Origin of the sequence: Micromonospora sp. C41 (assembly GCF_018070485.1) — a bacterium.
GTDB lineage: Bacteria > Actinomycetota > Actinomycetes > Mycobacteriales > Micromonosporaceae > Micromonospora > Micromonospora chalcea.
The window spans coordinates 54517-112030 of record NZ_JAGPXP010000019.1; the positions used below are offsets into that span (position 1 = coordinate 54517).

Below are 57514 nucleotides of genomic sequence, written 5' to 3' on the forward strand. Positions count from 1 at the left end.
GACCCGCGTACCGTGGCCCGCACCGCCGCGCCGGTCTGCGCCCCGGATCCGGCGCTGCGCAAGCCGGCCGTCCCGCTGACCGGTCAGGCCGACTTCGACGCCGCGGTGGCCTACAACCAGGCGCTGTGGCGCAGGTGCCGTCCGACCAGCCCGGTGTTCGACCACGCCGACACGCTCAGCACCGTCCGTGACCTCGACGCGTTGCGGCGGGCGCTGGGGGAGCGGCGGCTGTCCTTCCACGGCAGCTCGTACGGCACGCTGCTGGGCCAGCAGTACGCCGAGCGGTATCCCGGCCGCGTGCGGGCCGTCGTGCTGGAGGGCGTGTTCGACCACAGCCTCGACGTGCGCTCCTTCGTGCGGACGCAGGCCGCCGCGTTGCAGGACTCGTTCGACGAGTTCGTGTCCTGGTGCGACAGGTCGCCGGAGTGCGTGCTCCACGCACGCGACGTGCGGGCGGTCTGGGCGCAGGCGCTGGCCCGCGCGGACCGGGGCGAGTACGCCCCCCGTACCGCCTTCGACGTCACCGCTGTGGCGCTCGGCCTGCTCGCCGGTCCGCGTTGGCCGCAACTCGCGGTGATCGTGCGGGACATGGCCGCCGGTACGCCGCCACCGGAGGTGAACTTCCCGCTCTCGGTCGCGGCGTTCTGCGCGGACTGGCCGGCGCGTGTGCGCGACTACACCGACTACGCCGGCCTGGTCCGGGACGCCGTGGCCGTCGCCCCGGACGTCCGGTACGGCGCCGGCCTGCTGGCCGTGCAGACGTGCCTGGGCTGGCCGTCCCCGGTCCGCAACCCGCCGCACGAGCTGAACGTGCACACCCGCACGCCGCTGCTGCTGCTCAACGCCCGGCACGATCCCCGGACCGGCTACGCCTGGGCCGTGAACGTCGCCCGGCAACTCGGCCGGCACGGACGCCTGGTCACCTACGAGGGCTGGGGCCACGGCACCTACCAGCGCACCGACTGCACGACCGCGGTGGTGGACCGGTACCTCGTCGACCTGACCGTGCCCGCCCCGGGCACACGATGCTCGGCGAGCTGACCGCTGCGGGTCCGCCGGTGCGGCAGGTTGACGCGACCGCCGGACTGGCCGGCGACGCAACACGTACAGCCGATCAGAACCTCGTCAACGGTCGCCGAGCAGTCCGCGTCCGGCCATGAAGGCGCGCAGCGTCCCGGCGTCCTCGGCGGACATCAGCCACCGGGGGATCACCGTGGCCGGCATCCGTCCCACGTACACGATCCAGAAATCCGGGGTCTCGGTGACCCGCTCGACGCCGTCCCAGGCGATGCCGCCGGACTCCGAACCGCTGCGCATCATGATGTTGCGGTCGTCGATGTCGTAGCCGCCCTCGACCGCGTAGCCGCCGGACCGGCGCCGGGCCCGCCAGCGCACCCACGGCGCGTACAGCATCGACAGCACGCCGGCCACGATCAACGCGGTCCACAGCGACGCGAAGCGGCCGCCCCGCTCCGACGCCTGCGAGGCGATCCAGCCGATCACCCCGATCGCGGCGAGGGCCGCGCCGATGTAGCCGAAGCGGCGCAGCCGGGCGGCGGCCAGCGCGGCGGCCACACGGGCCGGATAGGCGGGGTCGGCCGGTACGGCGAAACGGATCTGCACGCCCGAACGATAGTGCCCCGCCCGCCTGTCCCGGGCCGGACCCGCGCCGGTAGCCGGTCAGATCCGGCGCAGCACCAGCGTCACGAACCCCAGCACGCCGCGGTATCCGCGCAGCCACTGGTCCCGGTGCTCCCGGGCGGTGGCGAGCGCGCCGGCGGCATCCGGGTGACCCGGGTTGTCCAGTGCCCACTCGGTCAGCGAACCGGTCCACGACCACTCGTAGTCGTCCCACTCGGCGGCGTCGCTGACGTGCGCGTACACCGGGGTCCAGCCGGCCTGCTCGGCGGCCGCGACCAGACCGGCGAGGTCGGTGTGGTCGTCGGGTTTCGCGCCCAGCGCCGCCAGCGCCTGCGGCGTCGGCGGCACCTGCCAGAACCCCTCACCCACCATCAGGACGCCGTCGGCGTTCACGTGCCGGCCGGCCAGTTCCAGCGTCTCGCCGAACCCGCCGAACGCGTGCGTCGACCCGACACAGAGCACCAGGTCGTAGTCGCCGTCCGGCACGTACGACCGGGCGTCGCGCTCGTGCAGCGTGAGCCGGTCGGCGAGGCCGCGCACGGCGGCGGCCTCCGTGGCGCGTTCCAGCGCGTACGGGTTGAGGTCCACGCCGTCGGCGTGCCCGTCCGGGTGGTGCGCGAGGGCCTGTAACGCCCAGGCGGCCTCCCCGCAGCCCAGGTCGAGGATCCGGGCCGCCGGCCGGCGACCGGCCCGGCGCAGCAGCCGGTTGACGTTGACGCCGGAGAGCGGCGCCGCGATCGGGTGGTGCGAGTGCGCGATGCTGCTGAGCCGTTGACGGTCCATCGCCGCAGTCAACACGAGCACAGCCGGATTGTCGTGCCGGTCAGGCGCGGCAGACAATCGTCGCGTCGTCGGTGGCGACGCCCCCGCGTGCCTCCGCCACCCGGACCCGGGCGATGACCTCGGCCGGGCCGGCGGTCTCCAGCAGGCGCAGCAGCCCCGGCCAGTCGGTCAGGCCGAACGTGTCCACGAGACGGCTCGCGCCGTTGCTGAGCAGCGCCGCGCCGGTCACGTCGTGGGCCGGGCACTCGCCGGTGGCCGCCTCGGCCACCACCGCCGGATCGTCCTTGGCGACCCAGAAGCCGCCGGGGCTGTTGCGGCGGGACCGCAGCTCCATCAGCAGCCGCCGGTACTCGTCGCCGCCCTCCGGCACGTCCTTCAGCCGCTCCTCGAAGGCTCGGGCGATCACCACCTCACGCGGATCGTGGGCGACGACGGGATCACCGGCCGCCCGGCCGACCAGCGCGACCGCGTCACCGAGGACCAGGTGCTCGACGGTCCCGCCGGAGAACCGCAGCATCGCCACCGCGGCGAACGGGCTGATCGGGTGGGCGACGTCGCAGGTGTCGCGGTGCTGGTCGGTGACCCGCTCGATGCCCTCGGCCAGCACGTCGCGCAGGCTCCGCTCCTGCGCCAGCGCGCCGAGTAGCGCACCGCCGAGCCGCGTCGCGTACCAGGCGATGCCGTGACGGCAGACCTCGTCCGCGCCCGCGATGCCGCCGGCGCCGTCGACCAGGACCAGGCCGCAGGGGACGGCGCCGGCGAAATCCTCATTGGTACGGCCGGGATGTCCCGCGTCGGTCGCCATCGCTACCCGCATGCGCCTCATCATGCCCGGGCCGACCGGAACGCGATGTCCCTCGCGGCTTGATCTGAAGCGTGGTTGAGGTCCTAGCGTCGTGCTCACCCGACCACCGCCGGAGGTAGAGCATCATGACCACACAGCATCTGTCCGACGCCGAACTCGCTGGCCAGCCGGCCGCCTACTGGACGGGCGTCGCGTACGAGTCGCTCATCGCCTTCACCCGCGCCCAGCACGCCACGCACGGCTTCACCCAGCCCCAGTTCTGGCTGCTGCGCAACCTGTCCCCGAACGACCTCCTGCCCGGCGGCGGCGGACTGACCGTCCCCGAACTGCGACACGCGATGCGCTCGTATCTACGGGCCGAGGACGACCTGGACGCCGAGGCGGAGGTGCTCCGGGAACGCGGCTGGCTGACCCGCGACGCGGACGGCCGGCTACGGATCACCGAGGCGGGGGAGGACGCCCGGCTCCGCCTCAAGCAGCACGCGCCGGGGATCCGGGCCCGCATCCACGACGGCGTCGACGACGCCGACTACGTCACCACCCTCAAGGTGCGCCGGCGGATGATCCGCAACACCGGCGGCGCCGTGTAGCGCACCGGCCCGGCTCAGGACGCCCGAAGCCTGCGGATCGCCAGGCGGGCTCCCTGGTGGAGCAGCACGCCGGCACCGGTGTTCGCGACGGCGAGCACGGCCGCGCCGAGCAGCCCCGCGCCGACGTCCGTCACGCCGGTCGCGACCAGCAGGACCGGCCAGCCCAGCGCGGCGGCGACGAGCGACAACCGCCACCAGCGTCCGAGGAGAAGCCCGAGCAGGATCAGCAACGGGATCATCGCGGGCGACCTCCCACCGTCGGCTCGTTCGAGCGTACGCCCGGTCAGACCCGCCGGTCGCCGAGTACCACAGCGCCCACCAACCCCCGGCGCTCGTGCTGTGGGACCGGCACGACGCCTACTTCGACGTGGACGAGGTGCTCGCGCAGCATCGCGCGCTGGACCGGATGGACGCGCACCTCTTCAACGGCGGCCACCTGCTGGTGGAGACCCACGCGGCCGAGTGCGCCGCGCTCCTGCGCGCGTTCGTCCGGGACCACTCGTGAGCCGGGACGCGGGTCACGGCGTGGCCGGCGGCTTCGCCTTCTGCGGGTGGAACGTCTCGTGGCGGGCCAGCATGGCGACGAACTCACCGATCTTGCGTTCCCGGGTCTCCGCGCGCTTGACCGCGTTCAGCCGGTGGATGAGCGCGAACCTGTTGGCGCTGGTGAGGACGTCGAGCATGGCTTGGGCGGCGGGCTCGGCGGCGACGGCGGCGAGCAGGTCGGCCGGCAGCTCGGCCTCCGACGGAGGAGCGTACGCCGCCGCCCACCGGCCGTCCGCCTTCGCGGCCTCCACCGCCGCGCGGCCGGCGGGTGTCATCCGCCCCTGCTCCTCCAGCCGGGCCACGTGCGCGACGTTGCGCTGCGACCAGGAGCTGCGGGCCCGGCGCGGGGTGAACCGGATCCAGGAGCTCTCGTGGTCACGCTTGCGGGCCTGCCCGTCGATCCAGCCGAAGCACAACGCCTCGTCGACCGCCTGCTGCCAGGTCAGTGTGGTGAGCGTGCCACCCCTGCGGGTCAGGGCGAGCCAGATGCCGGGCGACGTGTCGTGGTGGGCGGACAACCACGCGCGCAGCGCCTCCGCGTCGGGCACGATCAGCTCGTCCAGCTCGGCGGTTCCCATGGCCGGAAGGCTATGCCACGGGTACGACGCTAAGGCCGGGCGTGCGGCTCAGCCGCCTGCTGCTCGCCGTCGGGCGACGGATCGGCCGCCCGCCGCAGCCGCCGTCCGGCCACCAGCAAAGCCACGCCTGCGCCGGTGAGCCCCGCGCCCATCAGCCCGCCCGCGACCCCCGCCGCCGGATCGCCCTCACGGAACGCGTACGCCACGGCCGCGGTCAGGATCGGCGCACCGAGGGAGATCGCCATCCACCCGCCGAGGATGTCCTCCTTGTCGGCGAAGGCGTTCGTACTGATCAGGAAGATCAGGATCATGGCAGCGGCGAGGCCGACGAGTAACAACGCCGCGAGGATCAGCGCCGGGTCGCGGGGGAGCAGCCCGGCGGCCGCGGCGAGCACGTAGATGATCGCCGCCGCGATGAGGTTCGCGAGCACGTTCGTCATCACGTTCGCAACGAACCTCCGCAGTCCGCCACGCCCGGTGCCGGCCGGCGCCGTCACGACGTCCGCGAATCGTGCGACCGGCGGGCCGCCAGCAACTCGTCCAGGTGCGCCTCGCTCCACGACCGGGCGGCCGCGACCAGCGTCAGCAGGCTTCGCCCCAGCGGCGTCAGCGCGTACTCCACGCGCGGCGGGTTCTCGTCGTAGGCGGTCCGCGTGACCAGCCCGTCGCGTTCCATCGCCCGCAACGTCTCGGCCAGCACCTTCGGCGTGATCGTGCGCAGCGGCGCCCGCAACTCGGTGAACCGGCGCGGCCCGTGCTCCAGGCACAGCACCACCATCGCGGTCCACTTGTCGCCGATCTGCAACGGCATCATCCGCGACGGACAGGCGGGGTGGAACATGTCCGGATCGAGCGGCGTCACCGCCCGAGCGTAACCCGGTACCGTTGCGGTAACCGGCACCCCGCGTCCTACCGTCGCGCCATGACCAGCATCGCCGTCTTCGGCGCGGGCGGCCGGGCCGGCCGCGCCGTCACCGCCGAGGCCCACCGCCGCGGCCACCGCGTCACCGCCGTCGTCCGTGACCCCGCCCGCCATCCCGACCTCACCTCCGCGGTACGCGGCGACGTCACCGACCCGGAGGCCGTCACCTCGATCGGATACGGGCACGACGCCGTCGTCCACGCGGTCAGCCCGGCCTCCGGGCCGGACGCGCTCGCCGCCGCCGGCCTCGATCCGGAGTTCTTCGTCCGGGCAGCCGACGCGCTGCTGCACGGCCTGGCCCGCGCGGACGTGCCCCGGCTCGTGGCGATCGGCCTGTTCGCCACCCTGATCGACGCGCACGGCCGGCCCCTCTACGACGACCCGGCCGTGCTGCCCGCCGAGCTGCGGCCGTTCGCGCTCAGCCACGCCGCCGGCCTGGACCGGCTCCGCGCGGCGGACACCACAGTCGACTGGCTGGTGCTCACCCCACCCGCCGCGCTGGACGTGGCCGGTACCCGCACCGGCCGGTACCGCCTCGGCGGCGAGCGCGCCCCGGCGTCGGCGCCCCTGTCGTACGCCGATCTGGCGGTGGCGGTGGTCGACGAGATCGAGTCGCCGCGCCACCATCGGACGCGGGTCTCCGTGACCGGTGACGCCCCGGCCTAGCCGCCCGCCGCATTGTGCCGCGCCACCAGGTCCGGCAGCTCGTGCAGCGAGTCGATGCGGAACAGGCACCGGTCGGCCACGTCCGGCATGTCGAGGATGTGCCCCCACGGCCCGCGCCGGATCAGGCACGCCGACATGCCGGCGGCCATCGCGGGCGCGGCGTCGTTGTCCGGCCGGTCACCGACGTACAGGATCGCCGCCGCGTCGCCGCCGCTCTCGCGGACCACCCGGTCGAAGAACTCCGGCGCGGGCTTCGACACGCCCCAGGCCGCCGACGTGCCGATCACGTCCACCGGCAGGTCCAGCGTCCGCAGCGTCGCCTCGGCGTGCTCCGGCTGGTTGCCGGCCAGGCCGACGCGCAGACCCTGGTCCTTCAGGGCGGTCAGGCACGCCCGCGCGTCCGGGTACAGATCCTCCTCGCCGAACGACTCCGGGTCACCGGCCGCGACCCGGCGGGCGAGTTCGGCGGTGAGGTCGAAGTCCGGCCGGAACGCCCGGAACACCTCCTGGTAGTCCAGCCCTCGGGCGATCACCGCGCCGAAGACCGCGGAGAACGTGTGCCGGGGTACGCCCAGCCAGTCCGCCCACGTCGCGAACTCGCGCGTCTCGTCGAGGATCGTCCCGCCCACGTCGAAGAAGACCGCCCGGATCATCAGCGGATCCTACTGTCGTTGATCAGCCAGTGGGGGGCGCCCGGGTGGCGCAGACTGCCCGCATGAGCGCCGCCTTCCTCCCCGAACCGCCGCAGAGCCCGGCGGCGAAAGCCGCGTACGAGGACGACCTCTCCTCCGACGGCTACGTCAACAACCTCACCCGCGTCTGGTGCTGGCGACCCGACGTGCTGATGTCGTTCCAGAACACGCGCGCCGAACTGCTGTCCGCGTCCACGCTGTCCGCGCGTGAGGTGGCGGTGCTGGTCGCCGCCACCGCCGCCGCGCGGGGCGACTCGTACTGCTCGCTGGCCTGGGGCGTCCGGCTGGCCGGGATGAGCGACGAGGAGACCGCCGCCGCGGTGCTGCGCGGCGACGAGGCGGCCCTGTCCGAGCGGGAGACGGCGCTGGCCGACTGGTCCCGCCGGGTCGTGACGGACCCGAACGCCACCACCGAGGCCGACACCCAACGCCTGCGCGACGCCGGCCTGAACGACCGGGAGATCTTCGAGGCCACCACGCTGATCGCGTTCCGGCTCGCCTTCTCCACAGTGAACGACGCGCTCGGCGCGCGGCCGGACGCGCAACTGGTGGAGAACGCGCCGGAGCTGGTCCGGGAGGCGGTCACGTTCGGCCGCCCGGCCTGAACGAGCGGGTCCCGGCCCTCGACCGGCCGGCCACGGGGCAGCGAGCCCGAACGCGAGCGGAGATCATCATCTGGTGACCGACACCGCCGCGTACACGTTGGCCGTTCCGCCGTTGTTCGCCGCACTGGCTCCGGCGAACGACGTCCTGATCGCCGGCGCCGGTGGCGGCTTCGACGTCTACGCCGGCCTGCCGCTGGCCCTGGCCCTGTGGCAGGCCGGCAAGCGGGTGCACCTGGCCAGCCTCTCCTTCTCGGAGCTGGAACTGCTCGACCGGCAGGTGTGGGTGGACGAGCACGTCGCGGCGATCCGGCCGGACACCCTCAGCCCCGACTGGTACTTCCCGGAGGGGCACCTGGCCCGCTGGCTGGCGGGCCGGGACCTGCCGTCGACCGTGTACGCCTTCCCGCCGCTGGGCGTGCAGACGCTGCGCGAGGCGTACCGGCACCTGGTCGACCGGCTCGACGTCGACGCGATCGTGCTCGTCGACGGCGGCACCGACATCCTGTTGCGCGGCGACGAGAGCGGCCTGGGCACCCCGGTGGAGGACATCACCAGCCTGGCCGCCGTGGCCGGGCTGGATGTGCCGATCCGGTTGGTGAGCAGCCTCGGTTTCGGCATCGACGCGCACGACGGCGTCAACCACGTCGAGGTGCTGGAGAACCTGGCCGCCCTCGACCGGGAGGGCGGCTACCTCGGCGCGCTGTCCATTCCCGGCTCCAGCCGTGAGGCGGTGCTCTACCGAGAGGCGGTCGCGCAGGCCCAGGCCGCCACCCCGCACCGGCCGAGCATCGTCCAGGGGCAGATCGCCGCCGCCACCGGCGGCGCGTTCGGAGACGTACGGTTCAGTCGGCGCACCGGCGACGGCGACCTGTTCGTCAACCCCCTGATGGCGATCTACTTCTCGGTCGACCTGCCCCGGCTCGCCGCCCGCTGTCTCTACCTCGACCGGATCGAGAACACGATCGGGCGGCGCCAGGTCATCACCCGCATCGAGGCGTTCCGCGACGAGCTGCGGGCCGCCCGTGTGCCCCGGGCGTATCCGCACTGACAGTCACGGCTTGTCGTACCGGTGTGGGAGGGTCCGGGCATGACGACGTTCGTGCTCATCCACGGCGGCGGGGGCAGCGCGTGGGACTGGCACCTGCTGGTTCCCGAGCTGGCCGCCCGGGGTCACGACGCGGTGGTGCCGGAGCTGCCGATCGGTGACCGGTCGGCGGGGTTCACCGACTTCCGCCAGGCGGTGATCGACGCCGTCGGCAACCGGGACGACCTCGTGGTGGTCGGGCACTCGTACGGCGCGTTCACCGCACCGCTGGTCGCCGACCGGTTGCCGGTGCGCCTCCTGGTCCTGCTCACCCCGATGATTCCGCGGCCCGGCGAGAAGCCGGGAGACTGGTGGGGCAACACCGGCTACCGCGAGCCGGACGGGCTCAGCGAGGAACAGCAGTTCTACAACGGCGTGCCGGCCGGGATCGTCGCCGAGGCGCCCGCGCACGGCCGGGAGCAGGTCAGCGCGGAGTGGGACGAGCCGTGGCCGCTCGCCGCCTGGCCGGCCGTGCCGACGAGGGTGCTCATCGGCCGCGACGACCGGTTCTTTCCCGCCGACTTCCAGCGCCGGGTGGCCGCCGACCGGCTCGGCGTGGTGCCGGACGAGATCGACGGCGGCCACGCGGTAGCGCTCAGCCGCCCGGGCCCGCTCGCCGACCGGCTGACCGCCTACCTGGCGTCCTGACCGTCGGCCGCCGGGTTCAGGAGACGGCGGCGGCCGGGCGCGCGGGCTCCGGATCGCGCGTGTGCCGGCGCGTCGGCAGCAGCAGCGGCGTGGCGAGCAGCAGCACCCCGGACACGGTGATCGCGGCGAGCGGGCCGACGACTGTGGCGAGGACGCCCCACACGGTCATCAACGCGGCCTGGGTGAGCCGGCCGGTGACGCTCCACGCGGTCAGGACCTGTGCGGTGTGCGCCCGCGGGGTCCGACGCAGGCGCTCGGTCGCGTAGATCGGGTTGAACACGCCCATGCACGTGATGAGCACCGACTCGACGGCGATCACGGTCAGCAGCCCGGTGGTCCCCGGATGGGTGAGCGCGAGACCGAGCGGAACGATCGACCGCAGCCAGCCGGACATCGTCATGACCCGCTGCCGCCCGTACCGCCGCACCAGGCGCGGGCTCAGCCGTGCACCGAGCACGCCGCCGAGCGCGGAGACACCGAAGACCAGCCCGTACTGCCACGCCGCCGCCCGGTACTCACCCAGCAGGAGCACGGCGAGCAGCGGCGCGGTCGCCATGATCAGGCCGCCGACCAGCACCGAGTTGAGGAACAGCCGCCACAGCACCGGGTCGCGGCGCACGAACCGCCAGCCGGCGCCCAGGTCGGCGACGCGTGAGGCGCCCGCCGGGTCGCGGGGCGCGGCCGTGTCGGCGGCCCGGATCCGCCGGACCGCGAGTGCCGACAGCAGGTGGCTCACCGCGTCGGCGGTGATGGTGACGACCGGGCCGAGCAGCCCGACGAGCGCGCCCCCGAGCGGCGGCCCGGCCGCCGTCGCGGCCCAGCTCGTCGCCTCCAACCGTCCGTTGGCCGCCAGCAGCCCGTCACCGCGGACCAGGCCCTTCAGGTACGCCCCGGACGCGGCGGTGAACGTGATGCCGGCCGTCCCGCAGACCACCGCGACGACGAGCAACTGGCCGTAGGACAACACCCCGAGCGCGTACGCGGCCGGCACGCTCGCCAGGGCCGCGAACCGGACCAGATCCGTCGCGATCATCACCGGCAGCTTCCGCCGGTAGGCCACCCACGGCCCGAGCGGAACCGCCAGCACCGCCGCCACCGCCAGCCCCGAAGCCTCCAGGAGCGACACGGCGAACGCCGACGAATCAAGCAGCCGCACCGCGATCAGCGGGAACGCGCCGAACGCCAGCCAGGTGCCGTACGTGCTCGCCGCGTACGCCGACCACAGCCACCCGAAATCCGAACCCAGCTTCCGCACGCCGCCCCCGTCACCGATGCCCCGCGCATCAGACCGGCCGGTTGGACGCCGGGGCAAACAACCGCTGCCCGGCGCGCCACAACCATCGGCTGGACCCGCCTACTGTGGGCCGGTGGACAGCGAGGCGGTGCGGTCGTTCGTGCGGGCGGCCGAACTCGGGCAGTTCCGGCACACCGCCGACGAGCTGGGCGTCACCCAGCAGGCCGTGTCGAAGCGGATCGCCGCGCTGGAGCGCGAGCTGGGAGTGCGCCTGTTCACCCGTACACCGCGAGGGGTCGAGCTGACACACGACGGCCGGGCGTTCCTCCCGCACGCCCGGGGCGTCGTCGCCGGCGCGGACCGCGCGGTCGCCGCGGTCCGGCCCGGCGCTCGGGCGCCGCGCATCGACGTGCTCGGCCTGCGCAGCGCGCAGGCCGTCCTGCTGCACGACTACTGGCGCGCCCACCCGGGCGTTGACCTCGACGTGGTGACGCTGCGGGTCGACGACCCCCGGCAGGTCGCCGCCGCCGTCCGGGCCGGCGACGTCGACGCCGCGTTCCGCACCGTCACCGACCCGGCCGCGCTGCCGCCCGAGGTACGGATGGTCCGCGCCTTCGACTCGCCGCTGCAACTGCTCGCCGGGCCCCGGCATCCGCTCGCGTCCGCGCGCACGCTCACGCCGTCCCAGCTGCGCGGACACCGGCTCCGGGTGCCGGGCATCGTGGCGGGCAGCGAGTGGGGCGAGTTCTACGAGCAACTCGCCGATGCCTTCGACCTGTGGGTGGACGCGACCGGGCCGAACTTCGGCACCGAGGTGCTCCTCGACGAGCTCGCGGACTCGGCGGACGTGGCGACGCTGGTCGGCGCGCAGGACCGCTACCTCTGGCCCGCCGGCCACGACCTGCGCCGCATCCCGATCGCGGGTCCGGTGCTCGCGTACCCGATCAACCTCATGCTGCCCCGGACCGGCCCGCACCCGGGGCTGCGGCCGGTGATCCGCCACTTCGCGGGCCTGCCACCGCTGACCGGGCCGGTCTGGCGGCCCTCCTGGCCCGGGTGATCAGGTCTGCGACGTCCGCCGCGCCAGGTGGACCGTGACGTCGGCGGTGACCTCGACCGCGCCGGGCAGCACCTCGCGTACGCGGTGGAACACCTGCTCGCGTACGTGCGGCGGCAGTTCGAGATAGGCCGAGACGGTCGACAGGAGACCGACGTAGTCGTCGGCGCTCATCGGGATCCGCCGCTCGATCACCTCCTGCCGCACGTCGGTGAACCACTCGGAGGCGCGCAGCTCCGTGCCGGGCCACTGCATGCCGGCCTCCGGCGGCGTCCCGTCCGGCGACGGGATCTCGTCATCGGCGAGGAACGCGGACCGGGCCGCGGCCACCCCGTCGCGCAGCGCCGGGTCGGCCAGCCGCAGCGGCCCGCCGAACGAGGCGAACACGCCACCGGGCACGAGCAGCCCAGCGACCCGCTCCCACCGGCCCGCCGGGTCGGTCCAGTGCAGCGCCGCCGCCGCGTACACCAGGTCGTGGCCCTCGCCGGCGCGCAACTGCTCGAACGCGGCCTGCCGGACCCGCACCCCGGCCGGGACGTGCCGGCGCAGTTCGGCGAGCATCGCGGAATCCGGGTCGGTGGCGGTGACCGCGATGCCGCGCCGCGCGAACAGCCGGGTGGCCTTGCCGGTCCCGGCGCCGATCTCCAGGGCGGTCCGGACCGGCCGGTCCGCGTACGCCAGCACCAGGTCGGCAAGCTCCTCGGGGTAGCCGGGCCGGAACCGCTCGTACGCCTGCGCCGCCGCTCCGAAGCTCAACGCGCGATCCGGCATGCCGAGCATCCTCCCACGATCAGGCTGCGCCCGTGACGTGCGCGGCGACGGCGTCGGCCACCTGCTCGGGCGGGACGGTGGCGTCGATCAGGTGGGCGTCGGTCACCGACGCGAACGTGTCCAGCGCCCGGGCGACGTGGTCGTGCCGCCAGCCGCGCGCGCCGGACTCGACCTGGTCGGCGTCGATCCGGGCCCGCAACCGGTCCTCGGGGAGCGTGAGCACGACCTCGCGGACGTCGACGCCCGCGGCGCGGATGCCGCCGAGGATCTCCGCGCGGTACGCCGGGACGAGCAGGCTCATCGGCACGATCCAGATGCCCGGGTGGTGCCGGTCCAGGCCGGTGACCGTCTGCACGACGAGGTGACGCCACAGGGGCAGGTCCTGGAAGTCGCCGGTCGGCGGGGTGACGAACGCGGTGAGCATCGAGCCGAGGAACTCCGGGTCGAACAGCCGCGCGTCCGGAAGCGACTCCGTGAGCAGCCGCGCGGTGGTCGTCTTGCCGACACCGAACGCGCCGTTGATCCAGACAATCATGCGCATGATCATGACACGGGCGTTGCTACGGTAGTCGCGTCCAGCAGACCGGCCCACTCTACTCAGGCAATCCTCCCGAAAGCGGCAAGGCGTTACTAGGTCCGGGCGAATGGCACGTCGATGTGCCCCGATCGGATGAGTCCGCCTGGTACCCGCGTGTTTACCGTTAGTGCGTCGGCGAAGTAGTCGGGGAGGCACACGGATGAGTCGAATAGTGAAATGGAACGTGACCGTGGTGGTGGGGCTCGGTCTAGCGGGAATCGTCTTCCTGGTGGTTCTACGGGTGGCGTCCGGGCTCGAAGCGAAGTGGGCGCTTGCCGGAGCAGGTGCTGCCTCTGTGCTCGGTCTGGTAACTGCGATTGGCTCGTCTTGGGTGAGTCACGAGGGTGATTCACCGATGGCCAGCGGAAGAAGTCAGGGGGTGTCGCGATCTCGCCTCCAGAGCAAGTCCGGACACGTCATCGGGAACGCGAGGAACGTCCACATTAACTCTGATCCTTCGCAGGGGCGTGCGAGTCGGGGTGGGCGGAGGCGGTCGTGACCGAGGCGGACAATCAGACGGTCACCAACTCCCATCTTCGCAGCGAGTCGGGATCAGTATTCGGTAACACGCGTGATGTCATCTACGGCGACGTCTACCACGAGAACAAGGCCGAATTCATAGTAGTCAACAACCACTCGTACGCTCGCGAGGAACTCGCGATCACCTGCGGCAAGCTGGAAACCCACGCGGCGGAGGAAGCCTGCGAGCTCCTCAACGAGGTAACGCCAATCGAGTATCGCCGCTTGGTGTTGCGGACCCTCTCTGCCCGGCACGCGGCGGGAATCCTGACGGTGATGGCCAGGAAGGACGGCGGCCTGATGCGGTGCGCCGAGCACCTGGGGCCGATGGACAGCCCGCATGCCTTCCGAATCATGTGGTCGCTTGAATCGCGACTTCGGGCGAAATTGATGACGCGAATGCGCCCGGAGGAGGCCGCGCGGCTGCTTACCTATCTGGGGCGGCATGAGGGTCGAGTCCTTGATGGTGACCATTCGGCCCCCTCCGGACCGGTCGTTGCCGCGCAACTGCTGTCGAGTATGGCCGCGGTGGACGTCGACGCCGCCAGGGTGATGCTGGCTCTGCCTGACGTCCGGGGGGAGGCTGCAGCGTGGCTTGACAAGATGAACCACGAAGGGCTGGCGCCACTGCTCGCCAGGATGAGCATCGAGCAGAGGAGCGGGTATCTCGACGCGATGCCCCCGGTGCGGTCCGCCGCCGTGATTGCCGCCGGCCCACCGAACCGATGGCTGGCCGAGATGTCCCCCGAATGCGCTGCGCGGGCCACGACCGCGCTGGCACTCGCTGACCCGGGCAAGGCCGCGGAGTGCCTCAGGCTTCTCGGCCAGGACACCGCGGCCGAATTGCTGGCAAAGATGAGCGACGATCGGGATTCTCGGCCAGCGATCATCCGCAAAATGGACCCCAAACTCGCCCTGTTGCTGCTCGCTGGCGTACATGCCCGGGCCCCCGAAACTGCCAGGAAATTGTTGGAGGAGCTACCGGAGTGGCGGCGTTCGGCTGGCACTTGGCCGTGGTTTTCGGCCGCCGTTCTCGCGGTCCAGACGGCCGACTCCTTCAGAGAAGTTGGCCGGATTTGGTGGCAAATCCGTCGGGCAATGGCAGCCTGGACGACGGAACTACGCGAGCGGCGGATACGGGACGCAAAGGTCGCCGTGATGACAGCGGTAGTCGCCGTCGCCCTGGCGTACGTCGCATGGCCGGATATGCCGGCAGGTACCGCGGTTCCCGCGCCGACGGCGCGGGAACCGCAAGCCGCCGAGGCCCCGCCGGTCACCCTCTTCTCCGAGGATCTGCCTTTGATGGCGAACCGCAGCATCTGGTCCTCAGACGAATGCCCACGCTGGAGCCAGCAGGTGGACGTGGTCGCAGACGAGCCCGTAATCCTGCGGCTCGTCTGCCAAATGGGGCGGGTTCAACCGGCCACTTCGGTTGCTTATCTGCAGTATCCGCCGGGCAGCACCCCGTTCAACAATCGGCCGACCGAGGCTAGTAGCCCTGCAGTGGGTGCCACCGTGTACCGAGTCCTAAGTCGGCCCGGGAAGACCTGGGCTGGGCACGGGCGCCGCGGTACGTATCTCGAATATCTGCCGGACAGGCACAAGTCGGCGATCTGGCTGGAGGAAGAGGGAAGCGCTTCGGCGGCGATGATATTGTTCGGACCCGATCCAGCGGGGATGGACGAGGCGGCTTTACGAAAACTATTCACCTCACTGCGACTGATACTGTCTCAGCATGGATATACGCTGAGCGGTTAGCGGCTATAGTGGCGTGACGCGATGAGCTTTGATGTGGACGCTTCCGCGTACGGCCGTTTCATGGGGCGATTCGCCGAGCCGCTGGCGGTCCGCTTCGCCGACGCGGCGGGCGTCGCGCCGGGGCAGCGGGCGCTCGATGTCGGCTGCGGCACCGGAGCGCTGACCGCGGAGCTGGTGGCACGGCTGGGGCCCGGGGCGGTGTCGGCTGTCGACCCGTCGGCGCCGTTCGTGGAGGCGGCCCGGGTACGCCTGCCCGGGGTCGAGATCCGGCGGGCGTCGGCCGAGCTGCTGCCGTTCCCCGACGGCGGCTTCGACGTCACGCTCGCTCAGCTCGTCGTGCACTTCATGACGGACCCGGTGGCCGGCCTGCGGGAGATGGCCCGGGTGACCCGGCCCGGGGGTGTGGTGGCGGCCTGCGTGTGGGACCACGCCGGTGGGCGTGGGCCGCTGACCGTGTTCTGGCAGGCGGTCCGGTCGCTCGACCCGGACGCGCACGACGAGTCGGGGCTCGCCGGGGCGCGCGAGGGACACCTCGCCGACCTGTTCGCCGCCGCCGGCCTGCGGGACGTGCGGTCGTCCACGCTCACCGTCCGGACGAGTTTCGCGAGCTTCGACCAGTGGTGGGAGCCGTACACGTTCGGGGTGGGCCCGGCCGGGGACCACGTGCAGCGGCTCGACGCCACGGGCCGCGCGGCGTTGCGCGAGCGGTGCGCGTCGCTGCTCGGCGACCGGTGGCCGGTGGAGGTGCCGGCGTCGGCCTGGACGGCGGTCGGCCGGACGCGGTAGGCGGTCAGTCGGCGAAGTCGACACCGGCGAGCGGCACGCCCCGGTACGCGGCGAGGCGCTCGGCCTCCGCGATCACCGCGTCGCGGGCGCTGCCGGTGAGCTTGCGCCACGGCTGAACGGCGACGGTGAACGACCGGCCGGACTTGCGGGGCCGCCACGTGCCGGCCAGCTCCCCGTCGGCCAGCACGGCGCCAGGGCGGCCCAGCACCGGCCACAACTCCTTGGCGCGGGCCGCGTCCGGCACGAGCGTCGCCCGGTCCTTCGCCTGGAGGAACAGGTCGAACGGGCCGAGCAGGCGGGTCGTCGTGGCGTCCGCCGACGCCAGCGCCGCCTCGTCGGCGGCGAGCAGCCAGCGCGTCTCACCGTCGACGCTCACCTCGACCGCGTCGCCCGGCCAGCGGGCCTTGACCTCCTTGACCGGGGCGTCGAGGTAGTCGGCGACGTGCTTCGGGGTGGCCGGGCCGAGCAGCCGCAGGTAGGCGCGGATGAGCTCGAACCGGTCGCCGGGCGCGGCGGCCGGATGGAACCCGCGGATGCGTTCCAGGACCGGCGGTGACGTGTCGAGGCGCAGCTCCAGCCCGGCGCGTACGGCGGCGAGCCGGAACGGCATCTCGTAGAGGTGGATCGCGTCGCACGGCCGGCAGTGCCGCAGGTAGGGCTCGGGCATCACCTCGGCGAGCCGCCCGGAGACCTCGCCCTTGACCGTCGGCGTGCGGACGATCTCCCGCATCCGGGCGGCCACCTCGTCGAGCGCGGCGACGATGCCGATGCCGGCGGCCTTCAACGGTTTTGTCGCGTCGTAGATGCGCTTGCCCGCGTCGGCGTCGGAGAACGGCTCGACCGCGACGGCCACCGCGCCCACGTCGGCGCGGCGGTAGAGGTGTGGGGCGCCGCGTACGGTCCAGAGCATGACCACGTCGTCACCGGTCAGCGAGGTCACGTCGACCCCGCGCGTCGCCAGCGCCCAGCGGCCGCCGTCGGGGCCGGTGTCCTGCACGCCGATGTCGAGCACGGCGGTGTCGGCGAGCGAGCCCTGCGCCCGGTCGAGCTGCTGGGCGCGCACGCGGAAGGCCAGCACCTGACGTCTGTCGACCATCGCCACAGCGTAGGCGCCGGCACCGACACGTCCGGCCGTCGGTGGAACGCGGTGGGTGTCTCCGGCCCCGTTTGACACCCATGGCGTTCCACTCGCCGTCCGCGGGCCCTGGGGGACTGCGTCAGCGGGCGGCGAGCAGCCGTTCGCGGACCTCGCGGCGCAGGATCTTGCCGATCTGGGAGTACGGCAGCTCGTCGACCACCACGACCCGGCGCGGCACCTTGTAACCGGCCAGGTGGGTGCGGCACGAGGTCCGGATCGCCTCCGGGGTGGCGGCCACCGCCGGGTCGACCACCACCGCGGCGACGACCTCCTCGCCGTCGTCGGTGGGCATTCCCACGGCGGCGGCCTCGCGTACGCCGGGGACGCGGCGCAACGCCTCCTCCACCTCGGACGGGTAGACGTTGAAGCCGCCGGTGATGATTAGCTCCTTGATCCGGTCGACCACCGTGATGAAGCCGTCGGCGTCCATGGTGACGATGTCGCCGGTGCGCATCCAGCCGCCGGGCAGCAGCACCTTCGCCGTCTCCTCCGGCCGGTGCCAGTAGCCGGAGAACACCTGCGGGCCGCGGACCAGCAGCTCACCGGCCTCGCCCGGGGCGCGGTCGCGGCTCGGGTCCTCCGGGTCGACGATACGCACGTCGGTGGAGGGAAACGGCACGCCGACGGTGCCGGGCCGGCGGGTCGGCGCGACCGGGTTGCCGACGGTGATCGGGGACGTCTCGGTCATCCCGTACCCCTCGACCAGCAGGCCGCCGGTCACCTGCTCCCACAGCTCCACGGTGGCCGGTGGCAGCGACATCGCGCCGGAGATCGCGTACCGGATGGAGGTGAGGTCGACGGCGCGTTCGCGGGCGGCGGTGGCGAGCTTCGCGTAGACCGGCGGCACCGCGGGCAGGAACGTCGGCGGGCGGCGGCGGACCGCGTCGAGCACCTGGTCGGCGTCGAAGCGGGGGAACAGCACCAGGGTGGCCCCGATGCTGACGGCGAAGGTGAGGCAGAGCGTCAGCCCGTAGGCGTGGAACAGCGGCAGCACCGCGTACACGGTCTCCTCGCCGTCGCGCAGGCCGGGCACCCAGGCCCGGCCCTGCGCGGCGTTGGCGCGCAGGTTGCGGTGGGTCAGCACCGCGCCCTTGGGCTCGCCGGTGGTGCCGCCGGTGTACTGGAGCAACGCCACGTCGCCGGCCTCCGGCGCGGGATGCCCGGCGGGCAGCGGCCCGGCCGCGGCGACCAGGTCCGACCAGGCCAGGGCGCCGGGCGCGGGGGCGGTCATCGCGGCGCGGGCGGCGCGGACCTTCGGCAGCGGCGCCCGCAGCGCCCACCGCTTGAGCCGCGGCAGCGCCGCGGTCAGGTCGACCGCCACCACGGTACGCACGGCGCCGCGTCCCGCCACCAGCGGCGCGACCTTGTCCCACACGATCGCGACGCCTGCGCCGTGGTCGGTGAGCTGCCGGTCCAGCTCGTCGGCGGTGTAGAGCGGGTTGTGCTCGACCACGACCGCGCCGAGCCGCAGTACGGCGTAGAAGGCGACCACATGCTGCGGGCAGTTCGGCAGCACCAGCGCCACCCGGTCGCCCGGGCCGACGCCGAGGCGGCGCAGCGCCTCGGCGGCGCGGGACACCTGGTCGGCCAGCTCGGTGAACGTGGTGGTGGCGCCGTAGAAGTCGAGCGCGACCCGGGGCCCGAACCGCCCGGCCGCCTCGGTGAGCAGGTCGACGAGCGAGCCGTCCGGCTCGGCGATCTCGGCCGGTACGCCCGGCGCGTAGCTACGGGTCCAGGGTCGCTGGGCGGTCGCGTCCATCGCCGTTACTCCTCGTCGCGCGGATGACGACCCCAGCCTAACGTGACCGGGCGGTAACCTACGCTAACGTAGGTTGCCGGGTAGGTCACACCTGCGCAGGTCAGTGCCGGCGTGTCGAATGCTGGTGCACCACCCGCCGGCCCTTCACGATGCCGACGATGATCACCGCGGCGAGCGCGATCACGCCGATGATGACGAGCCAGCGGACCGCCTCCAGCAGCAGCCCGAGCAGGATGATCACACCGGCGACCACGCCGACCACCCAGAGCAACGCGCGCATGTCCCAGCCTCCCGTCGTACGGTCGGCCGCCCGCTTTCCCGTTGGCCCTGCGGCCATGCGTGGCCGGGCGGGTCAGTGCCGGGCCACGTACACGGTGTTCGCCGCCTCCCGGCCCTGCAACGGGTTCGGGAACCGGACGACGTGCGCCACCGAGGTCGGGAACACAGCGGTGAGAGTGCGCTGGAACTCCGGGTCCGGCGGGTCGTTCGACCAGAGCGCGAAGACCCCGTCCGGGTGCAGCAGCGCGGCCAGCCGGCGCAGCCCGTCGACCGTGTAGAACGCGGCATGGCTCGGGTGCAGCACCTGACGGGGGGAGTGGTCCACGTCCAGCAGCACCGCGTGGAAGCGGCGGCCCGGCTCGTCCGGGTCGAAACCGCCGTCGGCGACCGCGGCGAAGAAATCCGCCCGGACGAACCGGGTACGCGGATCGGTGGCCAGCCCGGCGGTGAACGGCAGCAGGTCCCGGCGGTGCCAGTCGATCACGTCCTCGATCGCCTCGACCACGAGCAGCGAACGCACCCGGGGATCCTCCAGCGCGGTCCGTGCCGTGTAGCCGAGGCCGAGCCCGCCGACCACCACGTCCAGCTCCGTGCCGGTCAGCGCGGCCAGTCCGAGCCGGGCCAGCTCGATCTCCGCCACCGGGAAGGCGCTGGACATGAGGTACTCGTCATCGAGCTTCACCTCGTACACCTCGGCGCCCAGCGCCGGGTCGCGCCGCCGCCGCAGGCTGATCTCGCCGATCGGCGTCTCCCGCCAGGCCAGTTCCTCGAAGCGCGCGCCCACCCGGTGTCCTCTCCGCCGATCCGTCCCCGGATGCTACCGGCCGGTGCCGGCCCGGCCCGGCGAAACCACGGCGCGTGGCGCTCAGTCGGCGGGGCGGGTGGCCACCACGACCGTGTCCAGCGCGTCCACGGCGCCGCCGTCGCTCGTCGGGACCGGCCGGCGGGTGGTCTCGGCGCGCTGGACCCGCAGCCCGGCCAGCCCGTCGACCACCGCCTCGGGCGTGAGCAGCACGGCGGGGTCCTGCGGGCCGCCGGTGCCACCGGTGAGGTTGGCCAGGTCGTGCCCGACCACCACGAGCGTGCCGCCGGGGCGCAGCGCGGACTTCGCCGCGGCGAGCACGCCGGCGAACTCGGCGGCGGGCAGGTGCAGGTAGCTGATCAGCACCAGGTCGTAACTGTTCGGCACCGGCCGGTACGCGGTCACGTCCGCTACCCGCCAGTCGACTGTCACGCCCCGCGCGGCGGCCATCTGCCGCCCCCGCTCGACGGCCACGGTGGAGAAGTCCACCGCGTTGACCCGCCAGCCCTGACCGGCCAGCCAGACCGCGTTGCGTCCCTCGCCGGCCGCGATGTCCAGCGCCGACCCGGGAGTCAGCCCGGCGACCGACTCGACCACGAAACGGTTGGGCTCAGCGCTCCACACCAGCCCGGGCGTGTCGGCGTACCGGCTGTCCCAGGTGCTGCTGTCCACTGTGTCCCCTTCCTCGGCGGGCCCACACCGCCATGGTGACCGTACCGGCCGCGGCAAGCGCTCCCACGGTGAGTCCCCAGATCAGCGGCAGCTGCTGGGCGAGCACGAACACGCCCATCACCACGACGAACCAGCCGAAGCCGCGACGCAGCACGTCGGCCGGGATCCGCCCGGCGAGCCGGCCACCGAGCAGGCTGCCGACGACCGCGGCGGCGGTGACCGCGCCGGCCAGCCCCCAGTGGATCTGCACGCTGGACAGGTAGCCGGCCAGGCCGGCGAACGACTTCAGCGCGATGACGACCAGCGAGGTGCCGACCGCCACCGGCATCGGCAACCCGCCCAGCAGGGCCAGAGCCGGTACGACCAGGAAGCCGCCGCCCGCGCCGACCAGGCCGGTGACCAGCCCGACGACCACGCCGTCCCCGACCACCCGCAGCATCGGCAGCTCGTGCGGCTTCGACCGGCCCTCGGTGGACCGGCGGCCCCGGAGCATCGCGACCGCGGTGGCCAGCATCATCAGCGCGAACCCGGTGAGCAGGACGCTCGCCGGCACGAACTCGGCCAGCCGGCCGCCCGCGTACGCGCCGGTCATGCCGGCCACGCCGAAGATGAGCCCGGTGCGCCAGCGGACCCGGCTCGCGCGGGCGTGCGGCAGCACGCCCACCGCGCTGGTCACGCCGACGACGAGCAGCGAGGTGGCGATGGCCTCCTTCGCGGGCAGGTCGGCGACGTAGACCAGCAGCGGCACGGCGAGGATCGAACCGCCGCCGCCGAGCAGACCCAGCGTCACGCCGATCAGCACCGCGCCGGCGAGCGTCAGCGCGAGGGTGGTCACCTGCGGCTCCCGTCGCGCAGCTGCCCCACGATCGTGTCCAGGTCGCAGCTCGCGCCCCGGTTGTACGGCAGCTTGCTCAGCAGCATGCCCATGGCGCAGGTGTTTGTGAGCGCGGCGAACGTGAGGCCCGCGCCGATGAACGCGGCGACCCACTTCAGGCCCGGCACGAACACCGACCCGAGGATCGCGGCGAGCACGATCGAACCGGCGACGAGACGTACCTGGCGCTCCAGGTCCCAGCGGGCCCGGCCCTGGTTGACCGGCGCGTTCGTGGCCTGCCAGGCCAGCATGCCGCCGTCGAGCACCTTGACGTTGGGCAGGCCGACGGTGCCGAGCGCCTGACCGGCCTGGCCGGCCCGGACGCCGGAGCGGCAGATCAGCACCACGTCCTCGTCCAGGTGGCTGCGCAGCTCCGCGCGGTGCTCCCGGAGCAGGTCCAGCGGCACGTTGTACGCGCCGGGGATGTGCGCCGCCTCGAACTCACCGGGCGTGCGCACGTCGAGCATCCGGGGCGTACGGCCGGCGGCGATCAGTTCGCGCAGCGTCGCCGCGTCGATGGTGGTGGGGGTGGTCGTGGTCATGCTCTGTCTCCTTCAGCGGGTGTTTTCGGGCAGGGTCGAGCGCCGGCCGGCGCAGGGGCACGCCGGCCGGGCGCTCGGGGAGAGGTCAGGCGCTGGGCGCCATGCGTACGCCGGCCGCCTCGGCCCGGCCGTACGAGTCGTCGATCAGCACCACGTCGCGGCCGGCGTTGGCGAGCAGGGACGCGGCGGCGGTGGCCCGGTAGCCGGAGCCGCAGTGCACCCAGACGGTCCCGGCGGGGATGTCGGCGAGCCGCTTCGGCACGTCCGGCAGCGGCACATGCACCGCGCCGTCGATGTGCCCGGCCTTCCACTCGCCTGTCATCCGCACGTCGAGGACGACCTGCGGCTCGGGCAGCCCGGCCGGCGTCTTCCCGGCCTGCGCGGCGGCCAGCGCGTCGAAGTCGGCCACGGCCATCTCGCGCAGCTGCGACGGGTCGCCGGTCCACTGCTCGGGCTCGCCGGTGGCCTGGGCGGCCGGGCGGTCGATGCCGATGCGGACCAGCTCCCGCTGGGCGTCGGCGACCTGCTCCGGGGTCTGCGCCAGGAACGTGATCGGCACGCCCCAGTCGATCAGCCAGCCGAGCCACGTCGACATCGGGCCGTCCAGGCCGAGGCTGACCGTGCCGGCCAGGTGCGAGGCCGCGTACGCCTTGCGGTGGCGCAGGTCGACCACCCACTCGCCGGCGGCGATGCGGCGGCGCAGCTCGTCGGCGTCGGCGCGGGCCACCGGAGTGAGGTCCACCGGGGCGGGACCGGCGGCGTTCGCCACGCCCATGTGGGCGTAGTACGCCGGGTAGGCGTCCAGCCCGGCCAGCGTCTCGGTGACGAACTGGTCGGCGGCCAGCCGCAGCACCGGGTTGGCCTGCTTCTCCCGGCCGATCGTCGACTCGGGGGCGTCGGCCTGGCTGGCCGAGCAGAAGCTGCCGAAGCCGTGCGTGGGCCACACCTGCGCGCCGTCGGGCAGCAGGTCGGCCAGCTTGCGCGCGGAGGCGTGCTGGTGGTGCGCCAGCTCGTGCGCGTACTGCTGGCCCAGCAGGTCGGTGCGGCCGGTGGTGCCGAACAGCAGCGAGCCGCCGGTGAACACGCCGGCCGGCGTCCAGTCGCCGTCGCGCTCGTCGAGCACGTACGACAGGTGGTGGAACGTGTGGCCCGGGGTGCCGAGCACCCGCAGCCGCATGGTGTCCGAGACCGGCACGGTGTCGCCGTCGGAGACCGGCGTGCGGTCGAACTCGACGGTGTCGGCGGCGGCCACGAGGTACTGCGCGCCGGTGATCCGGGCCAGCTCCAGGCCGCCGGAGACGTAGTCGTTGTGGATGTGCGTCTCCACCACGTGGGTGATCCGTACGCCCTTGGCGCCGGCCAGGTAGAGGATGCGGTCGATGTCGCGCTGCGGGTCGACCACGATCGCCACCCGGCCGTCGGAGGCCAGGTAGCTGCGGTCGCCGAGCGAGGAGGTCGCGATGACGGACACGTCGAGAGTCATGTCGTTTCCTCTCATTGCCTATATACCCCGGGGGGTATGTGTGGGACAGTCTGCGGCCCGGGTTCTCCGGGCAGTGGTTTACCCACCCGCGCCGTGGTCACACGGCGCGGGCGGGGCTCAGCCGGTCGGGCGGGCGGGACTCGGTCGGTCGGTCGGGCGCCGTCAGGCCAGGGACAGGAAGAGCTTCTCCAGCTCCTCCTCGGTCATCTCCGGCTCCTCGCCGGCCTGGCGGGCGGCGTCGCAGTAGCGCATGCCGGAAGCGATGATCTTGAAGCCGGCCCGGTCGATGGCCTTGGAGACCGCGGCGAGCTGGGTCAGCGCGGCGCGGCAGTCCTCGCCGTTCTCCATCATCTCGATGACGGCGTTGAGCTGCCCCCGGGCACGCTTCAGCCGGGTCAGCGCCTCGCCGGTCATCTCGGGTCGAAGATTCACGTCCCACCTCCTGCGTTCGAACATACCCCAGGGGGTACCACTGTCGCCACCCCGATCAGACGCCGGCCTGGGCCCGGACCTCGTTCATGTCGAGGTCACGCACGGCCCGGATCAGCTCCTCCAGCCCCGCCGTCGGCAGAGCGCCCGGCTGGGCGAACACCAGCATGCCGTCCCGGAACGCCATGAGCGTCGGGATCGACCGGATCTGGGCGGCCGCCGCGAGGATGGGCTCCGCCTCGGTGTCGACCTTGCCGAAGACGATGTCCGGGTGCTGCTCGCTGGCCTTCTCGTAGACCGGCGCGAACGCCCGGCAGGGACCGCACCAGGCGGCCCAGAAGTCGACCAGGACGATGCCGTCCCGGTTGACGGTCTCCGCGAAGTCGGTGGTGGTCAACGCCACGCTGGCCATCAGTACCTCCGTTGATTCGGGTTCTGCATGTGTAACACACCCCCGGGGGTATCCATTCCGGGTGGGGTGGTCCTGGCCGCCTTGATCGACTCCAGCTCGGGGAGGTGGTGGGGTCCGGGCCGGTGAGGGACACGCAGGGTCGCCGGGGCATCGACGGAGCGCTTATCCTGTGCGCCGACCATCCCGGCGGGAAGGGACACGATGGCGTCGCGGCAGGACCAGCTGCACTCGTACCAGTTCACCGTCCAGCGGGCGGTCGCCGCGCTCGTCATGCGGGAGACGGACCCGCCGCAGTCCCCGTTCCGCCGGCTGGCCGGCGCCGGTCTGGCCAGCGTCCTGGTCGCCGCGATCGCGCTCGGCGGCGTCGCCCTCTACGGCCTGTTCACCGGCGGCGGTGACTCGTGGCGCGAGACCGGCGCGGTGATCGTGGAGAAGGAGTCGGGCGCACGGTTCGTCTACCGCGACGAGAAGCTGCACCCGGTGTTGAACTACGCCTCCGCGCTGCTGATCATCGGGGCGGAGCAGCCGAAGACGGTGCTGGTCGGCCGCCGCGCCATCGAGGGGGTGCCGCGCGGTCTGCCGCTGGGCATCGCCGACGCGCCGGACTCGCTGCCCGCGCCGAACCGGCTCGTCCGCGACGCGTGGACGCTCTGCTCCACGGATGAGGGCGAGACCGGGCGCGGCGCGGCCCGGTCGGTGCTGCTGATCGGGCGGCAGGCCACCGGCGGCCGGGCGCTCGGCGACCAGGGGCTGCTGGCACGGCACCCGGACGGCGGCCTGCACCTGCTCTGGCACGACCGGCGCTACCTGCTGCGCGACACCGACCGGGTGCTCGCCGCGCTGGCCGCCACGCGGGAACGGGCGGTGCCGGTCGCGGCGGCGCTGCTCAACACGCTGCCGGCCGGTGCCGACCTGGTCCCGCCACCGGTCGGTGACCTCGGTGAGCCGTCCGAGCGGGTCACCGGCGCGAGCGTGGGTGACGTGTACCTGGTGCGCAACTCCGGTGGCGGGCGGCAGTACGCGGTGGCGCAGCGCGGCGGGCTGGCCGGCATCACCGAGTTGCAGGCGGCGCTGCTGCTGGCCCGCACCGGCCAGGGGGAGCCCGAACCGATCACGCTCGGCCGGTTCGCCGCGCTGCCGAAGCTGCCCGGTCTGGTGCCCGGCGGGCCGACCGCGCCGCCCGCCGTACCGCCCCGGCTGGCCGCCGCCGAGAGCGGTGCGATCTGCGCGCGGGCCGGGGACGACGCCGGCGTACGCGAGATCCGCGTCGGCGTCACCGCGCCGGACCTCGCCGCCGCCACGCGGACGCCCGGCGGCCGGGCCGGGCTCGCCGACGAGGTGGTGGTGGAGCCGGGACGTGGCGCGCTGGTGGAGGCGGTGTCCGCGCCGGGCGCGACCGGCGGCACGGTCTGCGTGGTCACCGACCTGGGGCGGCGGTACGCGCTGACCGGCGCGGACGTGCCGGGCATGCTCGGCTACGCCGGGGTGCGTCCGGCGCGGCTGCCGGCGGGCCTGGTGGACCTCCTGCCGGCGGGCAGCCCGCTCGACCCGGAGGCCGCCCGCACCGTCGCCGCACCCGCCTGAGCCCTGGTCGGCAGGAGAAGGGTCAGTCGGCGGGGCGGCGCAGCACGCTCACCGCGAAGTCGGCGTCGTCGCGCCAGGGGCGCAGGTCCCAGGTGGCGAAACGGTGCTCGGGGCGCAGCCCGGCGGCCACCGCGTCGGCGTCCAGGTCGCCGACCGGGTAGCCGCGGTCGGTGGCGAAACCGACCACCACCAGGCCGTCCGGGCGCACGTGGGCGGCGACGCGGGCCAGCACGTCGCGTTCGGTGCCGGGGGCGACGAAGACCATCACGTTGCCGGCGAGCACGGCGGCGTCGAACGGCTCGGCCTCACCCTGCGCGGCCAGGTCCAGCTCGGCCAGGTCGGCGACCAGGAAGCGGGGGCCGGGGTGGTCGGCGCGGGCCGCCTCGACGAGTGTCGGGTCGGCGTCCACGCCGACGGCGTCGTGCCCGCGTGCGGCGAGCGCGGCGGCGACCCGGCCGGTGCCGCAGCCGGCGTCCAGCACGCGCGCGCCCGGCGGTACGAGCGCGTCGAGCAGCCGCGCCTCACCGGACAGGTCGGCGCCCTCGGCGGCGAGCTGGCGGAAGCGGTCCACGTACCACTGCGAGTGGCCGGGCTTCGTGTCGGTCACCCAGCGGGTCGGCTTGCCCATGAGGCCACCGTAGCTGATCTTGTGGCGGCGGGTCAGGCGAGCGCCAGGAACGTGCCGGCGGCCAGCGGTCCGCCGAGCGCGACGCCGGCCAGCACCTGCGGCCAGGTGTGGTCGACCAGCCGTACCCGGGACCAGCCGACCGCCGCGACGAGCGCCCAGCCGAGGTTCGCCGCCGGCCCGGCCAGCGGCACCAGCACGGCGACGGTGGCGGCGGCGACCGCCGCGTGGATGCTCAGCTTCCACCAGTGGTTCACCAGCGCGCACGCCGCGCCGACCACGAAGACCACCACGATCACGGCGAACAGTTCGGCGGGCGCGCGGACCGCCGCCAGCAGCAGCAACCCGGCCGCGACCGAGGCCAGCCCGATCGACAGCGGCCGGGCCCGCTGGGTGCGGTCGCCGACGTGCCGGTCGGTGAGCCGCCCCCGGCGTACGCCGTGGACGAGCACGCCGATCGGGATGACGGCGCAGAACGTGAGCGCGATGCCGCCCCAGAGCAGGAACTGGCCCGCCGAGCGGCTGACCCGGGCGGCGGCGATCAGCGGCAGCGCGGTGACCAGGACGGTCGGGGCGAGCGCCTCGGTGAGCAGCCGGGCCAGTCGGGTGCCGGCCGGTCGGTCCTCCCGTGATGCTCGCACCCGATCATCCTGGCACGGACGCTCAGCCCTTCTCGGCCCCGCTGGTGAGTCCCTCGGTGAGCATTCGCTCCCCGGCGAAGAACAGCACCACGATCGGCAGCGTGAGGATGACCGAGCCGGCCATCAGCACGGTCTTGGGCACCTCCACGCCGTCGGCGAGCAGCGACAGCCCCAGCGACACGGTCCACCGGTCGGGCCGGTCGACCAGGAACAGCAGCGCGAACAGGTACTCGTTCCAGGCGATCATGAAGTCGTACAGCGCGACGGCCATCACCGACGGCGCGGCGAGCGGCAGGCTGACCCGGCGGATGATGCCGAGCCGGCCGGCGCCGTCGATCGCCGCCGACTCCTCGAGGCTGACCGGGATGGTCTCGAAGTAGTTCTTCAGCATGTAGACCGACACCGGCAGTGTCTGCGAGATGTAGACGAGCACCAGGCCGGTCAGCGACCCGCGCAGCCCGGCCCGGGTGAAGACCACGAACAGCGGGATCGCGATGACTATCGACGGGAACAGGTAGACCGCCAGGAACAGCGCGCTGACCTGGCGTCGGCCGAAGAACCGCAGGCGGGACACCGCGTACGCGCCGGGAATGGCGATCACCAGGGTGAGCGCGGTGGCGGCGAGCGCCACCAGCCCGCTGTTGCGGATGAACGTGAGGAAGCCCTGGCCGCCGTCGGAGACGGACTTCAGCACCTCCGCGTACGTGGCGACGGTCAGCTCGCCGAACGGCACCCACAGCGAGCCGGGGTCGAGCAGCAGGCGTTCGATCGGGCGTACCGACAGCACCAGCATGTACCAGAACGGCAGCAGCGTGACCACCAGGAACACGGCGATCACCAGCCGGCGCAGCCAGCGCAGGCTGACCGTCTCGATCCGGTCCCGGTCCATCACGCCTCCCGTCGCGCGCCGAAGAAGCGCAGGTAGATCGCCACGAACACGAGCAGCACCACGGCGAGCACGACGGCCTGGGCGGCGGCCGCGCCGATGTCGGTGCGGGCGGTGAGGAACTGGTAGACGCGGACGCTCACCACCTCGGTGCCGGCCGAGCCGCCGGTGAGCAGGTAGACGTCGTCGAACTTGTTGAACGTCATGATGAACCGCAGCACGCCGATCAGCGCGATCACCGGCATGAGCTGCGGCAGCAGGATGTGCCGGAACCGCTGCGTGGGTGTGGCGCCGTCGACCCGGGCGGCCTCCTCCAGCTCACCGGGCACCGCCTGGAGCCGCGCGAGCAGGAACAGGAACGCGAACGGGAAGTAGCGCCACGCCTCGAACGCGATCACCGTCCACAGCGCGGTGGACTCCTGCGACAGGAACGGCACCGGCTGATCCCAGCCGAGGAAGCGCTTGCCCCAGTCGTTGACGATGCCGAGCTGCGGGTCCAGCATCACCTGCCAGACGAACGTCATGGCGACCACCGGCGCCACGTACGGCAGCAGCATCGACGCGCGGACCAGCGTGCGGCCCCGGAACGGCCCGCGTACGGCCAGCGCCGCCACCAGGCCCACCACTATCGAGCCGGCGGTGCCGCCGACGCTGTAGAGCACTGTGGTCCAGAGCGTGTCGGCGAATCCGGGGGTGTGCAGGACCCGGTCGATGTTGTCCAGTGTCAGCTCGCCGAACAGGCCGGTCTTGCGCAGCGTCGCCAGGCGTACCCGCTGGAAGGCCAGCACCACCGTCCAGACGATGGGTATGCCGATCACCGCGAGCACGACGAGCAGGGTCGGGGCGACCAGCGCGAGCCCGGCACGGGACTCGCGGCGGCGCAGCGTCAGCGGGCGGCGGCCGGGTCGGCGGGGTCGCTCCGGTGCGGGGGAGCGGCCGGCCTCCGGCGCGGTGGTGGTCAATTGACGCCCTTGGCTATCGCCTCGACGTCCTTGCGGGCGCGTTCGGCGGCGGCGCGGGCGTCGGACTTGCCGCCGACGACGTCGGCGAGCGCCTTGGGCACTGGTAGTTCACCCAGGATGGCGCCGACGAGCTTGCCCTGGTTCTCGGTCAGGCCCCAGCGCTGGAACGTGTCGGGGCTGCGCCGCAGCGTGGCGAGCACGTCCTCGCCGTAGACCTCGGACAGTGGCTTCTTGGTGTCCACGCCGGCCGGGCTGGTGTTCCAGGCGGTGCGGAACTTCTGCTTGTCCTCCGGCGTGCCGGTGCGCACCGGGAAGCGCCCCTCGGGGGACATGCCGAACCAGCGCGGGTAGCCGTCGGAGAGCATGTACTCCACGAACGACTTCGCCGGGTCGGCCGCGCCGTCGAGCACCGACCAGGAGCTGACCTCGCCGTACTGGGCGGGCTCGGTGCCGTTCGGGCCCTTGATCGCGGTGACGAACCCGCTGTTCTTGGCCAGCCACGCCGGGTCGGACTGGCACTGCGGGCAGGTGGGACGGGCGTCGGCGCGCAGCCCGGCCAGCTCGTCGAGGATGAACGGCGACCAGATCAGCATGGCCGCCTTGCCGGCGAAGTAGGTGGCCCGGGTGGTGTCGACGTCCTGGGCGCCCTTGACCGAGTTGTTGCGCATCAGGTCGCCGTAGAAGCGGAACGCCTCGACGCACTCGGGGGAGTCGAGAACGACCTTGCCGGAGTCGTCGGTGAGCCGGCAGTTGTTCGCCAGCGCCAGGTGCTCGAACGTCTGCTGGGTGAACACGTCACCGGGGGCGGTCGCCGCGGTGATGCCGGCGACGCCGCCGGTGTTCAGCTTCGCCGCGGCGGCGGCGATCCTCTCGTACGTGTCGGGCGCCGGCAGGCCGGCGGCGGCGAACAGGTCCTTGCGGTAGACGAGCAGCTGGCCCCACCCGTCGCTCGGTACGGCGAGCTGCGTGCCGCCGTCGCTGGTGAGTTCCAGCGCGCGTGGGGTGAACGTGTCCCGGCCGAGCCGTTCGACGACGGCGCCGTTGGCGTCGGCGTCCACCAGCTCGTTGGCGGACAGCGTGCGCACCCCGGCGAGCGAGACCGAGCCGACCACGTCGGGCAGGTCACCGGCGGCGGCGCTGGAGGCGATCAGGGACGGGAACTGGTCCTCGTTGACGGTGACGAGGTTGACCTGGACGCCGGTCCTGGCGGTGTAGTCGGCGATGATCGCCTTGGTGGCGGCGACCCGGTCCGCCACGTCTTCCAGGCTCCAGACGGTGATCCGGGAACTGTCGGATTTCTGCCCGTCGTCGCTGCATGCGGCCACGCCGGTCCCGGCCAGTGCCAGGATCAGGCTGATTGCGAGCCGCCGTGTGGAGGGTGATGACATCGGTGGCGCTCCTCTCGAAAGAGTACGGCCTGCCGCTAATACCCATCGATTCGTCAATGTAATCACATATGCCCATTTTTTGGGTTAGAATCGAGGTCGGCACTTTCTTCGGAGCGACGCCATGAGCAACTGGGTTGTCTCTCTGGCCGGGCCCCGGCACGTACGCCTGGAGCCCTGCCCCGCGGACCGGCTCGGTCCGGGCCAGGTCCGCGTCCGCACCCACTACTCGGGCATCTCCGCCGGCACCGAGCTGACGCTCTACCGGGGCAGCAACCCGCGACTGCGCAAGGACTGGGACGCCGGCGCCCGCATGTTCGTGCCCCGCCAGGCCGGGTCCGCGTACCCGGTGGTGGGTTTCGGTTACGAGGAGGTCGGCGAGATCGTCGAGGTCGCCCCCGACGTCGCCGGGCGGCGGCCCGGCCAGCTCGTCTGGGGCATCTGGGGGCACCGCGCCGAAGCGGTGCTGCCCGCCGCGGCGGCGCATCCGCTGCCGCCCGGCATCGACCCGCTCGCCGCCGTCTTCGCCCGCCCCGGCGCCATCGCGCTGACCGCGGTGCTCGCCGGTGACCTGCACCTGGGCGACTGGGTGGGCGTCTTCGGGCAGGGCGTGATCGGGCTGCTCGGCACGCGCCTCGCGGTGCTCTCCGGCGCCCGCGTGGTCGCCGTCGACCGGATGCCCGGGCGGCTCGCGCACGCCACCGGGCTCGGCGCCCGCCGGGTCGTCGACGCCGCCGCCGGGTCGCCCGCCGCCGCGCTGCGAGCCGCCACCGGCGGCCGGGGCGCAGACGTCTGCCTGGAGCTGTCCGGGTCGTACCCGGCGCTGCACGAGGCGATCCGGGCCACCGCCCACGCCGGCCGCGTCGTCGCCGCCGGCTTCTACCAGGGGTACGCCCACGGGCTGGAACTCGGCGAGGAGTTCCACCACAACCGGATCCAGCTGGTGGCCGCCCAGGTCTCCGGGCCGGACCCGGCGCCCGGCACGGCCGGCCGGTGGTCCGGGACCCGGATCGCGGACACGTTCATGGACCTGGTGGCCGAGGGCAGCGTCGACCCGCTGCCGCTGGTGAGCCACGTCGTCGACGCGGGCGCGGTGGCCGACGCCCTGGCGTTGCTCGACCGCGGTGACGGTGACGTCCTCCAAGTGGTGCTGAGGTTCTGATGGACATTCCGCTCGCCTGCCAGGAGCAGTTGCTCCCCGGCGCCGACCTGATCGGGAAGTACGCCCTCGCCGTCTCCCTCGGCTACCAGGGCATCGAGCTGCGCGGCCGGGGTGACCTCGCGCTGGCCGGGCGGCTGCCGGAGCTGCGCCGCGCCCGCGCCGCCGGCGTGGTCATGCCGACCGTCTGCGTCGAGATGGACCACTTCGTCGGCGACTTCGACCCGGGCCGCTCCCGCGACGCGGTGGACAACCTGCGCTCGCAGCTCTCGGTGATCGCCGAGCTGGGCGGCGTCGGCGCGATGACGCCGGCCGCGTGGGGCATGTTCTCCCGCCGGCTGCCCCCGTTCGAACCACCACGCTCGGCCGACGACGACCGGCGGGTGCTCGTCGACGCCCTGGGCGAGCTGGCCGGGCACGCCCGCGCCGAGGGGGTCACCGTGTTCCTGGAACCGCTCAACCGGTACGAGGACCACATGGTCAACCGGCTCGACCAGGCCGTCGAGCTGTGCCGCGCGGTCGGGTCACCGGCGCTGCGGGTGGCCGCCGACACGTACCACATGAACATCGAGGAGGACGACCCGAACGCCGCGCTGCGCGCCGCCGCGCCGTACCTCGGGCACGTGCAGGTCAGCGACTCCAACCGGCACCAGCCCGGCGCGGGGCACCTGGACTGGGCGGCGCTGCTGGGCACGCTGGACGCGATCGGCTACACCGGCTGGCTCGCGCTGGAGTGCCGGCTGCGCGGCGAGCCGGTCGCCGCGCTGCGCCAGGCCGCCACCGCGCTGGCCCAGGCCCGTCCCCGGCGGGCCGCCGCATGACGCTGACCACCGGGGTACGCGCCGACGCCGACCGTCACGCCCGGCTGCGTCGCCTCGCGCTGGCCACCCTGGACGCCAACTGGGAACACGACCACACGGTGCCCTCGCGCACGCTCTACCCGCACCAGTGGAGCTGGGACTCGGCGTTCATCGCGATCGGCCTGGCACACGTCCGCCCCGACCGGGCCTGGCGGGAGCTGCGGACGCTGTTCGCCGCGCAGTGGATCGACGGGCGGGTGCCGCACATCGTGTTCAACCCCGCCTCCCGTGCCGGGCCGTACTTCCCCGGGCCCCAGTTCTGGGACTCGGCCCGCGCCGACGGCGCCCCGGCCCGGGCCACCTCCGGCATCGTCCAGCCGCCGGTGCACGCCCCGGCCGCCTGGCTGGTGCACCGCCGCGCCTCCTCCGAGGCGTCGGTGGCCGCGCTGCGGCGGCTCTACCCGAGGCTCGTCGCGCAGCAGCGCTACCTGACCGGTCGGCGCGACGCGGGCGGCGGCGGGCTGGCCGCGATCGTGCACCCGTGGGAGTCCGGACTGGACAACAGCCCGGCCTGGGACGCGCCGCTGGCCGGGGTGCCCGCCGACGAGGCGGTGATGCGCGCGTACCGCCGGCACGACACCGCGCACGCCGACGCGGCGCAGCGCCCCACCGACCTGGACTACGCGCGCTACGTCGCGCTGGTGGAGTCGTACCGGGCCGGCCGCTACCGGGACGAGGGGCTGCTCGGGCGGCACCCGTTCCTGGTGGAGTGCCCGCTGGTGAACGCCGCGCTCGGCGTCTCCGAGTACGCCCTCGCGCGCATCGCCTCGGTGATCGGCGCCGACCCGGGGCCGCACCGGGACCGGGGGGCCCGGATCACCGAGGCGATGGTCACCCGGCTCTGGGACCCGGTCACCGGCACGTTCCGTCCCCGCGACGTGCGCGCCGACCGCCTCGTGCCGGCCCGTACCGTGCTCGGGCTGATGCCGCTGGCGCTGCCCGAGCTGCCCGCCGCGCAGGTGTCGGCGGTGCTGGCCGAGGCGTGCTCGCCGCGTTTCGGGCTGGCCGCCCGGATGGACCGGCCGCTGCCCACGTACGACCGCACCGCCCCGGACTTCGAGCCGCTGCGCTACTGGCGCGGGCCGAGCTGGATCAACACCGGCTGGCTGCTCTGGCAGGGTCTGCGTACCCACCGCCGGGCCGACCTGGCCGCCGGACTGCGCGAGTCGCTGCTCGACCTGGTCGACCGGGCCGGCTGCCACGAGTACTTCCACCCGGACACCGGCGCCGGACTCGGCTCGCCGGCGTTCAGCTGGACCGCCGCGCTGGTGCTGGACGCGCTCGCCCAGGAGTGATACCGGTGGACGCCGGGTGGACCGACGCGGGCCGGCCAGGCTCAGGCGACGCCGACGCGCAGGGCCGCCATCGGGGCGTCGTCGATCGCGTAGCCGAGCGCGTCGACCACCTCTACCACGCCGCTGACCTGCCGGGCCAGCCGCACCGCGAGCTGCGCCGTGGAACGTCGCTCCACCTGCCCGGTCAGCGTCACCACGCCCCGCTGCACCGTCACGTCGACCACGCCATCGCGCACGCCGAGGCTGCGCCACAGCACCTCCTCGACCACGTCGCGCCGGATGCCGGCGTCCGGGCGCAGGTGCACCTTGAGCAGGTCACCGCGGGTGACGATGCCGACCAGACGGCCGAGGTCGTCGACCACCGGCAGCCGCTTCACGCCGCGCGTGTCCATCAGCCGGGCCGCCTCCACGATCGTGGCGTCCGGCGTGATCGTGACCGGCGGAGCGGTCATCAGGTCGGCGGCGAGCGTCGCACCGGCCTTCGCCTGCGCCTCGCGGCGGTGCCGGTCGGGCAGGATCCGCCGCTCCCGGGGCTGGCCCAGCAGCTCCACCTTGTACATCAGGTCCGCCTCGGACACCACGCCGAGCACCCGCCGGGTCTCGTCCACCACCGGCGCCGCCGTGACGTGCCGTTCGGTCAGCACGTCGACGATCTCCCGGTACGCCGTGCCCTCCCGTACCGACGCCACGTCCCTGGTCATCACGTCCTGCACCTGCCACGTACGCATGGCGAACCTCCCTGTGTCCGCCCCCGACGCTAGGCGGCGGCGACGGGGGAGGAGCAGGGGCGCAATGACCAGGTCAGGGGGCCGGAGGTCCCGAATCACCCAGCCGCTACCGGCTCGGCGACCTCGTCCAGGGGCGGCTCGGCGGTCAGCAGGGCGGCCGGCACCGGCTCGACCGCCACCCGGCAGTCGTGGAACGTCGGCGCCTCGCCCAGGTCGGTGTCGCGGACGCCGGTGACCGCGTTGACGGTGGAACGCCCCGGGCTGCGCCGCGCCCAGTACGCCTTGTACGTGAACGCGCACCCCGGCCGGGTCGCCTCGTCCACCGCCACCGCGGCGAGGAACGCGCCCCGGTCGTTGTGCACGCGCACCGCGTCGCCGTCGGCGAGCCCGTGCGCCGCCGCGTCGGCCGGGTGCAGGTGCAGCCGCGGCGGCCCGGCCCGGCGGGTGTGCCAGGGCAGCGAGGCGAACGTGGAGTTCATCAGGTAGCGGTTGGCCGGGGTGAGCAGCGTCAGCGGGAACCGGCGGGCCAGTTCCGGGTCGGCCGCCTCGGCCGGTGGCGTGTACCCGGGCAGCGGGTCCACCCCGAGCGCGGCGAGCGCCGGGTCGTGCAGCCGGGCCCGCCCGTCCGGCGTGGGGAACCCGCCAGCGGCGTACGGCGCGGACCCGACCGGCACGCCGGTGAGCCGGGCGTACGTGCGTTCGCGCAGTTCCTCGAACGTGATCGGCGCGTCGGCCAGCAACTGCCGGGCCAGGTCCTCGTCGCTGTCCGAGAACGCCGGGTGGTCGATCCCGAGCGCGGCGGCGATCCGCCGGAAGATCTCGGTGTTCGGCAGCGCCTCGCCCGGCGCGCGGGTGACCGGCAGGTTCAACGTCGTGTAGTGGTGCCCGTAGGACGTCTGCAGGTCCAGGTGCTCGGGCTGCATGGTCGCCGGGAGCACCACGTCGGCGTAGTCGCAGGTGTCGGTCCAGCGCTGCTCCAGCACCACTGTGAACAGGTCGGCGCGGCCCAGCCCGGTGAGCAGCCGGGCCTGGTCCGGCGCGGTCGCCGCCGGGTTGGCGTTGAACACCACGAGCGAGGTGACAGGCGGGTCGGCCTCCCCGGTGAGCACGGTGGCCAGCCGGCTCATGTTCAGCGTCCGGGCCGGTGGGGCCGGCATGCCGGCGGGCCGGATCACCGGACCGTTGTCGATGCGGTGGTGGCCGCTGGTGGTCACCAGCGCCCCGCCGCCGGGGTACCGGAAGTCGCCGGTGACCAGCGGCAACGCGCAGATGGCGCGGATCGCCTGCCCGGCGCCGTGGTGCCGTTGCAGGCCCAGCCCGACGCGGATCGCGGTGGGCCGGGTGGTGGCGATCCGCTCGCCGAGGCGGCGTACCACCTCGGGCGGCAGGCCGCACTCGGCGGCGGCCCGCTCCACCGGCCAGTCGTCGAGCCGGGCGGCCAGTTCCGGCCAGCCGGTGGTGTGCGCGGCCAGCCACGCCTCGTCGGCCGCCCCGGCGTCGCGGACGTGGCGCATCAGCCCGAGCGCGAGCGCCGCGTCGGTGCCGGGTAGCGGCGCGACGTGCTCGTCGCTGCGGGCCGCCGTGTCGGTGCGCAGCGGGTCGATCGTCACCACGTACGCGCCGCGCTCGCGGGCCTGCTGCACGAACGGCCACAGGTGCAGGTTGGTCACCAGCGGGTTGGCGCCCCAGAGGACGATCAGCTCCGCCTCGACGATCGACTCCGGTTCGAAGCCGACCGAGGCGCCGTACAGTGAGCGCAGCGCCGCCCGCGCCGCCGCCGTGCAGATGGTGGTGTCCAGCCGGGACGCGCCCAGGTGGGCGAAGAGCCGGGGTCCCATGGTCCAGCCCTGGACCAGGCCCATCGTGCCGGCGAAGTAGTAGGGCAGCACCGACTCCGGGCCGTGGAGTTCGATGCTCGCGCGCAGTCCGGCGGCCACCCGCTCGACTGCCTCGTCCCAGCTCGCCGGCCGGTACGCGACCCGTCCCGCACCCTTCGGGCCGGTGCGGACCCAGGGCGTGGTGAGCCGGTCCGGCCCGTTCACCGCGTCCAGGTAGCGGTTCACCTTGCCGCAGAGCGCGCCCCTGGTGAACGGGTGGTCGCGGTCGCCGCGCAGCCCGACCGCGACGCCGTCGGAGACGGTGAGCTGCCAGACGCAGGTGTCGGGGCAGTCCAGCGGGCAGGCGCCGGGGTGGGTGGTGACGGGGGCCATGGGCCGGATGTTACTCCCGGTTCGTGGTGCGGCAGCCACTCGTGGTGACCGGCCGCGGGCCGGGGGCGTTTGGCCGGGGTGGAGGCGGGTACCCGCCGGGGCCGACCGGTGCGGGCGTGGTGCCCGCCGGCGGCGAGGGGAGGGGTGGGATGCGGTTCCCCCTGTTCGTCGAGGCGGTGGCGCGGCGGTCCGAGTTGCCGTCCGACGAGGCCGCGACCATCTCCCGGGCGGTGTTGCAGACCCTCGCCGAGCGGGTCACCGCGGACGAGGCGGCCGACCTGGCGGCGCAGTTGCCGGACGACGTCGGCGGCTATCTGGAGCCGGGTGGGATCGCTGTGACCGGCGGCGCGGTGGACTTCCTGTACCGGGTGGCCGAGCGTGCGGCGGTGGATCCGGCGGTCGCCGAGGTGGGCGCGGTGGCGGTGCTCGCCACGCTGCGCGACACGGTGACGGTGGGGGAGTTCCAGGACCTCGTCGCGCAGCTTCCGAAGGGCTTCGACGCGATGGTGGACCCGATCCCGCGGCCACCCTACGATGTCTGAGCAGGCTCCCCGCGATCCGGGTTGAGCTGCGGCACCGGGGCCGCTCCGACGAAGATTCGACTGCCAGAAAGTATTTTCACCGTAAAATAACTCGTCGGCGTTCGCGTACGCTGTAAAACGTCTACGCGCTAGAGGGATGATCGGACGGATTCCTCCGTCCGAGGTTCCAGGACGTCTTCCTCCCTTCGGCTCAAGCCGCATCGATGCTCTTCCGGCGCGGTGATTGAGCAATATTCTGCTTCCAATGTGAAGTCCTGGGGGGGATCAATGATCACATTCGTCGATTGCTGCGTGCCTGTCCTCTGTGGAGCGTATCCCGCTTCCTGACATGGCGGAGCCGATGATTATCAATCGTTTCGGCGCGATCACGGCAGTACACGGCGGACGTCCGGCACTTCTCGGTGAGACCCACGAGGTCACCTACACCGAGCTGGCCGGGGCGGCCGGCGGGCACATGGCCGTGTTCGCCGCCGCGGGCCTGCGTCCCGGAGACCGGATCGCGCTGCTCACCGCGCACGGCGCACCGACCGTCGCGGCGCTGCTCGGCGCCCTGGCCGCCGGGTGCGCGTACGTGCCACTGGACCCGGGCTTCCCGGTCGCCCGGCTGCGCCACATGGTCGACGCCGCCGGCGTCACCGCCGTCGCGTGCGCCGCCGAGCACCGCGACCTGGCCTCGGCGCTGGCCGGCGAGCGTCCGGTCGTGCCGCTGGACGAGGTGCCGCCGGCCCCGCTGCGCCCGGTTCCGGCCGAGCCGGACGCGCTGGCGTACGTGCTGTTCACCTCCGGCTCCACCGGCGTGCCCAAGGCGGTCGGGCAGACCCACCGCAACCTGGCCCACGTCGTCGACAACCAGATCGCCGCGCTCGGCGTCGGCCCGGACGACCGGCTCAGCCTGCTCGCGTCGTTCAGCTTCGACGCCGCCATCCCCGACCTCTACCCGGCGCTGCTCACCGGCGCCGCCGTCGTCCCGGTCGACCTGCGCCGCCAGGGACTCGCGTACGCCGTCGAGCAGCTCGACCGGCACCGCGTCACCGTGCTGCACTGCACGCCCACCGTCTACCGCTTCCTGCTCGACACGCTCGGCGCGCGCCGGCTGGCCACGGTGCGGGCGGTGCTGCTCGGCGGCGAACAGGCCACCTGGACCGACGCGGCCCGCGGCCGGGACCGGTTCGCCCCCGAGTGCGTGCTGGTCAACGGCTACGGCGCCACCGAGATGACGTTCGCCGCCCGGCATCTGCTGCCGCTGTCCGAGGTGGACCCGGACGCCCGCGGGCCGCTGCCGGTCGGCACCGCGTTCCCCGGCTACCGGCTCGACCTCGCCCCGGACACCGGCGAGATCGTCGTCCACAGCCGGCACCTCGCCCCCGGCTACCTCAACCAGGACAGCGACCGCTTCGGCGTCGACGCCGACGGGCTGCGGTCGTACCGCACCGGTGACCTGGGCCGGCTGCTGCCCGGCGGGGAACTGGTCTGCCTCGGCCGGCTCGACCGTCAGGTCAAGGTACGCGGACACCGCGTCGAGCTGACCGAGATCGAAGCGGTGCTGTCCGCCCAGCCCGGCGTCGCCGGCGTCCGCGCGATCGTGCGCGACGGCGAACTGCTCGCGTACGCCCGCCCGGCCGGCGCCCGCCCCGACCCGGCGGCGCTGCGCGCCGCCCTGACCGCGGAGCTGCCCGACTACGCGGTGCCCCGCGCGGTGGTGGTGGTCGACGAGTTCCCGCTCACCGTCACCGGCAAGGTCGACGAGCGGGCGCTGCCCGACCCGGTGACCGAGGTGCCCGCCGACGCGGCGCCGGCCACCGAGACCGAGCGCGCCGTGCACGACATCTGGTGCGCGGTGCTCGGCCGCGACGCGGTCGGCCGCACCGACAGCTTCTTCGACGTGGGCGGGCAGTCGCTGCTGCTGGGCCAGGTTCAGCAGCGCCTCGCCGAGCGGTTCGGCGTCCGCCTGCCGATGCTGCGCCTGTTCGACCACCCGACCGTCGCCACCCAGGCGGCGCTGCTCGACGCCCCGCCCGAGGCGGTCCGCGCCCCGGTGCTGCCCGCGCCCGCCGCGCCGGTACGCGCCGCCCGCGAGTACACCGGCGACGAGATCGCCGTGGTCGGCCTCGCCGGCCGGTTCCCGGGCGCGCCCGACGTGGCCACGTACTGGTGGAACCTGTGCACCGGGGTCGACTCGGTGCACGACCACACCGACGAGGAACTGGCCGCGCTCGGCGTCGGGCCCGGCCTGCTCGCCGACCCCCGGCACGTGCGCGCCACCGGCCGGCTCGACGGGGTGGCCGACTTCGACGCCGAGTTCTTCGGCTTCGGCGCCGACGAGGCCGCCCGTACCGACCCGCAGCACCGGCTGTTCCTGGAGACCGCCTGGGAGGCGCTGGAGGACGCCGGGCACGACCCGGCCCGCTTCCCCGGGCTGGTCGGCGTCTACGCCGCCACCTCGGCAAACCGCTACTTCCTGTTCCACCTGATGGACAACCCGGCGGTGGTCGGCGACGTCGACCCGGACGACTGGGAGGCCCGGCTCGTCGGCCGCCAGCTCACCGACCACCTGCCCGGGCAGGTGGCCTACCGGCTCGGCCTGACCGGCCCGGCGATGGCCGTGCAGTCCGCCTGCTCCAGCTCGCTCGTCGCGGTGTGCGTGGCCGCGCAGAGCCTCGCCGACTACCAGTGCGACCTGGCCCTGGCCGGCGGCTCCACCGTGATGTGGCCCCGGCACCGGGCGGGCGGGCTCGTCTCGCCCGACGGCCGGTGCCGCGCCTTCGACGAGGCCGCCGCCGGCTCCGGCTTCGGCTCCGGCGCCGGCGTGGTCGCCCTGCGCCGGCTCGCCGACGCGCAGGCCGACGGCGACCGCATCTACGCGATCCTGCCCGGCTGGGCGGTCACCAACGACGGCCCGGACCGGGCCGGCTTCGCCGTGCCCGGCCCGGCCGGGCAGGCCGCCGCCGTCGCCGGCGCGCTCGCCACCGCCGAGGTCGCGCCGGGTGAGGTCCGCTTCGTCGAGGGCCACGGCAGCGGCACGCCGCTCGGTGACGCCATCGAGGTCGCGGCGCTGCACGAGGTGTACGCGGGCGCCGCGCCCGCCGAGTCCACAGCGCTCGGCTCGGTCAAGACGAACATCGGTCACCTCGACGCCGCCGCCGGCATCGCCGGGCTGATCAAGACGGTGCTCGCCGTCCGGCACGGGGTGATCCCGCCGAACCTGCACTTCACCCGCCCGCACCCGGAGATCGACCTGACGGCCGGACCGTTCTACGTGCCCACCAAGGCGCGGGACTGGCCGGACGGCGCGCGCCGGGTCGCCGGGGTCAGCGCGTTCGGCCTCGGCGGCACCAACGCGCACGTGGTGGTGGAACAGCCGCCACCGGCCGAGCCGGCCGACCCACCCGGCGAGGGGCCGTGGCTGCTGCCGGTCTCCGCGCGTACCCCGGCGGCGCTGCGGGCCGCGCTGACCCGCCTGCGGACCCACCTGGCCGGCGCCGCCCCGGCACTGTCCGACGTGGCCGCCACGCTGGCGCTGGGCCGGCGGGCGTTCGCGCACCGGGCGGCGGTGGTCGCCGCCGAGCTGCCGGCCGCACTGTCCGCCCTGGACGTGCTGCTGGACACCGACGCCCGGATCGCCGGCGACGGCGGTCCGCTGCGCGAGACGGCCGCCGACTGGGTCGCCGGGCGCGACGTCGACTGGCACGAGCTGCACCCCGACGGCACGGTGCGTCGCACCGGACTGCCCACCTACCCGTTCCAGCGCCGCCGGCACTGGATCGACCCCGTGCAGAAAGGTCCGCGGTGAACTGGTTCGTCTCCGCCGGAAGCCGACCCGAGGCCCCGGTGCGATTGTTCTGCCTGCCCTACGCCGGTGCGGGCGCCAGCGCGTTCCGGCGCTGGGCGTCCGAGTTCGGCGAGAGCGTCGACGTGACGCCGGTGCAACTGCCCGGCCGGGAGAACCGGATCACCGAGGACCCGCGCTTCAGCGTCGCCGAGGTGGCCGACGCCATCGCCTCCCGGGCCGACCGCCCGTACGCGATCTACGGCCACTCGATGGGCGGACGGCTCGGCTTCGACGTGGTCCGCGAGCTGCGCCGCACCGGCCGCCCGCTGCCGCTGCGGCTCTACGTCGGCGGCGCCCGCGCCCCGCACGTACGCACCCCCGGCCCGTTCGACGGGCTGTCCCGGGCGAGCGACGACGAGCTGCTGCGCCGCCTCGGCGAGGGCGGCGGCCTCCCCGCCGAACTGCTCGACCACCCGGAGCTGGTGGAACTGCTGCTGCCGCTGCTGCGCGCCGACTTCGGCCGGGTCGACGACTACCGCCACGTGCCCGGCGAGCCGCTGCCGGTGCCGATCGTCGCGTTCGCCGGCCGCACCGACCGGGCGGTCACCCGGGACCAGAACGCGGCCTGGGCCGAGCACACCGCTGCCGGGTTCACCCTGCACGAGCTGGACGGCGGGCACTTCTTCCTGCACGACCGGCTGCCCGAGCTGGCCGCGCTGATCCGCGCCGACCTGACCGCCGCGCTCTCGGACCCCCGCGCCGGCACGCCGGACGCGGGTCCGGACCCGGTGCGCGCCGCCGGCCGCGGGACCGCCGGCGCCGCGCACCGGGTCCCCCTCGGCGACACCGGCTGGTCGGTGTGGCGCGACGCGGTGCTGCGTACCACCGGGTTCCCGGCCGACGGGCTGGAGCTGTTCAGCGCGCCCCGGGCCGCCACCGCCGCCGACGAGCTGCTCGCCACCGGCGCGGGCGCGGACCGGTTCGACAAGGAGTTCGAGGAGGCGCTGCGCTCCGGCGCGCAGCGGTTCACCGCGCTGGCCGCCGATCCGCTGCTTCGCGAGGCGGTCACCTGGCAGAACCGGGGCGCGCTCGTCGCGTTCGACGGGCTGGTGCGCGGCGGCGCCGAGGCGGCCCGCAACGTACGCCGCCGCGACCGGGAACGGGCGCTGCTGAAGTACTGGCAGCGCTACTGCGGCAAGAACGAGACGGTCGGCTTCTTCGGGCCCAGCTGCTGGGTCACAGTCGATCCGGCACAGCCGGAAGTTGCCCGGGTCAACCCCGGAGACGGGCTGACCCGCCGACGCTGGGTGTGGTTCGAGTCGTGGGCGCTGACCGCGTACGCCGACCGGATCGGCGCGGACCTGGCGGTCCGCCGCTGGTGGCCACCGATGCTCCGGCCACACCTGGCGGTCCGGGACCGGGCCGTGCTGCGACCCGGACGTCCGCCGCTGACGCTGACTCCGGTCGAGGCCGAGTTGCTGCGCGCGGCCGACGGGCGGCGCCCCGCCGCCGACCTGGTCGCCGACCCGGCGATCGGGCTGCGCCGCCCCGAGGACGGCTACGCGCTGCTCGACCGCCTGGTTGAGCGCGAACTGATCACCTGGGACGCGGCCCTGCCGGTGAGCCCGGACGCCGAACGGGTGCTGGCCGACCGGATCGAGGCGATCGGTGACGAGCCGGCCCGCGCCGCCGCCCGCGCCGGGTTCGACCGGCTGCGCGCCGCGCGCGACGAGGTGGCCGCGGCGGCCGGGGACGCGGAGCGGCTGCGCGCCGCGCTGGACGCGCTCGACGCCACGTTCACCGAGCTGACCGGCGTGCCCGCGGTACGCCGGGCCGGACAGATGTACGCCGGGCGAACGGTCTGCTACGAGGACAGCGCCCGGGACCTGGACGTGGTCTTCGGCGCGCCGCTGCTGGCCGAGCTGGCCGCCCCGCTGGACGTGCTGCTGCGCGCCGCCCGCTGGCTGGCCAACGCGCTCGCCCGCGCCTACCTCGACGTGCTGCGCGGCCTGTACGAGGAACTGCGCGCCGAGTCCGGCGGTCCGGTGCCGCTGGCCGACCTGTGGTTCCTGGCCCAGGGCATGTTCTGGGGCGACGGCGAGCGGCCCGTCGACGCGGTGGCGGCGGAGTTCGCCGCCCGCTGGTCCGGGCTGTTCGGCCTGGACACGCTGCCCGCCGACACCACCGACGTACGGCTGCGCGCGGCCGACCTCGCCGACCGGATCGACGCGGTGTTCCCCGGCACCGGCCCGGAGTGGTCCAACGCCGCCATCCACAGCCCCGACCTGCAGATCTGCGCCACCGACGCGGACGCCCTGCGGCGCGGCGACTACACCGTGGTGCTCGGTGAGCTGCACGCCGCCTGGTCGTCGTTCGACTGCGCTGTGTTCACCCCGTCGCACCCGGACGTGGAGCGGCTGCGCGACGCGCTGGCGGCGGACCTCGGGCAGCGGCGCGTCCGGCTGCTGTTCCCGGCCGACTGGCCGCGCCGGACCAGCCGTACCGCCGAGTCGCTGACCGGCCCGACCGACCGGCACCTGGCGTTCCTCGACGCGCCCGGCGCCGACCCGGCCCGCGTGCTGCCCACAGTGGACCTGGTCGTCGACGACATCGACGGCGAACTGGTGGCGACCGCCTCGGACGGGCAGCGCTGGCCGCTCACCGAGATCTTCGCCGAGCCGTTCAGCGCGCACGCCGTGGACGGCTTCAAGCTGGTCGCCGCCGCGCCGTACACGCCCCGGATCACCGTGGACCGGCTGGTGCTGGCCCGGCAGACGTGGCGGACCACAGTGGGCGCCAGCGGCCTGGCCGTCCCGAACGGGGAGCGCGAGCGCTTCCTCGCCGTCCGGGACTGGCGCCGCCGCCTCGGCCTGCCCGAACAGGTGTACGTCAAGTTCGGCACCGAGACCAAGCCCTGCTTCGTCGACCTGTCCGCGCCGGCGTTCGCCACCACGCTCTGCGCGATGGCGCGCGCCGCCCGGGTCGACGGCGGCGACGACGTCTCGTTCACCGTCAGCGAGATGCTGCCCGCCCCGGAGCAGGCGTGGGTGCCCGACGGACAGGGCCGCCGCTACTTCAGCGAGCTGCGCCTGCACATCACCGACGCCCGGCGGGAGGACCACCGGTGAGCCATCTGGTGCCCCTGGGCGACACCGGCTGGTCGGTGTGGCGTGACGTGGTCCTGCGGACCGCCGGTTTCCCGGCCGCCGGGCTGGACCGGTTCGCCGCGCCGGACTGCGCCGCCGTCGCGGACGCGCTGCTCGCCGGCGACACCGGCGCCGAGGTGTTCGACAAGACGCTGCGCGAGGCGTTCGCCGAGTCCTCCGCGGTGGCCGGCGAGCTGGCCGCCGACCCGCTGCTGCGCGAGGCGGTGACCTGGCAGAACCCGGACATGCTGATCGCGCTGGACGGGCTGCTGCGCACCGACCCGCAGGTCCGCAACGTGCGCCGCCGCAAGCGCGAGCTGAGCCTGCTGCGCTACTGGCAGCGCTACTGCGGCAAGGCCGAGACCATCGGCTTCTTCGGCCCGGTCTGCTGGGGCACGTTCGACACCACCCGGCCCGGCGTGCACACCGTGCCCGGTGCCGCGCTGGTGCACCGGCGGCGGGTGTACTTCGAGGCGTGGGCGCTCATCGCGTACGCCGACCGGCTCGCCGACGACCTGGCGGTGCGCCGCTGGTGGGCGCCCGCCCTGCAACCGCACCTGACCGTCGCCGGCCGGGAGCTGCGCTGGCCGCTGCACCCGCCGATCGCGCTGACCCCGGTCGAGGCGCTGGTGCTCGGCGCCTGCGACGGGCGCACCCCCGCGGTGGAGCTGGCGCAGCGGCTGTGCGACGCCGGCGAGGTGCACAGCGCCGACGACGTTTACCTGCTGCTGGACCGGTGGGTCGAGCGCGGCCAGCTCAGCTGGGGCGCCAACCTGCCGATCGCGCCCGACGCCGAACTGGTGCTCGAAGCGCGGATCGCCGCGATCGGCGACGAGCCGGTCCGCGCCGCCACAGCGGCCGAGTTCGGCCGGCTGCGCGCCGCCCGCGACGAGGTGGCCGCGTCGGCCGGCGACCCGGACCGGCTCGGCGCCGCGCTCGCCGCGCTCAACGCCGAGTTCACCGCCGTCACCGGCCGCCCGGCCACCCGGCACAGCGGGCAGATGTACGCCGCCCGCACCGTCTGCTACGAGGAGACCGCCCGCGACCTGGAGTTCCGCATCGGGTCGGCGGTCATCGACGCGCTCGCCGAGCCCCTCGCCGTGGTGCTGCGTACCGCCCGCTGGTTCACCGGCGAGGTGGCCGCCCGCTGCGGTGAGGTCTTCACCGAACTGCACGAGGAACTGGCCGCCGACGGCCCCGTGCGGCTGGCCGACCTGTGGCTGCTGGCCCAGGGCACGCTCGTCTCCCCGGACGGCCCGATCGGCCGGGCCGGCGCCACGCTCACCGCACGCTGGGCCGAGCTGTTCGGCCTGGCCGACCTGCCCGAGGGGCAGCCGGAGCTGCGGCTGCGCGCCGCGGACCTGACCGACCGGGTCCGGGAACTGTTCCCGGCGACCCGACCAGGCTGGCCGTCGGCCCGGCTGCACAACCCGGACGTGCAGCTGTGCGCCGCCTCGCCGGAGGCCGTCGAACGCGGCGACTTCCTGCTCGTGCTCGGCGAGCTGCACCCGGCGTCGGTCGCGTTCGACAGCGCGGTGCTCAGCCCGTTCCACCCCGACCCGGCGGCGCTGCGCGCCGACCTCGACGCCGACCTGGGCCCGGTCCGGCTGCGGGTGCTGTGGCCGGACAGCTTCCCCCGCCGCACCACCCGCACCACGTACGCGCTGACCGGCCCGGCGGACCGCCAGCTCGGCATCGACACCGCGCACGGCGCCGACGTGGACCGCCTGGTCCCGGCCACCGCCGTGCTGGTCGAACGCACCGGCGACACGCTCACCGCGGTCTTCCCCGACGGCGCCCGCTGGCCGCTGATGGAGGTCTTCGCCACGCTGCTCGGCTCGCTGCTGCTCGACGCGTTCAAGCTGCTCGGCGCCGCGGCGTACACGCCCCGGATCACCATCGACCGGCTGGTGGTGGCACGGCGCACCTGGCGCACCACGGCCGGGGCGTGCGGGCTGGGCGGCCACCCCGACGAGTCCGCCCGCTACCTGGCGGTACGCCGCTGGCGCGCCGAGACCGGCCTGCCCGAGCGGGTCTTCGTCAAGGTCGGCACCGAGATCAAACCCTGCTACGTGGACCTGACCGGGCCGCTGTACGCGCAGTCCCTGTGCGCCATGGTCGACGCCGCGCTGCGGACCGGCCCGGACGTGCCGGTGGTGGTCTCCGAACTGCTGCCCGCCCCCGCCGAGGCCTGGGTGCCCGACGCCCAGGGCCGCGGCTACGTCAGCGAACTGCGCCTCCAGATCACCGACCCGGCCGAGCACCTTGGAGCACTCCGGTGACCGACACCCTGACCGTCAGCGCCGTCCACGGCACCGACCTGCCCTGGCCGGACGCCACCCTCGCCGACCTGATCACCGCGCAGGCGGCCCGCACCCCGGACGCGGTGGCGGTGCGCCAGTGGGACACCCGGCTCACCTACCGGCAGCTCGTCGACCGGGCCGCCGGGGTGGCCGCCGCGCTGCGTGAGCACGGCGTCGGCCGGGGCGACCGGATCGGCGTGTGCGGCGCGCGTACCCCCGACCTGGTGACGACGGTGGTCGGCGTGCTGCTCGCCGGCGCCGCGTACGTGCCGCTGGAGCCGGGCGGCCCCCGGGCCCGGCTGCGCGGCATCGTCCGCGACGCGGGCGTCCGGGTCGTCGTCGGCGACGCGGCGGCGGCCGAGTTCGGCGACGAGCCCGGCGTGACGGCGCTCGGCCTGCCCGGCCCGGCCCCGCTCGCGCCCTGCCCGGCCCGCCCCGGCGACCCGGCGTACGTGCTGTTCACCTCCGGCTCCACCGGCCGCCCGAAGGGCGTGCTGACCACCCACCGCAACGCCGTCGAGTTCGTCACCGGCGTGAGCGCGCTGACCGGTGCCGACGCCTCGGTGCGCAGCCTCGGCATCGCCTCGCTCGGCTTCGACGCGGCCACCATGGACCTGTTCGTGCCGCTGACGCTCGGCGGCGCGGTGCAGCTGCTCGGCGCCGACGACCGGGCCGACCCGGTCCGGCTGGCCCGGTTCGTCGCCGAGCACGAGGTCACCTGGGGCTTCATCACCCCGACCGTGCTGTCGCTGCTGGACCCGGCCGGGTTCCCGTCATGGCGGGTGCTGCTCTGCGGCGGCGAGGCGGTCCCGGCCGAGCTGGTCGCCCGCTGGGCGCCGGGCCGGCGGTTCCTCAACGGCTACGGCCCCACCGAGACCACGGTGCTGGCGGTCACCTGCGACCTCACCCCGGCCGACACCGACCCGATGCCGATCGGCCGGCCGCTGCCCAACCACCGGGCGTACGTGGTCGACGCCGACCTGCGGCCGGTGCCGGCGGGCGAGACCGGCGAGCTGCTGATCGGCGGGCCCGGCCTGGCCGACGGCTACCTGAACCGGGCCGGCCTGACCGCCGAGCGGTTCGTGCCCGACCCGTTCGGCGACGTCCCCGGCGAGCGGCTCTACCGCACCGGCGACCTGGTCCGGCAGGGCCCGGACGGCCGGATCGTCTACCTGGGCCGCGCCGACCGGCAGGTCAAGGTGCGCGGCCAGCGCATCGAGCTGGGCGAGATCGAGGCCGTGCTGGCCGCCTGCCCCGGCGTCGAGCGCGTCGCGGTGGAGGCGGTGCCCGGCCCGGCCGGCGCCGAGCTGGTCGCGTTCCTCACCCCGGCCGGCGCGCCCGGCGACGACGAGCTGCGGGCGTACGCGCAGACGCGGCTGACCACCGCGATGCTGCCGGCCCGGACGGTGCGGCTGGACGCGCTGCCGGTCAGCCCGGTCACCGGCAAGCTGGACCGGCCGGCGCTGCGCGAACTGGCCGCGGCGACCCCGGCCGCAGTCGCCGACGCGTCCGCCGACGACGACCCGGTGTCGGCGGCGGTCCGGCGCGTCTGGACCCGGCTGCTCGGCGCCGCGCCCGCCCCGGACAGCGACTTCCTCGCCGCCGGCGGCAACTCCATCGCCGCGATGCGGCTGGTCGCGGCGCTGCGCGCGGAGCTGGGCCGGCAGGTGGACACCCGGGTGCTGTTCGCCGACCGCACGTTCGCCGCGCTGGTGGACCGGGTCCGCGCCGCCGACCCGGCCGACGCCGACGGGCTGACCACCGGCAACCCGCCGACGCTGTCCCCGCCGCAGCGGCGGCTGTGGTTCATGGACCAGCTCGCCCCGTCCAGCGCGCCGTACAACATCGCCGTCGCGCACCGGCTGCGCGGGCCGCTGGACGTCGCCGCGCTCGGCGCCGCGCTGCGCGCCGTCGCCGAACGGCACGACGTGCTGCGCTGGCGGATCCCGCAGAACGGCGGCGTGCCGTACGCGGTCCGCGAGGAACCCACCGACGTGGCGGTGCCGGTGGTCGACCTGACCGCCGCCGCCGACCCGGACACCGAGCTGGCCGGCATGCTCGCGGCCGGCGCCGGGCACGCGTTCGACCTGGCCACCGGCCCGCCCTGGCAGGTGACCGTGTACCGGCTCGCCGCGCAGGAGCACGTGCTCGCGGTCACCGTGCACCACGCGGTCTTCGACGGCTGGTCCGAGGCGCTGCTCTACGACGAGCTGGCGCTCGCGTACGCCCGCGCGCTCGGCCGGTCCGTGCCGGGCCGCCCGCCGCTGCCCGCCACGTACGCCGACTACGCCGTGTGGCGCGCCGACCGGGACCGGCGCCGCGGCGAGACCGACCTGGCCTGGTGGACCGCGCACCTGGCCGGCGCGCCGACGGTGCTGGACCTGCCCCGCGACCGGCCCCGCCCGGCCGTGCAGACGTACGCCGGCGCGGAGGCCGCGGTACGGCTGGACGAGGCCGCCGACCGGGACGTGCGCGACCTGGCCGCCCGGCGCGGCACCACAGTCGCCGCGGTGCTGCTGGCCGCGTTCGGCGAGCTGCTGCGCCGGGTCACCGGCGGCGACGAGCACGTGCTCGGCGCGATCGTCGCCGACCGGCGGCTGGCCGCGTTCGACGAGGTGATCGGGTTCTTCATCGACACCGTGCCGGTGCGGGTCCGCTCCGGTGGCGCGAGCTTCGCCGAGCAGGTCGACCGGGCCGCTGCCGAGCTGCACGAGGTCACCGCCCACCCGGGCGCGCCGCTGGAACGCATCGTGGAGGCGCTCGGTGTGGGCCGGGACACCTCCCGCGCCCCGCTGGTGCAGGTGCTGTTCAACGTGCTCAACTTCGCCCCGCCCCGGCTGACGCTGACCGGCCTGGCGGCCGAGCCGGTGTCGGTGCCCAAGCCCGGCTCGCCGTTCGACCTGACCGTCTACGTGGTGGAGCGCGACGGGCGGGCCGGCGTCGAGGTGGTGCACAACCCGGACCTGTTCACCGCCGAGCGGATCAGCGCGCTCCTGGCCGACCTGGCCGCCCTGGTCGGCGCGCTCGCCGCCGACCCGGACGCGCCGGCCGCCGAGGTGGCGCCCGAGCTGCCCCGCCCGGCGGTGCGTGTGGCCGCGCTCGGCGCGATGACCGTCGCCACCGCCGAACCGGCCCGCGCGCCGCTGCCCACCGGCTCGGACGCGCTCACCGGCACCGAGGAGCTGATCGCCGGCATCTGGCGCGACGTGCTCGGCCGGGACACCGTCGGCGTCACCGACAACTTCTTCGACATCGGCGGCCACTCGATGGCCCTGGCCGCCGTGTACGCCCGGCTCACCGAGGCCACCGGCCGCTCGATCACCATGCTCGACCTGTTCCGCCACCCGACCGTGCGGGCGCTCGCCGCCAGCCTGGACGGGGCCGCCGACCGGCCGGAACTGGCCCGCGCCGCGCTGCGCGCCGCCGCCCGGCGGGGCCGCGCCCGCCGAACCCCGCCGCCACGCCGACCTCACCCGTGACGCGATCCCTTGTGAATGAAGGAACCCCCATGCAGAACGACATTCCCGCCGACGACGGCGTCGAGCCCATCGCCATCGTCGGGCTCGCCGCCCGCCTGCCCGGCGCGGCCGACGTCGACGAGTTCTGGCGCAACCTGGTCGACGGCGTGGAGTCGACGACCGAGCTGACCCGCGAGGAGCAGCTCGCCCGCGGCGCGCAGCCGCAGGAGGTCGACGACCCGGGCTGGGTCAACCGTGCCCCGCTGGTGGACGGCTACGACGAGTTCGACGCCGGCCTGTTCGGGATGACCGCCCGCGAGGCCGAGATCACCGACCCGCAGCACCGGCTGTTCCTGGAGACCTGCTACACCGCGTTGCAGGACGCCGGCTACGACCCGGGCCGCTACGACGGCGCGGTCGGCGTGTACGCCGGTACCGGCGGAAACACGTACCTGCACCGCAACGTGTACCGCAACAAGCGGGTCGGCGGGAACCCGCACGGCGCGGTGTCGCTGGCCACCGGCAACTCGCCGAACTACGTGGCCACGAACGTGTCGTACCGGCTGGACCTGCGCGGCCCCAGCATGACCGTGCACACCGCCTGCTCCACCTCGCTGGTCGCGTTCCACCTGGCCTGCGAGGCGCTGCGCAACGGCGAGTGCGACATGGCCCTGGCCGGCGGCGTCAACATCGAGCTGCCGCACGTCGGCTACCTCGGCATGGACGGCTTCACCTCGCCGGACGGGCGGTGCCGGCCGTTCGACGCCGCAGCGAACGGCACGGTGTGGGGCAGCGGCGTCGGCGTGACGCTGCTCAAGCGGCTCTCCGACGCGATCGCCGACGGCGACCACATCCGCGCGGTCGTGCTCGGCAATGCCATCAACAACGACGGCGCCGGGAAGGTCGGCTTCACCGCCCCCAGCATCGACGGGCAGACGGAGGCCATCGCCCAGGCCGTCGCGCTCGCCGGCGTCGACCCGCGCAGCATCAGCTATGTCGAGGCGCACGGCACCGGCACCGCGCTCGGCGACCCGATCGAGGTCGCCGCGCTGTCCGCCGTCTACGCCAAGGACACCGACGAGCGCGGCTGGTGCGGCATCGGGTCGGTGAAGTCGAACATCGGCCACCTGAGCCAGCCCTCCGGCATCGTCAGCGTGATCAAGACGGTGCTGGCGATGGAGCACGGGCTGATCCCGCCGACCATCAACTACGAGGCGCCGAACCCGGCCATCGACTTCGCCGACACCCCGTTCTACGTGGCGAACACGCTGACCAAGTGGGACACCGACGGCGGGCCGCGCCGGGCCGGCGTCAGCTCCTTCGGCATCGGCGGCACCAACGCGCACGTCGTGCTCCAGGAGGCGCCGGCGGCGGAGCGGGACGAGCCGCCGGCCCGCCCGGCGCACCTGCTCCAGGTGTCGGCGAAGACCCCGACCGCGCTGGACGTCGCCGTGCGCCGGCTCGCCGAGCACCTGGAGGGCGGCAGCGACGTGGCGCTCGCCGACGTGGCGCACACGCTGCGCGTCGGCCGCCAGACGTACGCCCACCGCGCCGCCGTCGTGGCCGGTGACCCGGCGTCCGCCGCCGCCGCGCTGCGCGAGCGGCGCAAGGGCCACCGGGGCGTCGCCGACGGACCCGCCCCCCGGGTGGCGTTCCTGTTCAGCGGCCAGGGCTCGCAGTACGCCGGGATGGGCGCCGAACTGTACACCCAGGACCGGGCGTTCGCCGCCGCCGTGGACGAGTGCGCCGACCTGCTCCGCCCCGAGCTGGGCCTGGACATCCGGGACCTGATCCTCGGCCGCGACCCGGCCGCGGCGGACAAGCTCACCGAGACCCGCTGGACCCAGCCCGCGCTGTTCACCGTCGAGTACGCCCTCGCCGTCGCGTGGCGGGCCGCCGGGGTCGTCCCGGCCGCGATGATCGGCCACTCCATCGGCGAGTACGTGGCCGCCACGCTCGCCGGCGTGCTCGACCTCGCGGACGCGCTGCGCGTGGTGGCCGCCCGGGGCCGGCTCATGCACTCCCTGCCCGCCGGTTCGATGCTGGCGGTCACGCTCGACGAGTCGGCGGTGGCCGACCGGCTGCCTCAGGGCCTGTCGGTGGCCACCGTGAACGGCCCCGGCACCTGCGTGGTGGCCGGCGAGACCGCGCTCGTGGAGGAGTTCGCCGCCAGCCTGGGCGGCAAGAACAAGTCGAAGCTGCTGCGCACCTCGCACGCGTTCCACTCGCCGATGATGGACCCGATCCTGGACGAGTTCACCGCGCTGATGGCCACCGTGCCGCTGCGCGCCCCGGCGGTGCCGTTCCTGTCGAACGTGACCGGCACCTGGATCACCGAGGCGCAGGCCACCGACCCGGCGTACTGGGCCGCGCACCTGCGCCGCCCGGTCCGCTTCGGCGCGTGCGTGGCCACGCTGCTCGCCGAGGGCACCTGGGCGCTCGTCGAGTGCGGCCCCGGCCGGCAACTGGCCAACCTGGCCCGGATGCAGGTCGCCAAGGCCGGCGAGGCGCAGCGCGCGCTGACCCCGCTGGGCAGCCTGCCCGGCGCGGGCGAGCAGACCGGTGACCTGGCCGCGCTGCTCGGCACGGCCGGCGCGCTCTGGTGCGCCGGGGTGCCGGTACGCCTTGCGGCCGACCCGGCGGCGCGGCGGGTGCCGCTGCCCACGTACCCGTTCGAGCGGCGCCGCTACTGGATCGACCCGGACCCGGAGCAGGAACTGGCCACGGCGCCCGTCGAGACCGGCCCCCGGCCGCTGCCGGAGTGGTTCGCGGTGCCGGTGTGGCGCCAGGCCGCCTCGGCGCGCGCCGTGGAGCCGCTGGGCCGCTGCCTGGTGCTGGCCGACGGTCCGCGCGGCGAGGCGCTCGTGGCCGCGTTGCGCGCCGCCGGCGACGACCCGGTCGAGGTACGCGCCGGCGAGGCGTTCACCGCCACCGCGAGCGGTTTCCGGCTGCGCCCCGGCGTACGCGCCGACGCCGAGGAGCTTCTCGCCGCGCTCGGCGCCGACGTGCCCCGGCGGATCGTGCACGCGTTCGCCCTCGACGGCGAGCCGGCCGGCACCGACCCGGCGGCGGCCTGGGCGGCGCAGGAGCGCGGCTTCTTCGGCGCGCTGCACCTGGTGCAGGCGCTCGCGGGCGCCGGTGTGACCGCCGACGAGGCGGGCGTACGCCTGGACCTGGTCACCGCCGGCATCGGCGACGTACGCGGCGACGACCTCGTCCGCCCCGAGCACGCCACGCTGGCCGGCCTGGCCCGGGTGCTCCCGGCCGAGCTGCCCGGCCTGACCGTGCGGCTGCTGGACACCGATCCGGCCGCGCGCGGCGTGGCCGCCCTGGTGGCCGAGCTGCGCAGCCCGGTCGACGCCGAGCACCCGGAGGTGGCGCTGCGCGGCGACCGCCGCTGGCTCGGCGGCTACGAGCAGGTGAGCGTCGCGGCCGAGGCGGAGCCGGGCGTGCTGCGCGAGGAGGGCCGCTACCTGATCACCGGCGGTCTCGGCGGCATCGGCGTCACCCTGGCCGAGGACTTCGCCCGCCGGGCCCGCGCCAAGCTGGTGCTGCTGGCCCGCTCCGGGCTGCCCGGGCGCGACGAGTGGGACGCGCACCTGGCGGTGCACGGCGGCGCCGACCGGGCCGGACGCGCCATCGCGGCGATCCGCCGGATGGAGGCCGCGGGCGCCGAGGTGCTGGTGCTCGCCGCCGACGTCACCGACGCGGACGACCTGCGCCGGGTCCGCGACGAGGCCGAGCGGCGGTTCGGCGGGCTCGACGGCATCGTGCACGCCGCCGGCCTGCCCGGCGGTGGCATGGCCGAGATCAAGGAGCGCGACGAGGCGCAGCGTGTGCTGGCCCCGAAGCTGGCCGGCACGCTCGCGCTGGCCCAGGTCTTCGGCGACCTGCCGCTGGACTTCGTCGTGCTGTGCTCCTCGATCACCGCGGTGATCGGCGGGTTCGGCCAGGTCGACTACTGCGCCGCGAACAACTTCCTGGACGCCTTCGCGCGCTCCGGCACCGGGTTCCGCGCCCCGGTCGTGTCGCAGAACTGGGGCGGCTGGGCCGAGGTCGGCATGGCGGTGGAGACCGCCGCGCCGGCCGCGTTCCGGGCCGCCGGGCGGGACACCGTGACCACCACGGTCACGCACCCGGTGCTGACCACGATGGTCGCCGGGCCGGACGGCACGGTGCTGCACGGCCTGGTCGCGGCCGACACCCACTGGCTGCTCGACGAGCACCGGATCGGCGGCGTGCCGGTGGTGCCGGGCACCGCCCACCTGGAGTCGGTACGCGCGGCGGTGGCCGCCGCGCTGCCCGCGCCGGGGCCGGACGCCGCTGTCGAGCTGCGTGACGTGGTGTTCCTGGAGCCGTTCTCGGTGCCGGACGGCACCGTGGCCCAGTACCGGGTCGAGCTGACCCCGACCGAGGACGGCACCGACTTCACCGTCGCCAGCCTCGCCGCCGGCCAGGCGCGCGCCCACGTACGCGGCAGCGCCGGGTGGACCACCGAGGCGGCCCCGCCGGCCGCCGTGCCCGCCGTGGCCGGACGGCGGGTCGACGACGACGCCTCGTTCGGCCGGGGACGCACCAGCATGCTGACGTTCGGCCCGCGCTGGGCGGCGCTGGCCGAGCACCACCTCGCCGACGGCGAGGAACTCGCCCGCGTGCAGGCGCCCGCCGCCGCGCTCGGCGACCTGCCCTCGTGGGGGCTGCACCCGGCGCTGCTGGACGTGGCCACCGCGTTCGGCCGCGGCCAGGGCTCCGGCACCTACCTGCCGCTGTCGTACGGCCGGATCGTGGTGCGCGGCGCGCTGCCGGCGACGTTCCACAGTCACCTGCGGCACCGGCCCGCCGCCACCGACGAGGTGGTCGCCGCCGACCTGTCGCTGCGCGACCCGGACGGGCGGGAACTGGTCGCGATCAGCGACTTCGTGCTGCGCCGGGTCGACCAGGACGCGGTCACCGGCAACCTGGCCGAAGCCCCGGCGGACGCCGACGCCCCGGCGCCGGTGACCGAGGACATCCGCCCGGTCGACGGCGCGGAGGCGTTCCGGCGCAGCCTCGCCGCCGGGCTCGGCGCCCAGGTGGTGATCGCCACCCGCACCGTCGCCGACATCCGTCGCCGGGCCGCCCGGGTCACCACCGACAGCATCGCCGAGGAGACCGACGCGGCGGCCGGCGCGACCGCGGCCACCGGCGGCGGCTCGGCCGCACCCGGCACCGAGCTGGAGAAGACCATCGCCCAGGTGTGGCGCGACGGTCTCGGCGTCACCGACATCGGCGTGGACGACGACTTCTTCGCCCTCGGCGGCAACTCGCTGGTCGCCGTGCAGCTGATCGCCGCCATGCGAAAGGCGACCGGGGTGCGGCTGCCGATGCGCAGCCTCTTCGAGACCCCCACGGTGGCCGGCCTGGCCGCCCGGATCGAGGAGCTGCGCGCCGAGGCGCCCGCCGACCAACCGGCCGCCCCGGCGGCGATCCCGGCCATCCCGCGGCTGCCCCGCGGCTGACACCCGACGGAACAAGGAGACACCGCACCATGAGCGAGACAACCGCGACGCTGCCGGTGGTCGTCGAGAACGACGGCCGGCCGCTGACCGACCTCATCGCCGCCCGGCGCGCCGAGCTGCGGGACACCCTCGTCGCCAGCGGAGGGCTGCTGTTCCGCGGCTTCGACGTGGGCGGCGTGGACGGCTTCGACCAGGCCGTACGGGCCCTGGCCGGTGAGCCGCTGACCTACACCGAGCGCTCCTCGCCCCGGCACTCGATCAAGGGCCGGGTCTACACCTCGACCGACTACCCGCCGGACGAGGAGATCTTCCTGCACAACGAGAACTCGTACCAGGCGCGCTGGCCGCTGACGCTGTTCTTCTACTGCGTCACGCCGCCGGACAGCCAGGGCGCCACGCCGCTGGCCGACGTGCGCCGGGTGTACGAGCTGATCGACCCGGCGGTCCGCGAGGAGTTCGTCCGCCGCCGCTGGATGCTGGTGCGCAACTTCCACGGCGACTTCGGCACCCGCTGGCAGGAGGTGTTCAACACCGAGAGCCGCGCCGAGGTGGAGGCGTACGCGGCGGACAACGGGATCACCGTGGAATGGGTCGGCAAGGACGGCCTGCGTACCCGCGCGGTCCGGGACGTGGTGCACCACCGGCCCGGATCGGACACCCCGCGCTGGTTCAACCACGCCACCTTCTTCCACCTGAGCACGCTGCCGGCCGACTACCAGGAAGGGCTGCTGGCCATGTTCGGCGCCGACGGGCTGCCGTCGAACACCTACTACGGCGACGGCGGCGAGATCCCCGCCGACGTGATGGACCACCTGCGCGCCGCCTACCGGGCGGCCACGGTCCGCTTCGACTACCAGCGCGACGACGTGCTGGTGGTGGACAACATGACCGCCGCGCACGGCCGGGAGCCGTTCACCGGCCCCCGCAAGATCGCCGTGGCGATGGCCGAGCCGCACACCCCCGACACCGCAGGAGCGAACTGACATGGCCGAATCCCGATTCCTGGTCGTCCGCAACGACGAGGAGCAGTACTCGATCTGGTCGGCCGACCGCGAGCTGCCCGCCGGCTGGCACGACACCGGCTTCGCCGGCAGCCGCGAGGAGTGCCTGGCCCACGTGGACGAGGTCTGGACCGACATGCGTCCCCGCTCGGTGCGCGAGGCCCTCTCATGACCCAGGAGTGGACGTTCCCGGCCTCCTACGCCCAGGAGCGGGTGTGGATGGCCAACCAGCTCGACGCCGGGTCGCCGGTGTTCAACGTCTCCTTCCCGTGGATGTTCCCCGCCGACGTGGACGCCGAGACGGCCGGCGACGTGGTCAACCGGGTGATCGCCCGGCACGAGGCGCTGCGTACCCACCTGCGGGTCGACGACGGCGCGCTGGTGCAGGTCGTGCGCGCCCACGAACCGGCGCCGCTGCCCGTCACCGACGTCACCCATCTGCCCGCCGGTGAGCAGCGCGGCGAGTTCGAGCGGATCCGCGGCGAGATGGCGCGCGCCCCGATCCCGATGGACGCCGCGCCGCTGTGGCGGGCCCGGCTGATCCGCATGGAGGACGGGCTCGCGCTGGCGTTCGTGGCGCACCACGCCGTCTTCGACAGCCACTCGGCGGTGCTGTTCCACCACGAACTGGTCGCGTTCTGCGAGGCCGCGCGCACCGGCGCCGAGCCCGCCGTGCCCGAGCTGCCCATCCAGTACGCCGACTTCGCGGTCTGGCAGCGCCAGCAGCTCACCGGCGAGGAACTGGACCGGCAGCTCGCCTTCTGGACCGGCCACCTGGCCGGAGCGCCGCCGGTGATCGGCCTGCCGCTG

Annotated in this window: 51 protein-coding genes (2 of these 51 running past the window's edge); 23 read left to right on the forward strand and 28 right to left on the reverse strand. The window is 74.4% G+C overall.

Annotated elements, in window-relative coordinates:
• Positions 1–1041, forward strand: the 3' portion of a protein-coding gene (locus tag KBX43_RS20540) for an alpha/beta hydrolase (RefSeq protein ID WP_210886640.1). It extends 366 nt beyond the left edge of the window; only the last 1041 of its 1407 coding nucleotides appear in the window; its start codon lies off the left edge, out of view; its stop codon occupies positions 1039–1041.
• Positions 1042–1125: 84 nt separating this feature from the next.
• Here KBX43_RS20540 and KBX43_RS20545 read toward each other — a convergent pair whose 3' ends face one another.
• Genes KBX43_RS20545 through KBX43_RS20555 form a run of 3 tightly spaced genes read right to left on the reverse strand, consistent with a single transcriptional unit; the run spans position 1126 to position 3241 of the window.
• Complete coding sequence (locus KBX43_RS20545; RefSeq protein WP_043324678.1) at positions 1126–1623, reverse strand: YcxB family protein; 498 nt, start codon at positions 1621–1623, stop codon at positions 1126–1128.
• 57 nt (positions 1624–1680) lie between these two features.
• Entirely contained in the window at positions 1681–2445 is a 765-nt protein-coding gene (locus tag KBX43_RS20550; RefSeq protein ID WP_247301551.1) for a cyclopropane-fatty-acyl-phospholipid synthase family protein, read from the reverse strand.
• A 19-nt stretch (positions 2446–2464) separates the two neighbouring features.
• Positions 2465–3241 carry a hypothetical protein gene (locus KBX43_RS20555; RefSeq protein WP_247677577.1) on the reverse strand — a complete coding sequence of 259 codons (777 nt, stop codon included), beginning with the start codon at positions 3239–3241 and terminating at the stop codon, positions 2465–2467.
• Positions 3242–3354: 113 nt separating this feature from the next.
• Between KBX43_RS20555 and KBX43_RS20560 the strand changes: the two genes are divergently transcribed.
• Complete coding sequence (locus KBX43_RS20560; RefSeq protein WP_210886645.1) at positions 3355–3819, forward strand: MarR family transcriptional regulator; 465 nt, start codon at positions 3355–3357, stop codon at positions 3817–3819.
• A gap of 14 nt (positions 3820–3833) precedes the next feature.
• Here KBX43_RS20560 and KBX43_RS20565 read toward each other — a convergent pair whose 3' ends face one another.
• Positions 3834–4058: a hypothetical protein gene (locus KBX43_RS20565; RefSeq protein WP_210873666.1), complete on the reverse strand. Its 225-nt coding sequence runs from the start codon at positions 4056–4058 to the stop codon at positions 3834–3836.
• A gap of 95 nt (positions 4059–4153) precedes the next feature.
• Here KBX43_RS20565 and KBX43_RS20570 point away from each other — a divergent pair, with 95 nt between their 5' ends.
• A complete protein-coding gene (locus KBX43_RS20570; protein WP_231915454.1) occupies positions 4154–4324 on the forward strand; it encodes a hypothetical protein in 171 nt (56 codons plus the stop codon).
• Positions 4325–4337: 13 nt separating this feature from the next.
• Here the strand turns inward: KBX43_RS20570 and KBX43_RS20575 are convergent, their stop codons facing one another.
• From KBX43_RS20575 to KBX43_RS20585, 3 genes are read right to left on the reverse strand one after another with little or no spacing between them, the layout of a single operon-like run.
• Positions 4338–4943, reverse strand: a complete 606-nt coding sequence (locus tag KBX43_RS20575; protein ID WP_210886648.1) for a YdeI family protein — start codon at positions 4941–4943, stop codon at positions 4338–4340.
• 29 nt (positions 4944–4972) lie between these two features.
• On the reverse strand, positions 4973–5383 hold the full coding sequence (locus tag KBX43_RS20580) for a hypothetical protein (protein ID WP_043330213.1): 411 nt from the start codon (positions 5381–5383) through the stop codon (positions 4973–4975).
• 53 nt (positions 5384–5436) lie between these two features.
• The gene (locus tag KBX43_RS20585) at positions 5437–5805 is read right to left on the reverse strand and encodes a helix-turn-helix domain-containing protein (protein WP_223201100.1); all 369 of its coding nucleotides are present in this window, start codon (positions 5803–5805) and stop codon (positions 5437–5439) included.
• Positions 5806–5865: 60 nt separating this feature from the next.
• On the opposite strand from KBX43_RS20585, the gene KBX43_RS20590 reads away from it, so the two are divergent.
• Positions 5866–6531, forward strand: coding sequence for an NAD(P)-dependent oxidoreductase (locus tag KBX43_RS20590; RefSeq protein WP_064446209.1), 666 nt, complete (start codon positions 5866–5868; stop codon positions 6529–6531).
• Here the strand turns inward: KBX43_RS20590 and KBX43_RS20595 are convergent.
• Positions 6528–7184: an HAD family hydrolase gene (locus KBX43_RS20595; protein WP_064446208.1), complete on the reverse strand. Its 657-nt coding sequence runs from the start codon at positions 7182–7184 to the stop codon at positions 6528–6530. The genes KBX43_RS20590 and KBX43_RS20595 overlap by 4 nt on opposite strands.
• 62 nt (positions 7185–7246) lie before the next feature.
• On the opposite strand from KBX43_RS20595, the gene KBX43_RS20600 reads away from it, so the two are divergent.
• The 3 genes from KBX43_RS20600 to KBX43_RS20610 all read left to right on the forward strand — a co-directional run bounded on the left by KBX43_RS20600 (position 7247) and on the right by KBX43_RS20610 (position 9560).
• Positions 7247–7828, forward strand: coding sequence for a carboxymuconolactone decarboxylase family protein (locus tag KBX43_RS20600; RefSeq protein WP_205797166.1), 582 nt, complete (start codon positions 7247–7249; stop codon positions 7826–7828).
• 73 nt (positions 7829–7901) lie between these two features.
• Positions 7902–8876, forward strand: a complete 975-nt coding sequence (locus KBX43_RS20605) for a DUF1152 domain-containing protein (protein WP_104114211.1) — start codon at positions 7902–7904, stop codon at positions 8874–8876.
• Between the two features lie 39 nt (positions 8877–8915).
• Positions 8916–9560, forward strand: a complete 645-nt coding sequence (locus KBX43_RS20610; RefSeq protein ID WP_210886651.1) for an alpha/beta fold hydrolase — start codon at positions 8916–8918, stop codon at positions 9558–9560.
• Positions 9561–9576: 16 nt separating this feature from the next.
• Here the strand turns inward: KBX43_RS20610 and KBX43_RS20615 are convergent, their stop codons facing one another.
• On the reverse strand, positions 9577–10815 hold the full coding sequence (locus KBX43_RS20615; protein ID WP_210886654.1) for an MFS transporter: 1239 nt from the start codon (positions 10813–10815) through the stop codon (positions 9577–9579).
• Between the two features lie 112 nt (positions 10816–10927).
• On the opposite strand from KBX43_RS20615, the gene KBX43_RS20620 reads away from it, so the two are divergent.
• Positions 10928–11854: a LysR family transcriptional regulator gene (locus KBX43_RS20620; protein ID WP_307851561.1), complete on the forward strand. Its 927-nt coding sequence runs from the start codon at positions 10928–10930 to the stop codon at positions 11852–11854.
• On the opposite strand, the gene KBX43_RS20625 is transcribed toward KBX43_RS20620, so the two are convergent.
• Both KBX43_RS20625 and KBX43_RS20630 read right to left on the reverse strand, forming a co-directional pair.
• The gene (locus KBX43_RS20625) at positions 11855–12622 is read right to left on the reverse strand and encodes a trans-aconitate 2-methyltransferase (RefSeq protein WP_210886657.1); all 768 of its coding nucleotides are present in this window, start codon (positions 12620–12622) and stop codon (positions 11855–11857) included.
• Between the two features lie 19 nt (positions 12623–12641).
• Complete coding sequence (locus KBX43_RS20630; protein ID WP_210886659.1) at positions 12642–13157, reverse strand: AAA family ATPase; 516 nt, start codon at positions 13155–13157, stop codon at positions 12642–12644.
• A 537-nt stretch (positions 13158–13694) separates the two neighbouring features.
• Here KBX43_RS20630 and KBX43_RS20635 point away from each other — a divergent pair.
• Positions 13695–15476: a hypothetical protein gene (locus tag KBX43_RS20635; RefSeq protein WP_210886662.1), complete on the forward strand. Its 1782-nt coding sequence runs from the start codon at positions 13695–13697 to the stop codon at positions 15474–15476.
• Positions 15477–15497: 21 nt separating this feature from the next.
• The gene (locus KBX43_RS20640; RefSeq protein WP_210886665.1) at positions 15498–16262 is read left to right on the forward strand and encodes a class I SAM-dependent methyltransferase; all 765 of its coding nucleotides are present in this window, start codon (positions 15498–15500) and stop codon (positions 16260–16262) included.
• Positions 16263–16266: 4 nt separating this feature from the next.
• Here the strand turns inward: KBX43_RS20640 and KBX43_RS20645 are convergent, their stop codons facing one another.
• From KBX43_RS20645 to trxA, 10 genes are all read right to left on the reverse strand, one after another.
• On the reverse strand, positions 16267–17358 hold the full coding sequence (locus KBX43_RS20645) for a winged helix DNA-binding domain-containing protein (RefSeq protein ID WP_210886667.1): 1092 nt from the start codon (positions 17356–17358) through the stop codon (positions 16267–16269).
• Between the two features lie 121 nt (positions 17359–17479).
• Positions 17480–19159: a long-chain-fatty-acid--CoA ligase gene (locus tag KBX43_RS20650; RefSeq protein ID WP_210886670.1), complete on the reverse strand. Its 1680-nt coding sequence runs from the start codon at positions 19157–19159 to the stop codon at positions 17480–17482.
• 100 nt (positions 19160–19259) lie between these two features.
• Positions 19260–19439 (reverse strand): hypothetical protein, encoded by a 180-nt coding sequence (locus KBX43_RS20655; protein WP_043324665.1) that lies wholly within the window; start codon positions 19437–19439, stop codon positions 19260–19262.
• A 72-nt stretch (positions 19440–19511) separates the two neighbouring features.
• Complete coding sequence (locus KBX43_RS20660) at positions 19512–20222, reverse strand: spermidine synthase (protein WP_043324664.1); 711 nt, start codon at positions 20220–20222, stop codon at positions 19512–19514.
• A gap of 81 nt (positions 20223–20303) precedes the next feature.
• A complete protein-coding gene (locus KBX43_RS20665) occupies positions 20304–20912 on the reverse strand; it encodes a bifunctional 2-polyprenyl-6-hydroxyphenol methylase/3-demethylubiquinol 3-O-methyltransferase UbiG (RefSeq protein ID WP_043324663.1) in 609 nt (202 codons plus the stop codon).
• A complete protein-coding gene (locus tag KBX43_RS20670; RefSeq protein ID WP_210886674.1) occupies positions 20851–21747 on the reverse strand; it encodes a sulfite exporter TauE/SafE family protein in 897 nt (298 codons plus the stop codon). The genes KBX43_RS20665 and KBX43_RS20670 overlap by 62 nt, the downstream gene beginning before the upstream one ends.
• The gene (locus tag KBX43_RS20675) at positions 21744–22328 is read right to left on the reverse strand and encodes a rhodanese-like domain-containing protein (RefSeq protein ID WP_064446201.1); all 585 of its coding nucleotides are present in this window, start codon (positions 22326–22328) and stop codon (positions 21744–21746) included. The genes KBX43_RS20670 and KBX43_RS20675 overlap by 4 nt, the downstream gene beginning before the upstream one ends.
• An 85-nt stretch (positions 22329–22413) precedes the next feature.
• Positions 22414–23811: an MBL fold metallo-hydrolase gene (locus KBX43_RS20680; RefSeq protein ID WP_043324660.1), complete on the reverse strand. Its 1398-nt coding sequence runs from the start codon at positions 23809–23811 to the stop codon at positions 22414–22416.
• A 162-nt stretch (positions 23812–23973) separates the two neighbouring features.
• Complete coding sequence (locus tag KBX43_RS20685) at positions 23974–24243, reverse strand: metal-sensitive transcriptional regulator (protein ID WP_013285930.1); 270 nt, start codon at positions 24241–24243, stop codon at positions 23974–23976.
• Between the two features lie 55 nt (positions 24244–24298).
• On the reverse strand, positions 24299–24652 hold the full coding sequence (gene trxA, locus KBX43_RS20690; RefSeq protein ID WP_210886676.1) for a thioredoxin: 354 nt from the start codon (positions 24650–24652) through the stop codon (positions 24299–24301).
• A 201-nt stretch (positions 24653–24853) separates the two neighbouring features.
• Between trxA and eccB the strand changes: the two genes are divergently transcribed.
• Complete coding sequence (gene eccB, locus KBX43_RS20695; protein WP_210886679.1) at positions 24854–26236, forward strand: type VII secretion protein EccB; 1383 nt, start codon at positions 24854–24856, stop codon at positions 26234–26236.
• A gap of 22 nt (positions 26237–26258) precedes the next feature.
• Here the strand turns inward: eccB and KBX43_RS20700 are convergent, their stop codons facing one another.
• The 5 genes from KBX43_RS20700 to KBX43_RS20720 are packed head-to-tail and all read right to left on the reverse strand — an operon-like array spanning position 26259 to position 30738.
• Positions 26259–26864, reverse strand: coding sequence for a bifunctional 2-polyprenyl-6-hydroxyphenol methylase/3-demethylubiquinol 3-O-methyltransferase UbiG (locus KBX43_RS20700; RefSeq protein WP_043324656.1), 606 nt, complete (start codon positions 26862–26864; stop codon positions 26259–26261).
• A gap of 32 nt (positions 26865–26896) precedes the next feature.
• Positions 26897–27502: a phosphoesterase PA-phosphatase gene (locus KBX43_RS20705; protein ID WP_069088186.1), complete on the reverse strand. Its 606-nt coding sequence runs from the start codon at positions 27500–27502 to the stop codon at positions 26897–26899.
• A gap of 22 nt (positions 27503–27524) precedes the next feature.
• On the reverse strand, positions 27525–28391 hold the full coding sequence (locus KBX43_RS20710) for a carbohydrate ABC transporter permease (protein ID WP_210886682.1): 867 nt from the start codon (positions 28389–28391) through the stop codon (positions 27525–27527).
• Positions 28391–29350, reverse strand: a complete 960-nt coding sequence (locus tag KBX43_RS20715; RefSeq protein ID WP_174535954.1) for a carbohydrate ABC transporter permease — start codon at positions 29348–29350, stop codon at positions 28391–28393. The genes KBX43_RS20710 and KBX43_RS20715 overlap by 1 nt, the downstream gene beginning before the upstream one ends.
• A complete protein-coding gene (locus KBX43_RS20720; protein WP_210886684.1) occupies positions 29347–30738 on the reverse strand; it encodes an ABC transporter substrate-binding protein in 1392 nt (463 codons plus the stop codon). Before KBX43_RS20720 ends, KBX43_RS20715 begins: the two co-directional genes overlap by 4 nt.
• Positions 30739–30859: 121 nt before the next feature.
• Between KBX43_RS20720 and KBX43_RS20725 the strand changes: the two genes are divergently transcribed.
• Genes KBX43_RS20725 through KBX43_RS20735 form a run of 3 tightly spaced genes read left to right on the forward strand, consistent with a single transcriptional unit; the run spans position 30860 to position 34049 of the window.
• Positions 30860–31897, forward strand: coding sequence for a zinc-binding dehydrogenase (locus KBX43_RS20725; RefSeq protein WP_210886687.1), 1038 nt, complete (start codon positions 30860–30862; stop codon positions 31895–31897).
• The gene (locus KBX43_RS20730) at positions 31897–32715 is read left to right on the forward strand and encodes a sugar phosphate isomerase/epimerase family protein (RefSeq protein WP_043324649.1); all 819 of its coding nucleotides are present in this window, start codon (positions 31897–31899) and stop codon (positions 32713–32715) included. The genes KBX43_RS20725 and KBX43_RS20730 overlap by 1 nt, the downstream gene beginning before the upstream one ends.
• Positions 32712–34049, forward strand: a complete 1338-nt coding sequence (locus KBX43_RS20735) for a hypothetical protein (RefSeq protein ID WP_069088190.1) — start codon at positions 32712–32714, stop codon at positions 34047–34049. The genes KBX43_RS20730 and KBX43_RS20735 overlap by 4 nt, the downstream gene beginning before the upstream one ends.
• Before the next feature lie 41 nt (positions 34050–34090).
• Here the strand turns inward: KBX43_RS20735 and KBX43_RS20740 are convergent, their stop codons facing one another.
• Positions 34091–34777 (reverse strand): CBS domain-containing protein, encoded by a 687-nt coding sequence (locus KBX43_RS20740; protein ID WP_069088191.1) that lies wholly within the window; start codon positions 34775–34777, stop codon positions 34091–34093.
• A 95-nt stretch (positions 34778–34872) separates the two neighbouring features.
• Positions 34873–36987, reverse strand: coding sequence for a molybdopterin-dependent oxidoreductase (locus tag KBX43_RS20745; protein WP_210886689.1), 2115 nt, complete (start codon positions 36985–36987; stop codon positions 34873–34875).
• 149 nt (positions 36988–37136) lie between these two features.
• Here KBX43_RS20745 and KBX43_RS20750 point away from each other — a divergent pair, with 149 nt between their 5' ends.
• The 9 genes from KBX43_RS20750 to KBX43_RS20790 form a co-directional block, all read left to right on the forward strand.
• The gene (locus KBX43_RS20750) at positions 37137–37529 is read left to right on the forward strand and encodes a DUF2267 domain-containing protein (protein WP_210886692.1); all 393 of its coding nucleotides are present in this window, start codon (positions 37137–37139) and stop codon (positions 37527–37529) included.
• A 340-nt stretch (positions 37530–37869) separates the two neighbouring features.
• Entirely contained in the window at positions 37870–41319 is a 3450-nt protein-coding gene (locus tag KBX43_RS20755) for an AMP-binding protein (RefSeq protein ID WP_247677578.1), read from the forward strand.
• A complete protein-coding gene (locus KBX43_RS20760; protein WP_210886698.1) occupies positions 41316–44426 on the forward strand; it encodes a thioesterase domain-containing protein in 3111 nt (1036 codons plus the stop codon). The genes KBX43_RS20755 and KBX43_RS20760 overlap by 4 nt, the downstream gene beginning before the upstream one ends.
• Positions 44423–46726, forward strand: a complete 2304-nt coding sequence (locus KBX43_RS20765; RefSeq protein ID WP_210886701.1) for a lantibiotic dehydratase — start codon at positions 44423–44425, stop codon at positions 46724–46726. The genes KBX43_RS20760 and KBX43_RS20765 overlap by 4 nt, the downstream gene beginning before the upstream one ends.
• Positions 46723–50226: a non-ribosomal peptide synthetase gene (locus tag KBX43_RS20770; protein WP_210886704.1), complete on the forward strand. Its 3504-nt coding sequence runs from the start codon at positions 46723–46725 to the stop codon at positions 50224–50226. Before KBX43_RS20765 ends, KBX43_RS20770 begins: the two co-directional genes overlap by 4 nt.
• 29 nt (positions 50227–50255) lie before the next feature.
• Positions 50256–55703, forward strand: coding sequence for a type I polyketide synthase (locus tag KBX43_RS20775; protein WP_210886709.1), 5448 nt, complete (start codon positions 50256–50258; stop codon positions 55701–55703).
• 29 nt (positions 55704–55732) lie between these two features.
• On the forward strand, positions 55733–56686 hold the full coding sequence (locus KBX43_RS20780; protein ID WP_104114545.1) for a TauD/TfdA family dioxygenase: 954 nt from the start codon (positions 55733–55735) through the stop codon (positions 56684–56686).
• Position 56687: 1 nt separating this feature from the next.
• Positions 56688–56876: an MbtH family NRPS accessory protein gene (locus tag KBX43_RS20785; RefSeq protein WP_043324625.1), complete on the forward strand. Its 189-nt coding sequence runs from the start codon at positions 56688–56690 to the stop codon at positions 56874–56876.
• A protein-coding gene (locus KBX43_RS20790) for a non-ribosomal peptide synthetase (RefSeq protein WP_113973828.1) crosses the window boundary here: on the forward strand, positions 56873–57514 show its start. The gene runs 2478 nt beyond the window's last position; the window shows 642 of its 3120 coding nt (coding positions 1–642); it begins with the start codon at positions 56873–56875; the stop codon falls past the right edge of the window. Before KBX43_RS20785 ends, KBX43_RS20790 begins: the two co-directional genes overlap by 4 nt.

Bases quoted from the DNA above. Each gene is read 5' to 3' on its own strand.
- KBX43_RS20725 (WP_210886687.1), top strand. From the start codon at position 30,860: ATGAGCAACTGGGTTGTCTCTCTGGCCGGGCCCCGGCACGTACGCCTG.
- KBX43_RS20640 (WP_210886665.1), top strand. From the start codon at position 15,498: ATGAGCTTTGATGTGGACGCTTCCGCGTACGGCCGTTTCATGGGGCGA.
- trxA (WP_210886676.1), bottom strand. From the start codon at position 24,652: ATGGCCAGCGTGGCGTTGACCACCACCGACTTCGCGGAGACCGTCAAC.
- KBX43_RS20555 (WP_247677577.1), bottom strand. From the start codon at position 3,241: ATGCGGGTAGCGATGGCGACCGACGCGGGACATCCCGGCCGTACCAAT.
- KBX43_RS20600 (WP_205797166.1), top strand. From the start codon at position 7,247: ATGAGCGCCGCCTTCCTCCCCGAACCGCCGCAGAGCCCGGCGGCGAAA.
- KBX43_RS20630 (WP_210886659.1), bottom strand. From the start codon at position 13,157: ATGATTGTCTGGATCAACGGCGCGTTCGGTGTCGGCAAGACGACCACC.
- eccB (WP_210886679.1), top strand. From the start codon at position 24,854: ATGGCGTCGCGGCAGGACCAGCTGCACTCGTACCAGTTCACCGTCCAG.
- KBX43_RS20655 (WP_043324665.1), bottom strand. From the start codon at position 19,439: ATGCGCGCGTTGCTCTGGGTGGTCGGCGTGGTCGCCGGTGTGATCATC.
- KBX43_RS20610 (WP_210886651.1), top strand. From the start codon at position 8,916: ATGACGACGTTCGTGCTCATCCACGGCGGCGGGGGCAGCGCGTGGGAC.
- KBX43_RS20755 (WP_247677578.1), top strand. From the start codon at position 37,870: ATGATTATCAATCGTTTCGGCGCGATCACGGCAGTACACGGCGGACGT.
- KBX43_RS20750 (WP_210886692.1), top strand. From the start codon at position 37,137: ATGCGGTTCCCCCTGTTCGTCGAGGCGGTGGCGCGGCGGTCCGAGTTG.
- KBX43_RS20560 (WP_210886645.1), top strand. From the start codon at position 3,355: ATGACCACACAGCATCTGTCCGACGCCGAACTCGCTGGCCAGCCGGCC.
- KBX43_RS20730 (WP_043324649.1), top strand. From the start codon at position 31,897: ATGGACATTCCGCTCGCCTGCCAGGAGCAGTTGCTCCCCGGCGCCGAC.
- KBX43_RS20710 (WP_210886682.1), bottom strand. From the start codon at position 28,391: ATGGACCGGGACCGGATCGAGACGGTCAGCCTGCGCTGGCTGCGCCGG.
- KBX43_RS20740 (WP_069088191.1), bottom strand. From the start codon at position 34,777: ATGCGTACGTGGCAGGTGCAGGACGTGATGACCAGGGACGTGGCGTCG.
- KBX43_RS20735 (WP_069088190.1), top strand. From the start codon at position 32,712: ATGACGCTGACCACCGGGGTACGCGCCGACGCCGACCGTCACGCCCGG.
- KBX43_RS20575 (WP_210886648.1), bottom strand. From the start codon at position 4,943: ATGGGAACCGCCGAGCTGGACGAGCTGATCGTGCCCGACGCGGAGGCG.
- KBX43_RS20590 (WP_064446209.1), top strand. From the start codon at position 5,866: ATGACCAGCATCGCCGTCTTCGGCGCGGGCGGCCGGGCCGGCCGCGCC.
- KBX43_RS20565 (WP_210873666.1), bottom strand. From the start codon at position 4,058: ATGATCCCGTTGCTGATCCTGCTCGGGCTTCTCCTCGGACGCTGGTGG.
- KBX43_RS20595 (WP_064446208.1), bottom strand. From the start codon at position 7,184: ATGATCCGGGCGGTCTTCTTCGACGTGGGCGGGACGATCCTCGACGAG.
- KBX43_RS20625 (WP_210886657.1), bottom strand. From the start codon at position 12,622: ATGCCGGATCGCGCGTTGAGCTTCGGAGCGGCGGCGCAGGCGTACGAG.
- KBX43_RS20775 (WP_210886709.1), top strand. From the start codon at position 50,256: ATGCAGAACGACATTCCCGCCGACGACGGCGTCGAGCCCATCGCCATC.
- KBX43_RS20785 (WP_043324625.1), top strand. From the start codon at position 56,688: ATGGCCGAATCCCGATTCCTGGTCGTCCGCAACGACGAGGAGCAGTAC.
- KBX43_RS20645 (WP_210886667.1), bottom strand. From the start codon at position 17,358: ATGGTCGACAGACGTCAGGTGCTGGCCTTCCGCGTGCGCGCCCAGCAG.
- KBX43_RS20700 (WP_043324656.1), bottom strand. From the start codon at position 26,864: ATGGGCAAGCCGACCCGCTGGGTGACCGACACGAAGCCCGGCCACTCG.
- KBX43_RS20650 (WP_210886670.1), bottom strand. From the start codon at position 19,159: ATGGACGCGACCGCCCAGCGACCCTGGACCCGTAGCTACGCGCCGGGC.
- KBX43_RS20675 (WP_064446201.1), bottom strand. From the start codon at position 22,328: ATGACCACGACCACCCCCACCACCATCGACGCGGCGACGCTGCGCGAA.
- KBX43_RS20680 (WP_043324660.1), bottom strand. From the start codon at position 23,811: ATGACTCTCGACGTGTCCGTCATCGCGACCTCCTCGCTCGGCGACCGC.
- KBX43_RS20745 (WP_210886689.1), bottom strand. From the start codon at position 36,987: ATGGCCCCCGTCACCACCCACCCCGGCGCCTGCCCGCTGGACTGCCCC.
- KBX43_RS20720 (WP_210886684.1), bottom strand. From the start codon at position 30,738: ATGTCATCACCCTCCACACGGCGGCTCGCAATCAGCCTGATCCTGGCA.
- KBX43_RS20580 (WP_043330213.1), bottom strand. From the start codon at position 5,383: ATGACGAACGTGCTCGCGAACCTCATCGCGGCGGCGATCATCTACGTG.
- KBX43_RS20780 (WP_104114545.1), top strand. From the start codon at position 55,733: ATGAGCGAGACAACCGCGACGCTGCCGGTGGTCGTCGAGAACGACGGC.